At 45.6% G+C, this 57,671-nt stretch carries 50 protein-coding genes and 2 tRNA genes (2 of these 52 cut by a window edge); 27 read left to right on the top strand and 25 right to left on the bottom strand.

The features are described from left to right. The 4 genes from AC1DYT_RS13205 to AC1DYT_RS13190 all read left to right on the top strand — a co-directional run. Positions 1 to 523 carry the final stretch of a DUF3472 domain-containing protein gene (locus tag AC1DYT_RS13205; protein WP_477470067.1) on the top strand. 752 nt of this gene lie to the left of the window's left edge, so only the last 523 of its 1,275 coding nucleotides appear in the window; its start codon lies off the left edge, out of view; its stop codon occupies positions 521 to 523. Positions 524 to 741: 218 nt separating this feature from the next. Continuing rightward, on the top strand, positions 742 to 1,122 hold the full coding sequence (locus AC1DYT_RS13200; RefSeq protein WP_477457852.1) for a hypothetical protein: 381 nt from the start codon (positions 742 to 744) through the stop codon (positions 1,120 to 1,122). Positions 1,123 to 1,319: 197 nt separating this feature from the next. Then, positions 1,320 to 1,682, top strand: coding sequence for a BlaI/MecI/CopY family transcriptional regulator (locus AC1DYT_RS13195; protein WP_477470066.1), 363 nt, complete (start codon positions 1,320 to 1,322; stop codon positions 1,680 to 1,682). After that, positions 1,679 to 3,874: a M56 family metallopeptidase gene (locus AC1DYT_RS13190; RefSeq protein WP_477470065.1), complete on the top strand. Its 2,196-nt coding sequence runs from the start codon at positions 1,679 to 1,681 to the stop codon at positions 3,872 to 3,874. The genes AC1DYT_RS13195 and AC1DYT_RS13190 overlap by 4 nt, the downstream gene beginning before the upstream one ends. Positions 3,875 to 3,948: 74 nt before the next feature. Here AC1DYT_RS13190 and AC1DYT_RS13185 read toward each other — a convergent pair whose 3' ends face one another. The 5 genes from AC1DYT_RS13185 to mqnB form a co-directional block, all read right to left on the bottom strand. Continuing rightward, complete coding sequence (locus tag AC1DYT_RS13185; protein ID WP_477470064.1) at positions 3,949 to 4,314, bottom strand: response regulator; 366 nt, start codon at positions 4,312 to 4,314, stop codon at positions 3,949 to 3,951. Between the two features lie 152 nt (positions 4,315 to 4,466). Next, on the bottom strand, positions 4,467 to 5,408 hold the full coding sequence (locus AC1DYT_RS13180; protein ID WP_477470063.1) for a hypothetical protein: 942 nt from the start codon (positions 5,406 to 5,408) through the stop codon (positions 4,467 to 4,469). A gap of 78 nt (positions 5,409 to 5,486) precedes the next feature. Further along, positions 5,487 to 6,173, bottom strand: a complete 687-nt coding sequence (locus AC1DYT_RS13175; RefSeq protein ID WP_477470062.1) for a hypothetical protein — start codon at positions 6,171 to 6,173, stop codon at positions 5,487 to 5,489. Positions 6,174 to 6,611: 438 nt separating this feature from the next. Continuing rightward, entirely contained in the window at positions 6,612 to 7,493 is an 882-nt protein-coding gene (locus AC1DYT_RS13170; protein ID WP_477470061.1) for a menaquinone biosynthesis family protein, read from the bottom strand. 44 nt (positions 7,494 to 7,537) lie between these two features. After that, positions 7,538 to 8,236 (bottom strand): futalosine hydrolase, encoded by a 699-nt coding sequence (mqnB, locus tag AC1DYT_RS13165; protein WP_477470060.1) that lies wholly within the window; start codon positions 8,234 to 8,236, stop codon positions 7,538 to 7,540. A gap of 80 nt (positions 8,237 to 8,316) precedes the next feature. Between mqnB and AC1DYT_RS13160 the strand changes: the two genes are divergently transcribed. From AC1DYT_RS13160 to AC1DYT_RS13145, 4 genes are all read left to right on the top strand, one after another. Then, positions 8,317 to 8,733 carry a 6-pyruvoyl trahydropterin synthase family protein gene (locus AC1DYT_RS13160; RefSeq protein WP_477458014.1) on the top strand — a complete coding sequence of 139 codons (417 nt, stop codon included), beginning with the start codon at positions 8,317 to 8,319 and terminating at the stop codon, positions 8,731 to 8,733. A 9-nt stretch (positions 8,734 to 8,742) separates the two neighbouring features. Further along, on the top strand, positions 8,743 to 9,381 hold the full coding sequence (gene folE, locus AC1DYT_RS13155; RefSeq protein WP_477457842.1) for a GTP cyclohydrolase I FolE: 639 nt from the start codon (positions 8,743 to 8,745) through the stop codon (positions 9,379 to 9,381). A 92-nt stretch (positions 9,382 to 9,473) separates the two neighbouring features. Then, the gene (gene fabD / locus AC1DYT_RS13150) at positions 9,474 to 10,352 is read left to right on the top strand and encodes an ACP S-malonyltransferase (RefSeq protein ID WP_477470059.1); all 879 of its coding nucleotides are present in this window, start codon (positions 9,474 to 9,476) and stop codon (positions 10,350 to 10,352) included. A gap of 68 nt (positions 10,353 to 10,420) precedes the next feature. Further along, positions 10,421 to 14,167, top strand: coding sequence for a sensor histidine kinase (locus AC1DYT_RS13145; protein ID WP_477470058.1), 3,747 nt, complete (start codon positions 10,421 to 10,423; stop codon positions 14,165 to 14,167). 9 nt (positions 14,168 to 14,176) lie between these two features. Here the strand turns inward: AC1DYT_RS13145 and AC1DYT_RS13140 are convergent, their stop codons facing one another. Further along, entirely contained in the window at positions 14,177 to 16,411 is a 2,235-nt protein-coding gene (locus AC1DYT_RS13140) for a tetratricopeptide repeat-containing sensor histidine kinase (protein WP_477470057.1), read from the bottom strand. Positions 16,412 to 16,514: 103 nt separating this feature from the next. After that, complete coding sequence (locus tag AC1DYT_RS13135) at positions 16,515 to 18,008, bottom strand: M28 family metallopeptidase (protein WP_477470056.1); 1,494 nt, start codon at positions 18,006 to 18,008, stop codon at positions 16,515 to 16,517. 211 nt (positions 18,009 to 18,219) lie between these two features. On the opposite strand from AC1DYT_RS13135, the gene AC1DYT_RS13130 reads away from it, so the two are divergent. From AC1DYT_RS13130 to AC1DYT_RS13120, 3 genes are all read left to right on the top strand, one after another. Then, positions 18,220 to 19,080, top strand: a complete 861-nt coding sequence (locus tag AC1DYT_RS13130) for an OmpA/MotB family protein (protein ID WP_477470055.1) — start codon at positions 18,220 to 18,222, stop codon at positions 19,078 to 19,080. A gap of 137 nt (positions 19,081 to 19,217) precedes the next feature. Then, positions 19,218 to 20,327, top strand: coding sequence for an alpha/beta hydrolase (locus AC1DYT_RS13125; RefSeq protein ID WP_477470054.1), 1,110 nt, complete (start codon positions 19,218 to 19,220; stop codon positions 20,325 to 20,327). Between the two features lie 30 nt (positions 20,328 to 20,357). Then, positions 20,358 to 20,813, top strand: a complete 456-nt coding sequence (locus AC1DYT_RS13120; protein WP_477470053.1) for a hypothetical protein — start codon at positions 20,358 to 20,360, stop codon at positions 20,811 to 20,813. A 255-nt stretch (positions 20,814 to 21,068) separates the two neighbouring features. Here AC1DYT_RS13120 and AC1DYT_RS13115 read toward each other — a convergent pair whose 3' ends face one another. The 3 genes from AC1DYT_RS13115 to AC1DYT_RS13105 all read right to left on the bottom strand — a co-directional run bounded on the left by AC1DYT_RS13115 (position 21,069) and on the right by AC1DYT_RS13105 (position 26,827). Further along, on the bottom strand, positions 21,069 to 22,148 hold the full coding sequence (locus AC1DYT_RS13115; RefSeq protein ID WP_477470052.1) for a phosphatidylinositol-specific phospholipase C1-like protein: 1,080 nt from the start codon (positions 22,146 to 22,148) through the stop codon (positions 21,069 to 21,071). 66 nt (positions 22,149 to 22,214) lie between these two features. Beyond that, the gene (locus AC1DYT_RS13110) at positions 22,215 to 23,801 is read right to left on the bottom strand and encodes a RagB/SusD family nutrient uptake outer membrane protein (RefSeq protein ID WP_477470051.1); all 1,587 of its coding nucleotides are present in this window, start codon (positions 23,799 to 23,801) and stop codon (positions 22,215 to 22,217) included. A gap of 23 nt (positions 23,802 to 23,824) precedes the next feature. Beyond that, positions 23,825 to 26,827, bottom strand: a complete 3,003-nt coding sequence (locus tag AC1DYT_RS13105) for a SusC/RagA family TonB-linked outer membrane protein (protein WP_477470050.1) — start codon at positions 26,825 to 26,827, stop codon at positions 23,825 to 23,827. A gap of 293 nt (positions 26,828 to 27,120) precedes the next feature. Between AC1DYT_RS13105 and AC1DYT_RS13100 the strand changes: the two genes are divergently transcribed. Continuing rightward, complete coding sequence (locus AC1DYT_RS13100; RefSeq protein WP_477470049.1) at positions 27,121 to 28,350, top strand: CehA/McbA family metallohydrolase; 1,230 nt, start codon at positions 27,121 to 27,123, stop codon at positions 28,348 to 28,350. 174 nt (positions 28,351 to 28,524) lie between these two features. Here the strand turns inward: AC1DYT_RS13100 and AC1DYT_RS13095 are convergent. Continuing rightward, positions 28,525 to 28,598 (bottom strand) — tRNA-Pro (locus AC1DYT_RS13095). Between the two features lie 142 nt (positions 28,599 to 28,740). Between AC1DYT_RS13095 and AC1DYT_RS13090 the strand changes: the two genes are divergently transcribed. From AC1DYT_RS13090 to AC1DYT_RS13070, 5 genes are all read left to right on the top strand, one after another. Continuing rightward, entirely contained in the window at positions 28,741 to 29,151 is a 411-nt protein-coding gene (locus tag AC1DYT_RS13090) for a hypothetical protein (protein WP_477470048.1), read from the top strand. 90 nt (positions 29,152 to 29,241) lie between these two features. Next, positions 29,242 to 32,562, top strand: coding sequence for a DUF4175 family protein (locus AC1DYT_RS13085; RefSeq protein ID WP_477470047.1), 3,321 nt, complete (start codon positions 29,242 to 29,244; stop codon positions 32,560 to 32,562). Position 32,563: 1 nt separating this feature from the next. Beyond that, entirely contained in the window at positions 32,564 to 32,986 is a 423-nt protein-coding gene (locus tag AC1DYT_RS13080) for an ATP-binding protein (RefSeq protein WP_477470046.1), read from the top strand. Then, positions 32,986 to 33,411 (top strand): rRNA maturation RNase YbeY, encoded by a 426-nt coding sequence (gene ybeY / locus AC1DYT_RS13075; RefSeq protein ID WP_477470045.1) that lies wholly within the window; start codon positions 32,986 to 32,988, stop codon positions 33,409 to 33,411. The genes AC1DYT_RS13080 and ybeY overlap by 1 nt, the downstream gene beginning before the upstream one ends. 44 nt (positions 33,412 to 33,455) lie before the next feature. Further along, on the top strand, positions 33,456 to 33,971 hold the full coding sequence (locus tag AC1DYT_RS13070; RefSeq protein WP_477470044.1) for a glutathione peroxidase: 516 nt from the start codon (positions 33,456 to 33,458) through the stop codon (positions 33,969 to 33,971). Between the two features lie 77 nt (positions 33,972 to 34,048). Here AC1DYT_RS13070 and AC1DYT_RS13065 read toward each other — a convergent pair whose 3' ends face one another. From AC1DYT_RS13065 to AC1DYT_RS13055, 3 genes are read right to left on the bottom strand one after another with little or no spacing between them, the layout of a single operon-like run. Then, complete coding sequence (locus tag AC1DYT_RS13065) at positions 34,049 to 34,822, bottom strand: MlaD family protein (RefSeq protein WP_477470043.1); 774 nt, start codon at positions 34,820 to 34,822, stop codon at positions 34,049 to 34,051. Further along, positions 34,819 to 35,601 (bottom strand): ABC transporter ATP-binding protein, encoded by a 783-nt coding sequence (locus tag AC1DYT_RS13060; RefSeq protein ID WP_477470042.1) that lies wholly within the window; start codon positions 35,599 to 35,601, stop codon positions 34,819 to 34,821. The genes AC1DYT_RS13065 and AC1DYT_RS13060 overlap by 4 nt, the downstream gene beginning before the upstream one ends. Position 35,602: 1 nt before the next feature. Beyond that, positions 35,603 to 36,379, bottom strand: a complete 777-nt coding sequence (locus tag AC1DYT_RS13055; protein WP_477470041.1) for an MlaE family ABC transporter permease — start codon at positions 36,377 to 36,379, stop codon at positions 35,603 to 35,605. 464 nt (positions 36,380 to 36,843) lie between these two features. Here AC1DYT_RS13055 and AC1DYT_RS13050 point away from each other — a divergent pair, with 464 nt between their 5' ends. The 5 genes from AC1DYT_RS13050 to AC1DYT_RS13030 all read left to right on the top strand — a co-directional run bounded on the left by AC1DYT_RS13050 (position 36,844) and on the right by AC1DYT_RS13030 (position 43,330). Next, on the top strand, positions 36,844 to 37,497 hold the full coding sequence (locus tag AC1DYT_RS13050; RefSeq protein ID WP_477470040.1) for an NAD(P)H-binding protein: 654 nt from the start codon (positions 36,844 to 36,846) through the stop codon (positions 37,495 to 37,497). Then, complete coding sequence (locus AC1DYT_RS13045; RefSeq protein ID WP_477470039.1) at positions 37,497 to 39,362, top strand: ABC-F family ATP-binding cassette domain-containing protein; 1,866 nt, start codon at positions 37,497 to 37,499, stop codon at positions 39,360 to 39,362. The genes AC1DYT_RS13050 and AC1DYT_RS13045 overlap by 1 nt, the downstream gene beginning before the upstream one ends. Then, complete coding sequence (locus AC1DYT_RS13040) at positions 39,362 to 39,643, top strand: CBU_0592 family membrane protein (RefSeq protein WP_477470038.1); 282 nt, start codon at positions 39,362 to 39,364, stop codon at positions 39,641 to 39,643. Before AC1DYT_RS13045 ends, AC1DYT_RS13040 begins: the two co-directional genes overlap by 1 nt. 62 nt (positions 39,644 to 39,705) lie before the next feature. After that, complete coding sequence (gene mnmG / locus AC1DYT_RS13035; protein WP_477470037.1) at positions 39,706 to 41,568, top strand: tRNA uridine-5-carboxymethylaminomethyl(34) synthesis enzyme MnmG; 1,863 nt, start codon at positions 39,706 to 39,708, stop codon at positions 41,566 to 41,568. A 115-nt stretch (positions 41,569 to 41,683) separates the two neighbouring features. Beyond that, on the top strand, positions 41,684 to 43,330 hold the full coding sequence (locus AC1DYT_RS13030; RefSeq protein ID WP_477470036.1) for an Ig-like domain-containing domain: 1,647 nt from the start codon (positions 41,684 to 41,686) through the stop codon (positions 43,328 to 43,330). Here AC1DYT_RS13030 and AC1DYT_RS13025 read toward each other — a convergent pair. Beyond that, positions 43,320 to 43,832, bottom strand: coding sequence for a gamma carbonic anhydrase family protein (locus AC1DYT_RS13025; RefSeq protein WP_477470035.1), 513 nt, complete (start codon positions 43,830 to 43,832; stop codon positions 43,320 to 43,322). The two genes, AC1DYT_RS13030 and AC1DYT_RS13025, sit on opposite strands and share 11 nt — an antisense overlap. Before the next feature lie 71 nt (positions 43,833 to 43,903). Here AC1DYT_RS13025 and AC1DYT_RS13020 point away from each other — a divergent pair. Beyond that, positions 43,904 to 43,976: transfer RNA gene (locus tag AC1DYT_RS13020), tRNA-Gly, on the top strand. Position 43,977: 1 nt separating this feature from the next. On the opposite strand, the gene AC1DYT_RS13015 is transcribed toward AC1DYT_RS13020, so the two are convergent. Both AC1DYT_RS13015 and nadB read right to left on the bottom strand, forming a co-directional pair. Continuing rightward, positions 43,978 to 44,520 carry a hypothetical protein gene (locus AC1DYT_RS13015; protein ID WP_477470034.1) on the bottom strand — a complete coding sequence of 181 codons (543 nt, stop codon included), beginning with the start codon at positions 44,518 to 44,520 and terminating at the stop codon, positions 43,978 to 43,980. Between the two features lie 205 nt (positions 44,521 to 44,725). Next, a complete protein-coding gene (gene nadB, locus AC1DYT_RS13010; protein WP_477470033.1) occupies positions 44,726 to 46,318 on the bottom strand; it encodes an L-aspartate oxidase in 1,593 nt (530 codons plus the stop codon). A gap of 407 nt (positions 46,319 to 46,725) precedes the next feature. Here nadB and nadA point away from each other — a divergent pair, with 407 nt between their 5' ends. Further along, on the top strand, positions 46,726 to 47,718 hold the full coding sequence (gene nadA, locus AC1DYT_RS13005) for a quinolinate synthase NadA (protein WP_477470032.1): 993 nt from the start codon (positions 46,726 to 46,728) through the stop codon (positions 47,716 to 47,718). A 61-nt stretch (positions 47,719 to 47,779) separates the two neighbouring features. Here the strand turns inward: nadA and AC1DYT_RS13000 are convergent, their stop codons facing one another. Both AC1DYT_RS13000 and AC1DYT_RS12995 read right to left on the bottom strand, forming a co-directional pair. Beyond that, positions 47,780 to 48,313 (bottom strand): hypothetical protein, encoded by a 534-nt coding sequence (locus AC1DYT_RS13000; RefSeq protein WP_477470031.1) that lies wholly within the window; start codon positions 48,311 to 48,313, stop codon positions 47,780 to 47,782. Positions 48,314 to 48,373: 60 nt separating this feature from the next. Beyond that, positions 48,374 to 49,813 (bottom strand): DNA/RNA non-specific endonuclease, encoded by a 1,440-nt coding sequence (locus AC1DYT_RS12995; protein ID WP_477470030.1) that lies wholly within the window; start codon positions 49,811 to 49,813, stop codon positions 48,374 to 48,376. A gap of 237 nt (positions 49,814 to 50,050) precedes the next feature. On the opposite strand from AC1DYT_RS12995, the gene thiL reads away from it, so the two are divergent. After that, the gene (thiL, locus tag AC1DYT_RS12990; RefSeq protein ID WP_477470029.1) at positions 50,051 to 51,100 is read left to right on the top strand and encodes a thiamine-phosphate kinase; all 1,050 of its coding nucleotides are present in this window, start codon (positions 50,051 to 50,053) and stop codon (positions 51,098 to 51,100) included. Positions 51,101 to 51,128: 28 nt separating this feature from the next. Then, positions 51,129 to 51,416 (top strand): hypothetical protein, encoded by a 288-nt coding sequence (locus tag AC1DYT_RS12985; RefSeq protein ID WP_477470028.1) that lies wholly within the window; start codon positions 51,129 to 51,131, stop codon positions 51,414 to 51,416. Here the strand turns inward: AC1DYT_RS12985 and AC1DYT_RS12980 are convergent. The 3 genes from AC1DYT_RS12980 to AC1DYT_RS12970 all read right to left on the bottom strand — a co-directional run bounded on the left by AC1DYT_RS12980 (position 51,405) and on the right by AC1DYT_RS12970 (position 54,365). Then, the gene (locus AC1DYT_RS12980; protein ID WP_477470027.1) at positions 51,405 to 52,790 is read right to left on the bottom strand and encodes a DNA recombination protein RmuC; all 1,386 of its coding nucleotides are present in this window, start codon (positions 52,788 to 52,790) and stop codon (positions 51,405 to 51,407) included. The two genes, AC1DYT_RS12985 and AC1DYT_RS12980, sit on opposite strands and share 12 nt — an antisense overlap. A 72-nt stretch (positions 52,791 to 52,862) precedes the next feature. Next, on the bottom strand, positions 52,863 to 54,053 hold the full coding sequence (locus tag AC1DYT_RS12975; protein ID WP_477470026.1) for a tetratricopeptide repeat protein: 1,191 nt from the start codon (positions 54,051 to 54,053) through the stop codon (positions 52,863 to 52,865). Positions 54,054 to 54,113: 60 nt separating this feature from the next. Next, positions 54,114 to 54,365, bottom strand: coding sequence for a hypothetical protein (locus AC1DYT_RS12970; protein WP_477470025.1), 252 nt, complete (start codon positions 54,363 to 54,365; stop codon positions 54,114 to 54,116). 70 nt (positions 54,366 to 54,435) lie between these two features. Here AC1DYT_RS12970 and AC1DYT_RS12965 point away from each other — a divergent pair, with 70 nt between their 5' ends. Next, positions 54,436 to 54,816 (top strand): hypothetical protein, encoded by a 381-nt coding sequence (locus AC1DYT_RS12965; RefSeq protein ID WP_477470024.1) that lies wholly within the window; start codon positions 54,436 to 54,438, stop codon positions 54,814 to 54,816. 325 nt (positions 54,817 to 55,141) lie between these two features. On the opposite strand, the gene AC1DYT_RS12960 is transcribed toward AC1DYT_RS12965, so the two are convergent. The 3 genes from AC1DYT_RS12960 to ricT form a co-directional block, all read right to left on the bottom strand. Further along, positions 55,142 to 56,428 carry a tetratricopeptide repeat protein gene (locus AC1DYT_RS12960; protein WP_477470023.1) on the bottom strand — a complete coding sequence of 429 codons (1,287 nt, stop codon included), beginning with the start codon at positions 56,426 to 56,428 and terminating at the stop codon, positions 55,142 to 55,144. A gap of 73 nt (positions 56,429 to 56,501) precedes the next feature. Further along, a complete protein-coding gene (locus tag AC1DYT_RS12955; RefSeq protein WP_477470022.1) occupies positions 56,502 to 56,981 on the bottom strand; it encodes a gliding motility lipoprotein GldH in 480 nt (159 codons plus the stop codon). Next, positions 56,982 to 57,671 carry the 3' end of a regulatory iron-sulfur-containing complex subunit RicT gene (ricT, locus tag AC1DYT_RS12950; protein ID WP_477470021.1) on the bottom strand. Its footprint extends 759 nt past the window's final position, so the window shows 690 of its 1,449 coding nt (coding positions 760-1,449); the start codon falls outside the window, past its right edge — the gene reads right to left on this strand; its stop codon occupies positions 56,982 to 56,984.

The following is a 57,671-nucleotide window of genomic DNA, read 5'->3' as shown; positions in this document are numbered from 1 at the left end:
ACATGGCGGCGACTTTGGCGACGAAGGTTCGGGCGGGCAAAGCTATATGCTGTACCCATGGCAGGCCGGCAAAACGTATGCCTTCCTGCTGCGTGCCGAACCGGATAAGGCCACCAGGAGTACAACCTATACCGCCTGGTTTAAGGATGTTGCTTCGGGAAAATGGCTGTTGGTAGCCAGTTTCAGCAGGCCGCAAACCAAAACGTATTTAACCGGCCTATACTCCTTTGTAGAAAACTTTGAACCCGATAGCGGCGACCAGGTACGCCTGGCTAATTTCAAGAACCAATGGCTGGGCGATAGCAACAATCAATGGCACGAAGTGACCGGCGCCGTTTATACAGGCGATGCCACGGCAAACGCTAATTATCGTAAAGATTATGCAGGCGGCATCGACGGCAATATGTTCTTTCTGAAGAACGGCGGTTTTTTTGATGAACTGGTGCCTTTGAAGACGCCTTTTAAACGGGCCGCAAACGGTGTATCGCCGGTGATTGATTTGAGCGCGTTGCCTAAAGAATAAAAGGCAGAACAAGATTAACTTTGTGTATCGTCAATAAGCAAAATGTAACGTTCTTTTGTGGTAATGCCCAAACAATAAAATTATTATACGGCATAAGTTGCCTTTTCCAAAATTTAATTTTATATTGCATAACAAAACAAACAGCAATACGTTAAACTATTTGTAAACGGAATCGTCAAACAAGCGGTACGTATCTATTAACTTAAACAGCACACATTATGCAAAAAGCCTATCAATCCATTTATGTAGCGTTTTACAGGTGGAACTTCAAAAACTTCGGGCAGGGTACAAGCATCCCTCAATTCAAATCGATGTTCAACGTAAGCTTTTTGCTGGTGGTATTCCTTACCAATGCACTGCTGCTTACTAAGCTGATGATAAAAGGGCATCTGATCAACATTGGCCTGGGTGCCTGCGTTGCTATCGTAACCGGCGCGGTTTTCTTTTTGCTGGTTAATCACCTAATCCTTTTAAACAATCGCTGGTTCAAAAAAGTAAATGTGCAAATGGCGCATGTAAGCACCCGCCGCAACGTTAACATCTGCTCGGCGGCTTTATTATTAAACGTGTTCATCGCTTGCGGATTGAGCTTCATTTAAGCCTCCCCTAATTTTTCGATATACAAAGCCGCAATCTCTTGCGGCTTTTTTTGTGCCTTTATTTTTGTGATAAAATCAATCCTGAAATTTTATTTCTCTAGTTATCAGCCAATTAAAATAGATTTCATCAACAATCCTAATTGATTAGTTGCAATACTAATTGATTAGTATTAGCTTGCGTTATAATTATTAGAATAATGATAAAACTGGCTAAACGCGAAGAACAAATTATGCAGGCTTTCTGGAGCCTGGGCAAAGCTTATATCAAAGAAATCATCCCCGAACTGCCCGACCCTAAGCCACATTATAATTCGGTTGCTACCATGGTGAAGATACTGGAGGAGAAGGGCTTCCTGGACCATGAGACGGTGGGCAACATCTACAACTATTACCCAAAAATATCGCGCGAGGAGTATCAGAAGCATGCTATGAAAGATATCGTGAGCCAGTACTTCAACAACTCGTACCCCAGCATGCTGGCATTTTTTGCCAAAGAAGAAAAGATATCCGAAACCGAACTGGACGAAATTGTAAACCTCATTAAATCCAACAAGAAATGATACCTTATGTATTACATGTGGCCCTGCTGCTGGCCATTTGCCTGTTGTTTTACAAACTACTGCTGCAAAAGGAAACTTATTATAGCCTAAACCGCGCCGTACTTATCGGTTGCCTGGCTATGGCATTCCTGTTACCGCTGGTAAAAGTACCGCAGCAATGGGCCTTGCGCGATAGCCCGCAGCAGCCCGCCGCCAAACCCAGCACCCCGGTAGTAGCCTTGCACCTGCCGCAATTTGCGCCAACAACAAGCTATAAGTCGCAGCCACAAAACGCAGTCGTAAAGGCTGAGGCGGTTGCAGAACCGCAAGCGCCATTGATGCAGCGCATCATCAAATGGGCGGTTTACCTTTACTGGTTCGGCGTGGCGGCATTCGGCGCGAATTTGCTGTTACAGCTATGCGTGCTGGCTTACCAGGCTTACCGCAAGCCGGTGATACAAGATGGTGCCTTCCGCATCGTAGAGCTGGACGATGATAAAGCGCCCTGCAGCTTCGGCAACAGCATCTATATCAACCCGGCTAAATATGAACCCGAAACGTTTAATCAGATCCTGTTGCACGAGAAAGTGCACATTAAACAACGCCACAGCGTGGACCTGCTCTTAACCGAATTGGTGCTGGCCTTCCAGTGGTTCAACCCCTTTGCCTGGTTGTACCGCAAAGAAGTAGAAAGCAACCTGGAGTACCTGGCCGATAACGAAGTGCTGCACGATGCAACCGTAGAGCGCAGCGACTACCAGATGAACCTGCTGAAGGTTTCCGTGCCCAATTTATCCCTAAGAATTACAACCAACTATAATCAATCACTCTTAAAAAAACGAATTGTTATGATGAACGCAAAAAAATCTAACATACATACCGCCTGGAAATACCTGTTCCTGGTGCCCATGATGGCCTTTTTGGTATGTGCATTGAATGAGCCCGCCGCCTCCAGCGTAAAACTGGATGTAAACACCATGGCCGTTAAGGATACCAGGCCCAGCACCAGCGACGAAGGCAACTGGAAAGCAACCATCACCGGTAACAAGCTGGAACTTAAACTATACGAAGGCGACGACGACCACAACCACATGAGCAACTCCAACTTTTTGGTAAGCGAATTTACCGCCCTGCCAATAGGCCAGGAGGGTGCTTTTAAGCTGGTACGCGAGGCGGGTATAATGCAGTTTACCGGCCGTTTCGATGGCGGTAAAGGCTCGGGCAAATACAAGTTTACCCGCGATGCTGCATACTTCACGTTCCTCAAGGGCGAGGGAATCTCAGGCGTCGGTCACGATGATGAGATGGCATTCTTCTTCCTCAACATTAAAAAGACCTACGTTACCATGTTGAAGAACAATGGTTACAAAACCTCATCTAAAGATGATGTGATAGCCTGTTCGGCACTTGGGGTTGATGAGCCGTATATCCGTTCGATGAAACAAAACGGCTACCCCAACATTACCCTGCAACAGCTGATAACCGGCCGCGCCCTGGGCATCAATAGCGCATTTATTGCCGATATACACAAAGCCGGCTACCCAAAAGTAGATTGGGAGAAGCTGGTGAGCTTTAAAGCACAAGGCATCGATGGCAAATACATCAGCAAGTTTAAAGCCGCCAACAAAAAGCCTGGCGTGGTAAGGGCAGATGCATCATCTGATGATATGATTGCCTTTAAAGCATTGAATGTCGACGATGCCTACATCAACGCCCTTAAAAAAGAAGGTTACACCAACCTGCAGGCCAGCACCCTAACCAGCATGAAGGCCGTTGGCGTTGATGCTGCCTATATCCATGGCTTTAAGGCTGCTGGATATAACAATATATCGGCAGATAACCTGATATCACTAAAATCCCTTGGCATCACCCCTGAATTTATGGTCAGTTTTAAAGCTGCGGGTTATAAGCAACTATCAGTAGATCAAGCCTCCTCTTTGAAAGCACTCGGCATAACGCCCGAATATTTAAATGGCTTTAAAGATGCCGGCTACGGCAACATTAGCGTGGATAACGCCAGCGGCTTAAAAGCCCTGGGCATTACGCCGGAATATCTTAAGGGCTTCAAGGATATCGGCTTCAAAGTATCGCTTGATGATGCCACCGCCCTAAAGGCTATGGGCATTACGCCGGAGTACATTACCCAAATGAAAGAGAAGGGCTTCAAATCCGACGATATCAATAAATACATTACGCTGAAGGCTGCGTTCTAAGCAGATAAGCACAAAAAGAGCGCCCCGGGGATTTTGTCCTCGGGGCGTTTCGCTTTAATAGGGGTCGTTCGCTTTTAGGCTGCCAGCTGGTGCTCTACCTTATCAAGCAATACAGCCATATCAAAAGGCTTGCTCAGTATATCGTTTGGCGGGCCGTCTTGCTGCAGGGTTAGGGCTATATCGTCGTTGCTGGAGCATATGATTACCGGCAAATCCTTGGTATCTTTATTCAGCTTGATGGTTCGACATATATCGCGGCCATCGGCATCGGGCATGCTGATATCCATAATCACCAGATCGGGATGGGTGGCATTTATTTTCGTAACTGTCGCCGCGCCCTGATTCAGGGTAATTACATCATAGCCATTACTGGTCAGTATATAGCTCATTACTTCAGTAATCAGCACATTGTCGTCAACTATCAATATCTTCTTGTTCATGGCTATGTATTTCAGTTAGTTATACAAAGGCCATGCCGTTTATTAACCCTGGCTTAAATTACTTAGTCCCGGATGAAACTAGGTGGCAATTTTTCTGGGGTCAGCTACAAAAAAGGGGCTTATGCTAACTAACGACTGATAAAACCCGTGGTTTAAAACGTAACGCTAAGGCCTGTGGTAAATAGAAAGTAAACCCCGTTTTGTTGCGTATTGTTCACATAGTTAACCTGTTTTACCGGCTTTATAAAATAAGGGGTAAAATTCAGCTGCACCTTGCCAATAGTATAAGCAACCGGCAGCGAGCCAGATAACGCAAGCAGGTTGTACGATGCTACCTCGCGCTGATGCTCTTCCGTTACCGTTTCGTTTATTATAGTTTGCTTAGGCTGCTGCGGAAATAAAATGTTGATGGGCGTTGGCGATGTGGGGTTATCAACAGAACGCTGCACCACCGAGTTGGTGTAGTACGTTTCGCTAAAACGCTGCGTGCCCGCGTAAAGCGTAATGGTAGGCGTTACCTTCAGTCCACCGGTTTGGGCCTTGCCGGTTTTCAGTACGGTAATTTCCTTGGATAACTCGGCATTGTTCACGATATCGTTCTTGTCGTTCTTACCTAAACGATAGCTGGCGCCCAGGGTTAGCTTGGCTATATTGCCGGGATTGAAGTAAAGCTGGCCATCCAAGGTGGCGTTGAACGATGAAAGGATTATGGGGCTGGCATCGCTAATAAAATATTTGGTCGCCGAAACCGAGCCACCGTAGTACCGCGCTTTATCGAAAGCGAAAACATAGCCCGGGGTTACGCTCAGCCCGCCGTCGCCATTGCTTTGGCCGCCCACATCAAAGTAACCAATGGCGCTTATAAAAAAACCTTGTTTAGACACAATAGTGAACGTAGGTAGCAGCAGGGGTACGCTGGTTTCGTCGCGGCGGCCGGCGTAGGTAAGGTTAGAGATATATTGCAAGCCGGCGTTGAAAAAAAGCGGCTTTACGGTTGGCGTGGCGGCAAGGGTGTCTTTTTTTACCTGTTGCGCCATTGCGGCGATAGTGCTTGTTACGAGTAGGATGGTGCTGATAAGCCGACGGTTTTTCATGATAAGTAATGGCTGAAAAAATGCTTGTATAATCAAAAAGGCCTTAGCGGCCTTTTTGATTTGGATTTGCGTACGGTTTTATTGCTTAACGGCTTTCACGGTTGTTTTACCGGTACCGGCGGCAGAAACGCTTACCTTCTTTTTGCCAACTGTTGCGCTGGTAGTAGATGGGCTTGTGCTATTACCGGTAGCCTTTATGCTTTTTGCCGATACGTTTGTGCTGGCCGAACTATTAACCGTGCTTGAGCTGGTAGCGCCGACGTTTGCATTATCTACGCGGTTGCCGGCCGCAGTAAGCGCGTTGCTGGTTTTAACAAGGGCGGCATCTTTTTTAGCGTTGGCGCTTGCGGCAACAGCCGAGCCGGTGTTGGCTACGTTTGTGGTAGCATCGGCAGTTTGGGTGGTGATGCCCTGTGTGCCGGCAACCGTTGCACTGCCGTTCGCGGCAACATTGCTGGTATTTAAAGCGGCGTTGCTTGTAGCGTTTACGCTCGAATTTACGCCCGCGTTGACCGCGCTCGCCTTGGCGGCATTGGCAGCAGCCTGCGTAGCGGCATTCTGTGCTGTGGCCTGCACCTGCTGGGTAACGCCGGCGGTTGTGTTTACGGCTCTTTGCGCTATTGTGGCAGCGCTTACCGTAGGGGTGGTAGCCTGCGCAACGATTTTGGTTGCTGTAGTTGCGCCAATGTTGACTTGTGCTTTAGCGGCGGTGTTTGCAATAAACAGCGCTGCTGCAAATAAAACTGGTTTTACTAAATTTTTCATGTTGGTATATTTAAGTAACAGATAAATTTGATAGAGATGCCCTATCAGCAAAGATTTGGCAAATGCTGTACCAATCGGTAAAATGGCTTTAGGAGGAGCATCTTCCCCGTGCAAAAAAAACGCACTGTGTTCAGAAAAGCATACAGTTTCTGTTTGGAGACGCATACTGCATTTGCGGCAAGGTAGGCCGAAAGAAGAAGCGGGTACGCTGGAAAGTTTGAGGGCTTTGTTGCCGGGCAAGGGGCGATCTTTTACCGTGAATATGCCAGCATAATGTTCCCCGGGGAACATTCTCACACCGCCAATTGTGCAAAAAAGGGGTTTACAGAAGGTTTACAGAAATTGGAAAATAAACGTGTTAATCATTTGACAATCATGCGTTTAAAAAAATATTCGGGTTTACACTTTTTGCGGCTAATATTACCCTTTCTAAGAAGTTTACGGGTTCAAAAATAAATTCTTGCTGATAGAAGGGATAATGCCTTTCTCCAACGCAGTATCAAACAACAGCTTAACGGCCTTTTTACCTTCCTCACCCAAATCAACCGAGAACTTATTAACGTATAGGTCGATGTGTTTGTACATTACCTCTTCGCTCATTTCCTGCGCGTGCGAGCGGATGTATTCCAGCCCCGATTTGGGGTTGGCAAAGGCAAACTCTACTGAGCGTTTCAGCACCCTGTTTATCTTATGCTGCACATCCAGGGGCAAACTGCGATTGGCTACGATGCCGCCTAGCGGGATGGCGCAGCCTGTACGTTTTTCCCAATAGTCGCCCAGGTCAACAACCTTATGCAGGCCCTTATCCTGGTAAGTAAAACGGTTCTCGTGGATGATGAGGCCAACATCCACTCTGCCATCTAAAACTGCGTTTTCTATATCGGAGAAAACCAACTCCTGTTTATTAATCGCCTGTGGAAAAGCCAGTCCAAGTAAAAAATTAGCGGTGGTGTATTTGCCTGGAATGCCGATTTTAAGCAATGGGTTTTGCTCTAAATCAGCAACTGAAAATTCCGATTTTGAAATCAACATCGGCCCCACGCCGAAACCCAGCGCACTCCCCGCATTCAGCAAAATATACTTATCTGCCGCGTAGGCAAAGGCGTGGTAGCTCAGCTTGGTAATATCCAGCTCGCCGCGGAAGGCTTTCTGATTAAGGGTTTCCACATCATCATAAAACGCCTCAAATTCCAGCCCTTCGGTATCAATCTTATGATGGATAAGCGCATCGAAAATAAAAGTATCGTTTGGGCACGGCGAAAAGCCAAGTGTAAGTTTGCCCCCTAACCCCCTGAAGGGGGAATCTTTTAAAGTGGTCATTTATTTACTATAATTATTTACTCCCCCTTCAGGGGGCTGGGGGGCTATGCTTTTAGTGTATTCAGCAAATCGATGGCAAAGGTATCCAGATTTTTAACGGCGAGCCCTATGCGCCAGTTGTCGCGGTTGCGCTTTTCCACGTAATTTGACACTGCCCTGATTTGTACGCACGGCACCCCGGCCTGCCTGCAGGCATAAAAAAAGGCCGCACCTTCCATGCTTTCCAATTGCGGGTTTAGGCGCTGCACAACTTTCGCTATCGATTCGTCCTCGCCATGCACAGTATTCACCGTAATAGAGCGTACCTGTTTAAGATTTTTGTACTTGCCGGCCGCTTTGGTGCCTTTAAAGATATTAGCAATAGTTTCCGATGCCTTAAAGCTGCTTTCTCCCAACCCCATCAGGCTGATGGGCAAAAAGGCGTCGGCATCCTCGGCGCCCAATTCGGCCAGGCTATCGTCTATCACTTCCACCACTTCGCCCAATTCTATGCGGCGGTCGAAACTTCCGGCCACGCCAAGGTTAATGGCCAGGTCGTATTGATTGGTCGCCAGTTCTTTACCCAGGGCAAAGGCGGTAGCAACCATCCCTACGCCCGTGATTAGCAACGAATTGGTTATGCCTTCGGGGGCGTTGGCCGTCTTGAAAATATTCTTCTTTTCCGAATCGGATATACGGAAACCAAAGTCCAGGATAAACCCGCCAACTTCCATCCCCGTTGCCGCTACAAACAATATCCGCATAAATCCAATTATATTTATGGGCACTAAGATAAACAACTCGGCTATTTTTGTTTTGTATATTTGCACCATTAATTGCTATGATGATACATATTACGCGCAAAGAACACTTTAACGCAGCACACCGCATGTACCGCGAGGAGTGGAGCGCAGAAAAAAACGCTGAAGTGTTTGGCAAATGCGCCAACCCCAACTGGCACGGCCATAATTACAACCTGTTTGTAACCGTTAAAGGCGAAATTACCCATGCAACCGGATACCTGATAGACCTTAAGGAGCTTAAGGAAATCATTAACGAGCATGTGATAGAAAAGTTGGACCATAAAAACCTCAACCTGGATGTGGATTTTATGAAAGGCAAAATGGCATCAACCGAGTTGCTTACTATCGAGATATTCAACCAGCTTAAAGGCCCTATCGAGGCTTATCCGGGTGTGTTCCTGCATTCGGTACGATTATTTGAAACCGACAACAACTCTGCCGAGTATTTTGGCGGCTAAGCCCGAACTATGAATAACGATACCCATATCCCCGATAGGGAAGACGATATCAGCGGCTACCAAAAGATAGACCGCTACAACCCCGGGCTAATTGAAAGCTTATCGGCCAATTACCTGCAAGTTTTGAAGCATGTTGGCGAGAACCCCGCACGCGAAGGGCTTTTGAAAACACCCGAACGCATGGCAAAAGCTATGCTGTACCTTACCCATGGCTACGACCTTAACGCAACAGAGATTTTGAACTCAGCCATGTTCAAGGAAGATTACAGCCAGATGGTTATCGTGAAAGACATTGAGGTGTACTCCATGTGCGAGCATCACATGCTGCCCTTCTTCGGCAAGGCGCATATTGCCTATATACCCAATGGCTACGTGGTTGGCTTAAGTAAAATACCCCGCGTGGTTGATGCCTTTGCCCGCCGCCTGCAGGTGCAGGAACGTTTGACCAACGAAATACGCGATTGCATACAGCAAACCCTTAACCCAATTGGCGTGGGCGTGGTGATAGAGTGCCGCCACCTGTGCATGAGCATGCGCGGCGTACAAAAGCAAAACTCGGTAACCACCACATCGGCGTTTACCGGCGAGTTTTTAAAAGAAAAAACCAGGACAGAGTTCCTGAATTTGATTAGTTCGAAACTGAGTTAGTTCATTTGTTCAAGGTCATTAGTCATTGGTGCAGAGTCGCCACTTATTCTACTAATGAACCAATGAACGACTGAACCAATAAACCAAACCAAATGAAAGCATACATTTTCCCTGGGCAGGGTGCCCAGTTCCCAGGCATGGGTAAAGACCTTTACGAGCAAAGCGAACAGGCAAAAGCGCTTTTCGAACAAGCCAACGAAATTTTGGGTTTCCGCATTACCGATGTAATGTTCGATGGTGCCGAGGAGGACCTGAAGCAAACCAACGTAACCCAGCCTGCTATATTCCTGCACTCGGTTATCCTGGCAAAAGTAATGGCCGGTTTTGAGCCGGAGATGGTTGCCGGGCATTCGCTCGGCGAATTCTCCAGCCTGGTGGCATCAGGGGCTTTATCTTTTGAGGATGGGCTTCGCCTGGTTGCAGCACGCGCCAACGCCATGCAAAAAGCCTGCGAAATACAGCCGGGCACCATGGCCGCTGTTTTGGCGCTGGATGATTTTACCGTTGAGGATATATGCCACCAGGTAAGCGATGTGGTGGTACCGGCTAACTACAACTGCCCGGGGCAGCTGGTGATATCGGGCAGCATTGCTGGTATTGATGCCGCTTGCGAAAAAATGTTGGCCGCCGGTGCCAAACGCGCCCTGAAACTAAACGTAGGCGGCGCTTTCCACTCCCCGTTGATGGAAGCTGCGAGGGTTGAGCTGCAGGATGCCATACTGCAAACCCAATTCAACGCACCGGTTTGCCCGGTGTACCAAAATATTGATGCCAAGCCACATACCGATGTGGAAGAGATAAAGAAAAACCTGATAGCGCAGCTAACAGGCCCTGTACGCTGGACGCAGACCGTGGAACAGATGCTACGCGATGGCGCCACCTCCTTTACCGAAGTTGGCCCGGGGAAAGTGCTGCAAGGCCTGGTAAAAAAGGTGAACAAGGAAGTACCTACTGCCGCAGCTGTATTATAAAAGTTAAAGCAAAACTTATTGCGCTGTAATTAGTTTTGCTTATAACGATTAAATAGCTTTAACAACAATTGACTACCGCCGGAAAAATACGTGCTTTGCTGGCGCTTTTGTTCGCCAGCTTATTAATTACAGCAATAATTGTTGAGAACGCCTATTCGCCTGAAAAAAATCTGGAGCAATCGGCGCAGGTGCTGGAGGGCAACCTGCACCGGCAGGAACGGTACGTTTACGATCTGCTGGATGATAAGGAGGGTTTTAAGCAAATCAAAAGCTTCGCTATAAACCATTCGGCCGGGCTTAGCTTCATAAACAACTATACCAATAATAAAAATGTTTTGCTGGTTACCGCACGTAACGGCAATATCGATTTTTGGAGCGGGGTTACAGTAATTCCTCAAAACCCCGCCCGCTTTAAAGATGGCACCTCCTTTATACGCACCGATAACGGATATTATGAGGTAATCAAAAAATCCGACGGGCTGTTCTCGGCCCTCTTTTTCATCCCCGTGAAAAATGCCTACCGGTTTCAGAATAAATACCTGCAAAATATCTTTTCCAAAGAACTCACTACCGATACCAATATCGACATTGCCGACTTTGCCGATAAAGGCATCTACGCCATCCATGATGCAAAGGGGGCTTATCTTTTTTCGGTAAAACTTATCGGTGGGCAGCAAAACAGCCGCTTCCTTTACTCCGAGCTAACGATGTGGATACTTGCCATGCTTAGCCTCTTTGTGCTTATCCATGTATTGGTAACCTACCTGGCCAACCGGGGGCTGGTTTACCTCTCGCTGCTTGCGCTGGCTATTTTTATCGTGGCTTTCCGCTTTGCCAACCTACATTACGACTGGCCAGGCTTTACGCAGCCGCTAATGCTTTTTAACCCGCAGCTTTACGCCGCTAACTATCTATACCCCTCCCTTGGCGATTTTTGCCTCAACATACTCGCCATTTGCTGGTTTGTGGCCTATCTGTACACGCTGCGCCATAAGCTGCTCAAAAAAACGCCCGGCAAAGCTTTCGGCTACCTGGTGTTCTTCTTAAGCTTTGGTGTATTGATGGGCGTGGCTGCCTACCTCCTGAATTTATTTTATGGCCTGGTGCTTTATTCAAAAATCAGTTTCGATGTAAACAACGTGCTCAACCTATCGGTGTATAGCCTGCTGGGCGTTTTGATGCTATGCTTTAGCTTTTTGATATTTGTGCTGCTTGCCGAGGTTTTGCTCACCATCTGTTTTAAACTGCAAATACCGGCTATGCATCAGGGCGTGGTCTTTTTGCTGGGCATAATTGCCATTACCTTAGCGATAAGTTGGCATGGGGGGGTTACGATATTTTACCTGCTTGGCGGCCTGATGGTAATTATACGGGGGTACCGCTACTTTTATGTGGATCAAAGATTCACCTCCGCATCGTTCATCGTAATCGTGCTGGTATGCGCCATCATATCGGCGGTAAAGCTCAACCGGTTCGAGGAAGAGAAAGAAGCAGCAACCCGCCGTGTATTGATACAGCGCCTGGAAGTACCCGGCGACCCTATTGCCGATGCGCTTTTTAAACAGGTAGAAAAACAAATCATCAAAGACACGGCTGTTATCCGATATTTCAAAAGCCACGATTACTCTAATGATTATCTTGCTGCACGCCTACAGAAATTATACTTCGACAGGTACCTTTCCAAATACGAATTCACTATGCACGAGTTCGATATGCAGGAAAGACCCATATCGGCCGATAAAAACTACACGCTCGATGTTTTTAAAGACCTGGTACTGTACAGCTCCTTAAAAGTATCCGCACATTTCTATCGCGAAAACGAGTCGTTTGGTTTCCAAAGCTACTTTGCTATACTGCCTATTACCGATGCCGGCACCGGCCTGGGCACCATCGTAATCGAGTTGAAAGCAAAGCCGCAACTGGTATTAGGTACCTTTCCGGGGCTGCTTGTCGATAAAACCGACAAGCCCGAGGAAGAGTTCAAAGATTACTCTTACGCTTTTTACACCGATAGTATGTTGGTGGGGCAAAGCGGCAGCTATGTGTACAGCGTTGTAAACAAAGAGTTTAACGGCACGCTGAAGAAATACACTATGCAAGAGAGCAATAGCCACGTGGCCAGCTGGCTGGATGGGCTCACGCGCTATAGCCACCTGCTTTACAAACCAAGCAACCGTAACCTCATCGTAGTAAGCAAAGCGGTAAACCCTGTAGCATCTATTATTACGGCCCTTACCTTCTTTTTTGTGATGATACTGGCCTTCGCCAGCCTTGTGCTGTTCGTAAGGTTTTTGTGGATAAAAGTGAAGATACTGAATATCAACAACAACCGCATCAACTGGAGTTTTAAGATAAACCCCGATAGGATACTGTATAAAACCCGGATACAATTCTCCATGATTTTTGCGGTAGTGATTACGCTGGTGCTGGTGGGCATAATTACCTTCGTATCCATAAGCACGCAATACCAATCGCAGCAGGATAAAACCATCCGCGATAAAATTATGCGGATATCGGCCGTGCTGGAAAAAGGGCCGATAACCGGCTATATTGCCGATGTTACCGAAGCAAACAAGGCAGAATTTGATAAACTTGCCGATAGCTACGCTACCGATTTAACCCTTTACGATCTTAACGGCAATCAGATTATTTCAACCCAGCCTAAGATATACGATTATGATCTTATTGCGCCGAGGATGAACGGCCAGGCGTACATTGCCCTTAAGGACCAGCAAAAATCCGAATTCGTGAACGAGGAACGTATATCCGGGCTTACTTATAAAGCGGCCTACGCTCCCCTGCGTAATTCGCAGCATCAAACCATTGCCTATTTGCAGCTGCCGTTTTTTGCCAACGCCGCCGATTATACCGAACGCATAGGCACATTGCTTAATGTAATGATAAATGTTTATGCATTGGTTTTCATAGCCATTGGCCTTTTTGCCGTAATTATTGCCCGGCAGATAACCGCTCCACTCAATTTCATACAATACAACCTCAGCAAAACCATCTACGGCAAAAAGAACGAACCCATAAAATGGGCCCGTAACGACGAGATTGGCGCCCTGGTGCAGGAGTACAACAACATGATAGCCGCCCTGGAAACCAGTGCCAAAAAACTTGCACAATCTGAAAGGGAAAACGCCTGGCGCGAAATGGCCAAGCAGGTAGCGCACGAAATCAAAAACCCGCTTACGCCGCTTAAGCTGGGCTTGCAACTGCTTGATAAATCGTGGCGGGATAAAGACCCGAAGTTCGACCAGAAATTCGAGCGTTTCAGCAACTCTTTCGTAGAGCAGATAGAGAGCCTTTCTAATATCGCATCGGAGTTTTCGGCTTTTGCCAAAATGCCCGATACACGGATTGAACGGATCAACATATTCGATATGCTTGGGCAGGCGGTTATTATTTTTAAGCAGATGGATAACGTAAGCATCAAGATGATGACGCAGGAAACCCCGTTCCACATCAGTGCCGACCGCGACCAGCTGCTGCGCTGCTTTAACAACCTGCTTAAAAACGCCATAGAAGCCACCCCTACAGGCAGAGCTTGCCTTATCGAAATAAACTTTTTGGTTACCAGCAAAAACGTGCTGCTCACTATAAAAGACAACGGTAACGGCATCCCCGAGAATATGCGCGATAAGATATTCGAACCCAACTTTACCACCAAAAGCTCGGGCACCGGGCTTGGGCTTGCCTTCGTAAAAAACTCTATCGAAAATGCCAACGGCAAGGTTTGGTTCGAAACCAACATGGGCGTAGGCACCACCTTCTACTTAAATTTTCCAGCGTATAGTGCGGATGAGTTGTAAAAGCGCCCTTTAAGCCACCGGCTGGCTCTCTGCCGGCAAAGCATGCACAGGTATGGTGAACAAAAACTCAGTGCCTATTCCCGGTTGGCTGCTTACCCGTATGGTGCCGTTGCATTTTTCAACCAAATCTTTACAAAACAATAACCCCATACCTGTACCCAACTCGTTATTGGTGCCGCTTTTGCTGTCTACCTTGCTTTTGAATAGTCGGTCGGCCTGCTCGGGCAACATACCCACCCCCGTATCTTTTACGCTTACGGTAACCATGCCGTCTTTACCTGTTGCCGCGCGTACTTCTATGGTATCGCCCTTGCCCGTAAATTTAATGGCGTTGGTTATAAGGTTGCGTATAACGATGCGGATAGAGTTAGGGTCGGCCGAGGCGATGAGGCCCGGCGGCACATGGTTGGTAAGGGCAACGCCTTTCTGTATAGCGGAATCGTTGTGGCTGTCTACCTCGTAACGCACCACATCCGTTACCGAAAACGTGGTTACCGAAGTTACGAAACTCTCCATCTGGCTATTTATCCAAAAAAGTAGCGTATCCAAAAAATCGGAGGTGTACTCCAGTTTTTTTAGCACGCTGGGTATCATATCCAGCATTTCCTGGTGGGTGATGGTATTATCCTGCAACAAATCGAACATCCCCCTCAGCGTGCTCAGCGGCGCGCGCAGGTCATGCGCCAGTATGGATATCAGCCGGTCTTTCAGCTTATTCAGGTCGTTCAGCTTATAGGTTTGCTCATCAAGGCTCACCTTTTGCTGCAGAACCTCGGTATTCTTCTCTGCTAGTTTGGCATTGATTTTTTGCTGCGCCCGCTTTTGGCGATAATAATTCAGCAGGATGATTACCATTGCCAAAATAATTACCCCAAAGATGATATTGAGCGAGCGCTGGCCGGATATTTTTTGTTGGTACAACAAAGTCTGCTCGCGCTGCTGTTCCTGCAACTGATGCTCTTTGGTGGCAAACTCCAGTTCATAGTTAAAAGAGGTAAGCTTCTGTATGCTTTCGTTTGCCTTAAGCGTAGCTTTTAAATCGTTGTACTGGTTAAGATAGGCGTAGGCCTCGTTAAACTTGCCAAGGCCTGCCAGGGTTTTGCTCAATTGCAGCGCGGCATTTGCCCTTACCTGCAGGTTGCCCAGTTTTATGGCCAAAGCCTGCCCCGCCATAGCGTGCTGATAAGCATCGGCATACTTTTTTTGCAGGTTATACGCGGTAGACAAGCCTATTAGGGCATAAGCCTGGTTAAAAACGTATTTATACTTGCTGGATATCTGTAGTGCGGTATCCAGGTACCTAATGGCTTTGGCATCCTGGTTTTGGTTGGCATAGCACAGGCCCAGGTCGGTATAAAGCGAGCATAGGCCGTCAATATCCTCCTGGCTTTTGGCCACGGCCAATGATTTGGTGAGGTAGCCTATGGCTTTTGCATACTCGTGCTGGGCAAGCAGCACTTCGCCTATGTTTTCGTTAACGGTGGCAATAGCCTGATAGTTTTTTGTGCCGTTGAAAAGGCTAAGCGCTTTTTGGTAATAATCAAGCGCCCTGGGGTACACCTCCATGTTTTGAAGTACCAGCCCAATATCGTTGTACAACTCGGCGGATAGGCCGTTGTAATGGTTCTTTACGGCTATAAAAAGGCCTTTGTAATAAAAATCAAGCGCTTTTGAAAGGTCGCCCTGGCTGTAGTACACTACGCCTATGTTCTTTAAATTATCGGCAAGCGCTTTTTCGTCTTTTATGCTGGTGTTTATCTTAAGCGCCTGGTTAAGGTAAACCAGGGCCTGTTTATAATCGGCAAGCAGGGTGTACATGCGGGCCAATGATACATAGCTGGCACTTAGCCCCTTATAATTTTTTAACCGTTTAAATATGGCTATGGCTTCGTCAAAATCCTGCTGCGCCATTTCAGACCGCCCTTTGAAATAGTTTACGTGGCCGGTTTGCAGCAGCCCGTTTGCAATACCCTGTTCGTACTTTATTTTTCGGGATAGTTCTACGCCTTTTTTTCCGTAATAGAAAGCGCTATCGGGGTTCGATTGGAAATAATCGGCGGCGAGTTTGTTAATCCGGTTTATCGTAACGGTATCTGCAGGCTGCTGTGCTGTAAGCTGTTTGCTGATAAGGTTCTTGATGCTATCTACCCGGCGGCTGGCCACACCGGCAAGCAGGGAGGCATGTGCAAGGCAAAACAAAAGGGTTGCGCCAAGCTTAGCCGGGCGAATAAGTTTTAGGGGCATGCGTTATGTTGACCAGTTATACTTGCTTATACGAAAACCGCAGTTAAAAAAGTTTCCGATAAGATAAGCATAAAAATACAAATATCTGCACCGGCAAAAATTACTATTTATTGGCCATGTTCCAAAGCGTCATAAAAGCAAGCTGGGTTTGCTTGGTAAGCAGGGAATAGTTTATTTTATCGGGCGTATCGGTGGGCCTATGATAATCTGAGCTGAAGCCGCAGTCGATGCGTACAAACGGTACGCCTTTTAAATAAAAGGGGTACTGGTCTGATCCGGTAAGGCGCCTCATCATATATTTGGGGCTTTCGTAATAGGTATCAAGCGTTACATTTACCGATGAATCGTTGGCGGCGTACAGGGCCTGGCGAAGGCCGCGGTTTAGGGTATCTTTTACCAATATATAGGCGTAGTTGGCAGTATCTGCGCTATTTTTTCGCTGATGCAGGGTGTCTACCCGGCCAAACATATCTATATTAAGCATGCCATACGTTTTCTCCATAGCATACAGCGGATGGCCCACATACCAGGCCGAACCCAGCAAGCCGCGCTCCTCGCCGGTGAATGATGCGAAAATAATAGTACGCTTTGGCCTCAAGCCTGCCTTTACGGCGCGGTTCATCATGGCAGCAACCTCCATTACAGCTACCGTGCCGCTGGCGTTATCTACCGACCCGTAATAAATGTCCTTTCCATTTACCCCATCGTGGTCATGGTGGGCGCCAATAATAACCGCAGGCAGCGATTTGTCGGTACCGGCAATAGTGCCTATAACGTTTGGCGCGTGGGTTTCTTTGAAGGCAACGTCGGCACGTACCGTCAGCTTGCATTTAATGTCGAAATATTGCTTCTCGCCGGCACCCAGCACTATGGCATCGTCATTAACGGTCAAATTATCTGCGGCTAGCATCTCGCGTAGCCGGCCGGTGGTTACGTTTATTTCGGGCAGTGGTAACGGCGGCGTGGCCGGGCCAACCTGTGGCTGTACATATTGCGGCAAAAACCTGCGGCCCTTTTGCCTGTCAATTATCTGATAAAAAAACGGGCCGCTCCAGGCTACCATCAGCGCGCCCCTTTTCTTTAATACATTCTCCATGCTATCCATCCCGTTGGCAATAAATGCCCTGATCAGTTTGGTGTTAAAGAATACCGCCTTTTCCCTCACGTCCATTACAGATAAATCGCTGTAGAAATCTTCCACGCTGTTTTGGCCGGCGTATATAACGGGGACGTCCTTCAAGTCGGTGGGTTCGTCGCCCGCGTACATCAGCCAACCGTCCAGGTAATCGTACCGGGCGTTGTTTATGCCTAAGGTTGCCCTTTGCGTTCTAAGCACAGCTGTAATCGATTGATAATACGATTTGCCTTTATTGTAAGGTGCTGCCACCCCGTTTGCTTTGAAAGATGCTGCCACATAACGTGCCGCCAGCGTATCGCCGTGGCTACCCATCAACCGGCCTTGCAACGGAGCGCTGGCCAGGTAATATAGATTGCTTTTTAAGCTTTGGGTTGAGCAAGAGTTTACGATACCCTGCAGGTTTTTTTGCTGCGCCAGGCTGGCGGTGCTACAAAAGCATAAGAAAAGTAGTAGGCGCATTTAAGGAGGCGTAGGTACGGTGTTTGATAATCAGTAAGATGCGCGCAAATGTATAAAAACATTTTTGGTTTTTGATGCGCATAAGCACCAGCAATTATAATGTTCGTCATGTTTTTTAATGGCCGGGTGGGCTTATTTAGCGTCGTTAAAACCTTTATGAATAAAAGGTGTTATTATAGCCATTCAACTATTTATTATTAAATGATACATTATGAAAATCAGACTATTAATACCGGCGCTGCTTGTACTGGCAGCACTGGCACAAAGTTGCGTTAGCTCAAAACAATATAAACAACTGCAAAGCAATTACAACCAGCTCGATAGCAGCAACCGCGATCTTAAGAACCAGTTCTTAACCAGCCAGCAAAATCTGGCCGTACGCACGGGCCGCGTGGTAAGCCTGGAAGACCAATTGGCCAACGAAAGGGCAAATGCCAAACAATTGCAGGCTGCATTGGATAAATGCTTAACATCGGGCAGCCAGGGCAACGTAAATATCTCTAAACTGGTTGATGAGATAAACTCCTCTAACCGTTACATACAGCAACTGGTGAACGCTAAGAACAAAAGCGACTCGCTTAACCTGGTGCTTACAAACAACCTCACCCGTTCACTCAGCCAAGCCGAAGCGCAAGGTGTAGACGTGCAGGTGCTGAAAGGGGTGGTTTACATATCCCTGTCTGATAATATGCTCTACAAATCGGGCAGTTACGAAATTTCTGATCAGGCCGGCGCTACTTTAAGCAAAATTGCCAAAATCATTAAAGACTACAGTACGTATGATGTGTTGATAGAGGGCAATACCGATAACGTGCCAATCTCGCAGAAGAATATCCGCAACAACTGGGATCTGAGCGCCTTGCGTGCATCATCGGTTGTGCAGGCCCTGCAAAACACTTACCAGGTAGATCCCAAACGCTTAACAGCCGGCGGCCGTGGCGAATACAACCCGGTGGCCGATAACACAACCGACTCGGGTAAACTTAAGAACAGGCGCACCCAAATCATCATTACCCCTAAGCTGGATCAGTTTATGGAACTGATAAACAAGGCCCCTGACAAACAGCAATAACCGATAGAATCGTGTTAAATAAAAAAGGCGAGCCTCCATTGGGTTCGCCTTTTTTTATGCCGAAAGGTTAATTCAAGATATTGATGCACAAACCTTAACTTTAAGCCACCAACGTAAAATCCGTTAAATCAACCTAAATGAAACCAGCTAAAACTATTGATCGCATCATCCTGATGGGCATGTTGCTTTGCACCATTGGGGCTATAACGCCCGTGATGGCCCAGGTACCCATCCGCGACCCGCATACACCTGGTTATGTATCGGCTACAGAACTACCGGATGGCACCATCCCTTCGCCCGGCGCAAACGGAAATTTCATTATCGGCCCCACGCATAATCCGGCACCGCAATCGATAGTTCAAACAAATGTGCCGCAAGGCACCGTATACCGCTTTACCATTGATTCGAAGGATAGCAAAATTTATCCCGGAATTGCCCGGGAACCAAACACGTTCGGCGTTCCCGATCCAGCAAACCCGGCCAGGCTAATTGTTACTACAAGCCATCCGGCTCCTTATACCCGCAAGGTGGCCGTGTATGTTCCAAAACAATATGTTACGGGTACTGCAGCGCCGTTTATTATTGGTGCCGATGGGCCCGACGATTTGCTTTTTACCGTATTAGACAACCTGATCGCCGAAGGAAAAGTGCCGCCGATGATTGCCATTTCTATCGGCAACGGCAGCGGCGACGCCCAGGGCAGCCAAAGGGGCCTGGAGTATGATACAATGAATGGCCTTTATGCGGAGTTTGTTGAAAATGAAATTCTCCCTTTGGTGGAAAGCAAGTACCAGGTAAAACTAAGCAAAGACCCCGACGCGCGTGCTACCATGGGCGGCAGTTCCGGGGCGTCGTGCGCGTTGATTATGGCCTGGTACCATCCGGAATTATATCACCGCGTGCTCAGCTATTCGGGTACGTTTATAAATCAGCAGTGGCCCTACAACCCAAAAACGCCGCAAGGCGCCTGGGGATTCCATACAACGCTGATCCCAAAGAGCCGCCCCAAACCCTTACGGATATGGATGGAAGTAGGCGACCGGGATTTGTATAACCCCAACATCATGCGCGACGATATGCACGATTGGGTGCTCGCCAACGAAAAGATGGCAATAGCTCTCGCCGCCAAGGGTTATCAATACCAATTTGTTTTTGCCCGCAACGCCGGGCACGTTGACCATAAAGTGAAAATGCAAACGCTTCCTGAGGCGCTTGAGTGGCTTTGGAAGGATTATGTGAAGAAATAAATTGCAGCGCTTATACACGAATAATTTCCGATGGATGAAAGATTGAAAAAACTTAATATCAAGCTTCCTATTTACTGGGTAGATATTTCGCCAGATAACCCTGATGGCCCTCCAACTTTTATTGATAATACCCTTGACGATCCCGGCGTATTGCAAATTTCGACAGTAGAGTATGTATCCGGCGAGATCCCCAATCCAAGCTTAACAGACCTGGTCTATTTCTCTAAGAATATGGGGTTAAAAAATAATTTTGGTGCTTTACAACATGAGGTGTCCGGCAATTGCTCATACGGCATTTTTGGATGTGCTCAGTTTTCAAGTTCAGAGTTTCCCCACATCTCTGTTTGGCATATATCCGACGGGAAGAATTTTATCATTGCTACGTTTATATGTTCCACCGATCCTGCTCAAAAGCAAGTAAATGATGTAAAGGCTATTTTAACGTCGATTAAAAGAAAATCATTTTGGGCATCATTGTTTGGTTAAATAAACGATTATTAACCAACATATTTGCATCGAAAGTTCTCTCAATTAAAAAGCGCTCAGACTTACACCTAAAGGTTTTTAACTTAATCGTCGGGATGAGAAGATTCGAACTTCCGAACTCCAGCACCCAATGCCTTTAAGTCGGCTATTTTCATTGACTAAAAACCGCTATCTTCTGTTTTTTTGATTACGTGTTTTTAGGTTGTTTTTGACTAAAATGTTAGACCTAAAAGTTTCTTGACTATTGTTAACGGCTTATTTACCCGATTTGAATAACGGATTTAATCTAAAATACTCACCGCCGGCAAAAGCAACGGTATAATCGGATTTAAAATGTCCGCTTTTTTTATAATAATCTGTAGAGATGATTTGCGCACCAGATTGCATGGCCGCGTTAAAGCTGCTTTTATCATTAGCACGCGCTTCTTGGGTATCACTATCTGCACGTGTGCGGATAATGTAGCCTTTTTTAACCAGCGCGGTAATTTGCAGCATTTGTTTTTTAGAGTCGTTCATCACATGGATGGCCGCTTCAGGCGTTCCGGGTTCGGAGTTGGTAAAAAGAATCCTGCCCTTAAGTGAAGGATGGCCGCTGATATACTCGCTAAGCTTTGGCTCTGTTTCATCCAGCAAGAAAATGAATTTCCCTTTGGCTTGCTTCAGCGTAGGCCAGTTTTGATGTAATACAGCCTCTTCGAGGGTTTTATATTGGCCTCTAACATTGTCTGGTGTTAATACGTGACTTAAGCCCAGGTTGTCGGCAATTTCTTTATCCAGTTTATCGTAAATGGCCGATGTGAATCTATCGGGGACGGTAAATCCGGGGCGTTTCATTACCTCATCTTTTGCGTTCATAGTAATGAAGATGGGGTGATGATTTGGATGCGCTTCCGACCATTTTTTTAACTCTTGCAGGCACCCTTTAAACGTAGGGCAATTGCTCCGGTAATCGATATCCTGTATGTGGAAAACCTTAAAACCGGGCTGTTTCATCTGCCCTTCTGTATCGTAAGCGGGTTGGCCAGGTGCCCAGTCCAGCCCTTTGGGGTGGGCGTATTTTCCACCTAGGGTATCCGCGTAAACATCTATCTCTAAATCTAAAAGGCCTAAATTCAGTTGTTCGGTAAGGCTTATATGGCTGTAATCTATTTTACTCATAGATACAGAATCTGCCCGTTGTAGTATCTTAAACAGTTTTGGGTCGATAGCTCTTTTATAACTATTGTGCGAGCCGATAACCTGTATGTGGTTGATGGGTACATTATCGCCGGGATCTGTATTTACACCAGGCAAGGCCAAAAGCGAAATAAGTAATAAACCGAATGTGAGTTTCATGAAGGGTAGCATTAAAAACAGCCCCGGCTCAATAGCCGGGGCTGCACTATTTTATTTGTTTAATTATTAATAGCCTGGGTTTTGAACCAGCTTAGGGTTAAGTTTAATTTCCTGCGCAGGTATAGGGTAAAGCCTGCGGTTAACATCCTTGTTCATGGTAAGCACATCGTTTGGCAATGGATACTCCGTTTCAAACAGACCAAAACGGATCAGGTCGTTACGGCGCCATCCCTCCCAGGAAAACTCGCGTGCGCGCTCATCCAGTAAACCAGGCAGATCGATACCAGCAACGGCCGGCGCGCCGGCGCGGGCACGGATCTTGTTTACCAATACATCCGGCGTTTGCAATTCGCCGTTAACAGTAGTGGCTGCAGCTCCGCGTAAAATGGCTTCGGCTTTCATCATCATTACATCGGCCAAACGGAAAACAGGCACGTCGTTTCCGTTTAAACGAGTCGCTTGTATAATGCTTGGGTCGGGATAATATTTTAAAGAACGAACGCCTTCCGACTGGCTGGCAATGGTGTTGCCCAAATCCATCGGCTTGCCGGGGACCAAAGTTAACTTGGGCTCAATGTAAATTTGAGTAGTTGTACCTGGGTAATATACCGGTTGTGTTGTAAAACCACCGCTACCGTCAGGTGCAAACTGCGGGCCGGCCAGCCATGTTTTTGTACGTACATCACCGGGTAAGTTAAAGCGGTTGTAAAACTCGGGCGTGGTGCTCATGGCTATACTCAGGCCTACATTGAAGCCGTAAGCATTCACCAGGTAATAAAAGAAACCAAAACGGGTGAACTGGTTACCCGGTATTTGCTGATCATAAGGGATGGCGAATATCGTCTCTTTTATCTGCGGACCATTGTTTGGCAAAAATACGTCGCGAAATTTGGCATCAAGGCTGTAGTTGCTGTTCTTTAAAACACTATCGGCCATGGCAACAGCCTGGGTATATTTTGCGGTGCCTGTATATACCTGTGCATTTAGATACATTTTCTCCAATAGGGCAAACACCATGGCTTTAGTTGGGCGGCCATAATAAAGTGTTGCGTTTGCATCTGTTTTTGCAGGCAATTGCTGTAAAACGCCTTGCAGTTCGCTTTCAATATATTCAAAAGCTTTTGCACGGGTTTGCGTGGCTGGTTGTGTAGCCACCGGAAACTCGGTTATCAGCGGTATGTTACCATAAAGGTCCATCATAAAGTAGTTGTAAAGGGCACGCATTGCTCTTACTTCGGCAATGGTGGCTGCCTTTTTTGCTTCAGACGATGGCGAAGCATTTACCAGGCTGATGATACGGTTACAAGTATTTACACCACCAAAGCCCCACTGCCAAATTGTAATAACATTGGGGTGATCGAACGTCCAGCTGTGGTAGTGTAGCTGGCGGTATTGGCCACCATCGTCAAAGTTACCATCGCGGGCCGGTAAAATAGCTTCATCGGTAGAAAGCTCCTGCATGCGCCAATAGGGTACCGCATAGTTGGAGGATAGGTTGGAGTAAATAGTACCCAGCAAGGCGTTATAATCCGCATCGGTAACCGGAAAGTTTGATTTAACGTACTGCGACTCTACCGGCACATCTAATTTTGTGCAGGAGTAGGTGCCGGCAAGTACTGCAATACCGGCAAATAATATAAATATCTTTTTCATCTGTATTTATGGGATATGGATGTTTAAAATGAAGCGGTTACACCAACACTAAACGTGCGGGTTTTAGGGTAAAAATCTTTATTATCGATACCCGGGGTTAAGCCGCCGATATTGATCTCCGGATCAACGCCGCGGTATTTGGTTATCACAAAAATGTTATTGCCGGATAGGTACAGGCGTACATTTTTAATTGTTTTGCTGTTCGGCCTGATGGTATAGCCTAACGTAGCGTTATCTAAACGCAGATAAGAGCCACTTTCCAGGAAACGATCCGAAATGAGGTAACCATTAATATCTTTAAACGATTCGCCCAGTGTAAACCGCGGGATATTCTGGAATTTAGAATCGGCAGGGTTGTTTAATGATGCAAGCGTAGCATTTAATATTTGGTTGCCGTAAACACCCCGTACCAGGAAGTTGAAATCGAAATTTTTATAGTTGAAACTGTTGCTCCAGCCATATATCAATTTTGGTTGCGCATTGCCGGTGATACGCTGATCTGTTGTTAGCGGCTGTGCAGCAGTGGTACTGCCATCGGCTTTTTGATACGTGCTTACGCCATTTTCGTTTTTGCCTAAATAATGCCATAAGTAATAAGTACCAATGGCATAACCCGGCTGAATAACCTGGCTATAGTTACCAGATTGGCCTTTACCGCCTAATTGAGCAGAGTATATGTTATTTACAGCAAACTGGGTGTTTGACAAACTCTCTACTACGTTTTTATTATGCGATACGTTGAACGATGTGCGCCAGGTAAAGCTTTGCGATTTTACAGGTATAGCGTTTAAAACTACCTCGATACCACTGTTTTTTATTTTGCCAACGTTAGCCGTTAGCAAAGGGTAGAAATATTGGGTAGTAGATACCTGATAGGTATAGATCAAGTCGGAGGTTTTTTTGATATAATAATCTACCGAACCGGTGATGCGGTTGTTTAATAAACCAAAATCTAAACCGATGTTGGTAGTGGCGGTGCTTTCCCATTTCAAGTCGGGATTGTCGTTACGTACCGGACCGATAGGGTTGGTGATAACGCCATTATTCAGGAATTTACCACCGCCCGGAGGGATACCATATATCAGTTGTGCTGTAAATGCATCAAAACCTAAGCTGTTACCCGATACACCATAACCCGCACGTAGCTTCAGATCGCTGATAACTGGTGCTTTCTCCATGAACTTTTCGCTGATGATCCTCCAGCCTACAGAAACTGCAGGGAAGTACCCATGGCGCTGGTTGATACCGAATGCCGATGAACCATCTTCCCTTAGGGATGCCTGTAACAAGTATTTATTATCATACTGGTATTGGGCACGGCCGTAGTAGGATATCAACCGTAACGTAGAGATGTAGTTGGGATCGAACTTGATTTGAGACAGGTTGCTTGGGTTGGAAAGGAACAGGTTATTAAAAGTTAAATTATCGTTAGAGAAACCTTGCGTTTGTACGCCAAAGCCATCATTGGTGCGGTCTTGCTGGTAAGAGTAGCCACCCAATAATTTAACCGAATGCAAGCCGAATTCCCTATCGTAGTTTAAGTAAGCTTCTACTACATCACTGGTGTTTTTGTAAGCGGTACGGTTAGCAACACCACCCAAACCTACTGCCAGGCCTGATTTGCTGTTGAAGTAGGTATTTACGTTGTTTTGGTCTTTCTGGGTAGAACCATTTAAGGTAAACTTCAAGCCTTTTAATATATCCACCGATGCAAAACCATTTACAAGGGTTTTATTATTGTCGGTTTTGATGAAGTTGTTATCAATTAACGATAGCGGGTTTAAGGTACCGCTGCCTGTACGGGCAAAGTTTTCCTTATAACTGCCGTCGGGGTTAAAAGGACTTACTGTTGGTAGGTAAAACAATATGCCCGATAGTACCTGGCTCTGAATAATATCATCGCTTTTGGTTGCACTATTTGTAAGTGTTATGCCCAGTTTAAGCCTGTCATTAAAAAAACGCTGGTTAATGTAGCCTTTAAAAATGGTTCGCTGTAAGTTGGTGTTCTTTAAAACGCCGTCGTTTTTAAAATAGTTAACACTTGCGCCATATTCGGCATTGTTGCCAGCACCGCTGTAAGAAAGGTTGTGGTTTTGCGAGTAACTTGTTCTCTCTGCCAGTTTTTGCCAATTGGTGTTAGAGCCATCATCATCTAATGGTTTGGCTAAAGGGGCCACACCATTATCGGCTAAATATTTGCGCAATTCGTCGGCAGTTAAAACATCAATGTTTTTTGATATTTTCTCTACGGCACCGTAGGCACTGTACGTTAGCCTTGTTTGACCAGCCCTTGCTTTGCGCGTAGTAACAATAATTACCCCGTTTGCAGCACGCGATCCGTAAATAGCGGTTGATGATGCATCTTTTAATACATCTATGCTTTCAATATCAGCAGGTGCCAGCAGGTCTATAGAAGCACCCGGTACGCCGTCAATCACATAAAATGGCTGCTGTGCCGCACCCTCGCGTAAGGTAGATGGGCCACGTAAAATTGTGGCGGGTTGTTTGTTCGGGTCGCCGCTTTTGGTAATGTTTAAACCGGCAACTTTCCCCTGTAACAACTCTGCGGGCGTAGTTAAAACGCCGGCGTTAAAGTCTTCGGCTTTTACCGAGGTAATAGCACCCGTAACATCTTTTTTGCTCGAAGTACCGTAACCAATTACAATAACATCTTTCAGTTGTTTTGCATCGGGCAGTAAACTTACGTTAATGGTGTTATCCGCACCAACTTTTACCTCTTTTGGCAGGTAGCCAATGTAACTGAATTTTAAAGAAACGATATTGCCCGAAACCGTCAAGGCATAGCTGCCGTTTACATCAGTCATTACGCCGGTATTAGTGCCTGCTATAACTACCGAAACGCCGGGGAGCGGCTGGTTTTTTTCGTCGGTAACGTTACCTTTTACGGTACGCGCTGTTTGTGATAATGCCGGCGATACGCTGAATATAATAGCGCAAAGCAGCAGTACCCATTGCCTCGAATGATAGCTTGTACCATTAAAAAAGCGCTGGTAAATTTGTTTCATAAATAAATGATAATGGGGATGTAGGACTTCTATTAAATTAAATGCAAAGTAAAGGATGCTTTATTATCAAAATATCAACCACTCGTTAGTATATTGATATCATTTGCAATTCACTGCTTGTTAAATTCCAAAAAAGCCACACGCACTTAACACTCCGTTAATAAAAAATTAAAGGGGAAGGCAGAATCTACCTCCGTATTTATTATAACACTTTGATAAAAATTACTTTACATCATTTTTGTAGTATTGCCAGCTAATGTCACACAAACGTTTATAAGCTTATTGGCTATATCATGTTTAAAAACAACTTTACAAAAACCGCTGTTCGGCGTACGCTCTTTTATATAATACTGTTTGTTGCCGGTATTTTTATTTGCAACCCTGTATCGGCACAGTCACCCGGCAAAAATCCCTGGGCTATTAAAGACGTTGGTACCCTGCCACCTATCAGCAGCCTTACGAAAGGTATTTGGCTAAAAGGCGAACTTCATATACACTCCAGCCACAGTAAAGAATCTTCCAATAATTCAGTTGGAAAGATCTTAGCGTTCGCACAATCTGTTGGAATGGGCTTTATTTGTATTACCGATCATGATAACCATGTGGATGGCGATGTTGCGCATAACACATGGACCGATCCGGAATTTAAATCAGATTCTGTGCTGTTATTATATGGTGCAGAATTGACAACCACCCGCGGACATGCCAATGTGTTTTCGGCAAAACCCTATAATCATCAGTTGCTTTACAACGTGCGCGACCAACGGGACACCGTAATAGGCAGGATAAAAAGACAACTTGACATTCACCTATCCGCTAATCATCCAAGCGGGAAAGATAATTTTGGATACTCGTACGATTTGGTTAACTCCATAGAGGTGTGGAACTCGGTAGTTTGGAGCAAAAACGCCAACGCCATCATGATTTGGGACGATATGCTATCCTCGGGCCGTAAGCTTACCGGTCGGGGCGGAAGCGACGCGCATCACGGGACCCCGGATTCGCCCGACAAAACAACAGCCAATAGCGGCCAGAGAAACGCCAATTATGTAGGCACCCCAACAACATGGGTTTTTGCTAAAGAGCGCAGCTCGCAGGCGGTGATAGATGCGCTTACAAACGGCCGTGTTTCTATCAGTTCAAACCCGTATGCCCCCCGCGTTGAATTTTACGCTGATATTAACGATGACGGAAAAATGGATATGATGATGGGCGATAATGCTAAAGCAACGGGCAAGCCGGTTACGTTTCGTGTTCAGCTTACCGGGGAGCACATTCCAGAAGGTACGTTTACCATCACCGTAATTAAGGATGGCGGCAAATTCGGCACTTTTGAAACCGGCGGAAAAATGCCGATGATACAGTTTACAGATACCCCAAAAAAACTTGGGCGCACTTATTACCGCGTAACGGTGGAAGGCCCGGGTACGCCTTATCCCCAGGTTCCGGGAGCGATGGCCGTAAATGGCAATATGGTAGGATTATCAAACCCAATATACTTCAATTTCGATCCGAATTTTTAAAGATTAAATGTAAAAATCTATGCCTGAAGCCGAATCTGCCTCGAACTTCAGGACGATTATGTAATTTTCTTTAGCAATAAAAGTCGTACTAAAACACAAGGAAGCTGTTAGACCTAGGATAGACCAAATAAAAAAGGACTCAGATTTTTCAATCATAAGTCCTTAACTTTCAAGTCGGGATGAGAAGATTCGAACTTCCGACCTCCAGCACCCCATGCTGGCGCGATACCGGGCTACGCTACATCCCGAACTTTTTAAAACATTTGCTGTGTTGCCGATGGCTTATCAGCTTCCCGAACAAATGGATTGCAAATATAAGAATGTGTTTAAATTTGCCAATACATTCTGTACATCATAATTCGTTATCTTTAAATAATCGTTACCTGTTCCATGGCATCAACTAAATTTATCCGCTTTGCTTTCGCGGGCTTAATGGCCTTACCGCTGTTCATCTTTTCCTGCAATGATACGCCCAACATCCACAAATTGTGGAAATACAAAAAGACCGAAGCGCTGAAACCCGCCGCAAAAGACACCTCCGTGAATCGCGATAGCATAGACCCCGGCTCTTTCGACCTGCGTAACAGCACCGTCCTGGTAAATACAATAACTCGCCCCGAGCCGAAGAGTTTTACCGTGCCCTATCAGATAGAAGACAGCCTGATCGTAGTAAACCCGGATACCCGCATGCGGCATACGTTCAAGATAGCGAGCCTATCGGAAACCGAGCTTACGCTGATCCCGCAAAACGAGCGTGGTGGTGTTGTTGCCCTTATGTTTGAGGCGGCCGAAGAGGAATAAAATGCCTGATTGTAATAAAAACGGTGCAGTGTATTAAAATAAGCCTTATTTTCGTTTATCCTGCATAAGTGTAGCTTAGCCACATTGTATATGACCCCCAACGAGAATTACGGTGTGCTGATTGATAAGATCGACACATTTATACGTAAATACCATTATAACAACCTGCTGCGCGGGCTGATATTTTTGGGCGCGGGTTTATTTTCGGCTTATGTTGTTATTGCCCTGGGCGAATATTTCGGCAACTTCAGCAGTACGCTACGCACCATCCTTTTCTACTTTTTTATCGTACTCAACTTGTCACTGGCCTGCTGGCTCGTGTTGCCGCCCTTACTGGCCCGCCTGCAATTGGGCAAAACGCTTACGCACCAGCAAGCTGCGGAAATTATAGGCAAGCATTTCAACGATGTAAACGATAAGCTGCTGAACACTCTGCAGCTAAAGAAACAAGCCCTGGAAAACGCCGAACACCGCGACCTGATTGAAGCCAGCATCAACCAAAAGATAGAAACGCTGAAGCCGGTGAGCTTTCCGTCTGCCGTAAACATCCGCGAGAATAATAAATACCTCAAATACGTTATCCCGCCGGCGGCCATTATCTGCATCATCGGTTTCGCGGCACCATCTATACTTACGGAGAGTACCAAAAGGCTCATCCGCCATAACGAATATTTTGCGCCGGTGGCCCCCTTCCAATTCGAGGTAATAAATAAAAGCCTCTCGGCTATACAGGGGGAAGATTTTAAGCTGGAACTAAAGCTATCCGGCGATAAACTCCCTGCCGATGTTTATATAGAAACGGCCAGCAACACTTTTAAGCTGGATAAAGAGAACATCAGCCGTTTCCATTACCTGTTCAGTAATTTGCAGCAAAGCACTTCTTTCCGCTTATCCGGCAACGGCTTTAAATCGGCCCCTTATAACATAACGGTAAGCCTTAAACCGGTTCTGCTCCACTTCGATGCAGAGCTGAGCTACCCGGCATACCTGCACAAAAAGAACGAAACTATCCCCAACGCCGGCGACCTTACCCTGCCCGCAGGCACGGTGGTAAACTGGGCTTTCCATACGCAAAACGCCACGCAGTTGCTGTTCAAACTCAATAACACAGCCGTCAATATCCCGCAATCGGCACCCGGGCTTTTCCAGCATCGCGAACGCATACTCAAAAACACCACGTATGCTGTAAGTCCGCTTAACCAAACGGTTACGCACAGCGATTCGGCCGGGTATCGAATCAGCGTAGTTGCCGATGAAGCCCCCGCGATAGAAGTACAGGAAAAACCCGACAGCGTCAGCCTGAAAGCCATCTACTTCAACGGGAAGATACAGGATGACCACGGATTTTCTTCGCTTACGTTCCATTATAAAATCGGCGAAAAGGGCGCAGAAAAATCGTTCACGAAAACGGTTAAAGCAGATTTATCTGCAACACAAAGCGGCTTTTTCCATTTCTGGGATTTGAAAAGCACCGGCATAAAACCCGGCGATCAGGTTACCTATTATTTCGAAGTGGCAGATAACGACGGCGTTAATGGCCCAAAAACAACCCGCTCGCCCGAGCGCGTTTTATCCGTGCCCGATGCAGCCGCGCTGGCAGAGCAATTGGATGCCGGCTCGCAGGCCCTGAAAGACAAAATGGCATCGGCAGCCAAATTGGCCATGCAGATAGAGAAAGACGCACAGAAACTGAACCAGGCTCTACTGGATAAAAACACCCTCAGCTTCGACGATAAAAAGCAGGTGGAGCAATTACTGCAAAAACGCAAGGATCTGGAAGAGTTGCTGAAAGATATACAAGCCGACAACAAAAAGAACCTGTATAACCGCAAAGAGGGCCTCAAGCAAACTAACGAGCTGCTGGAAAAACAAAAGCAAATCGAAGACTTGTTCAACAACGTGCTCGACGATAAAACCCGTGATATGCTGGAGAAGCTGCAGCAACTGCTTAACGAGGACCAAAAAGACTCTACCCGCGACGAGCTTGGCAAAATGCAGCAGGACAATAAATCGCTGAAGAAAGAGCTTGACCGCATGTTGGATCTTTATAAAAAGCTCGATTTTGAACAGAAACTCAACACGGTGATAAACCAATTGGAAGATTTATCGAAAGAGCAGCAGGGCCTGGCCGATAAAGGACAGGATGAGAGCCTGATACAAACCAACCTGCAAAAGCAGGAAAAACTTAACCAGCAGTTCCAGCAGATAAAAAAGGCCCTGGACGATTTGCAGAAAACCAACGATGCCAACGGTAAAAAGGAAAACTTCGATAACCCGGAGGAAGAGAAAAAATCAATAGACGAGCAAATGGGCCAGGGCAGCGAAAACCTTAAAAAGAATAACCGCAAGCAAGCCGCCAAAGCACAGCAATCTGCAGCGCAGCAGATGAAAGATTTAGCCAAAAAAATGCAGCAGGAAGAGGAGGAAGGCGAGGACAGCCAAAACGCTGTAGATGCCCGGCAACTGCGCGAGTTGCTTAAATCGTTGGTGAACAGCTCATTCGGGCAAGAAAAACTAATGCAGCAATTCCGCGGCATGAACCCGACCGACCCAAACTACACCAAGCTGGCGCAAAGCCAAAAAGACATCAGAGATAACCTGAAAACGGCCGAGGATAGCCTGTATGCCATAAGCCGCCGGGTACCGCAGATACAATCGACGGTGAATAAGGAGGTTACAGCCATCAACTCCATGATAGACCAGGCACTGGAAAAACTGGGCGACCGCCGAACCGCCGAAGCCATACGCAGCCAGCAATTCGCCATGACATCTATGAACAACCTGGCACTGTTGCTAAGCGAGGCATTAGATCAACTACAAAAGCAGATGAACAAGGGCGGCAAGGGCAAAAGCGGGCAACCATCGTTATCGCAGCTAAGCAAAATGCAGCAGCAGCTAAACCAAAACATGCAAAAAGCCCGCGACCAGATGCAGCAACAGGGCCAGCAACAAGGCAAAAAAGGGCAGGGACAGGGCCAGGGAATGAGCGAGCAATTGGCCCGCATGGCCCGCGAACAGCAGTTCATAAGGCAAAGCCTGCAGCAGCTAAACCAGCAAAATAATAAAGATGGTAGCGGTAAACCGGGCAATTTGGATAAAATTGCAAAACAAATGGAACAAACTGAGAACGATCTCGTAAACAGGAGAATTACCGATGAAGCACTAAAGAGGCAGCAACAGATACAAACACGCCTGCTGGAGGCCGACAAAGCCGAACAGCAACGCGATCAGGATCCAAAAAGGGAGGCCCGTACCGCTACCGACATGCCCCCCGGATACATAAAAGCTTTGCAGGATTACGAGCGGATAAAAACAAAGCAAACAGAGCAGCTGAAAACCGTTCCATCGGCACTAAATTTGTATTACAGGCAAAAAATAAAACTATACTTTGATCAACTTAATGCTAAATGACATGGAGCAGCCAAACGTTCAGGCGGGGCAATTATATACATTGCAGCTTCCATCTAGGTACGAAAGCATAACACAGCTGGAGGCTTTGATAGAGGAAATTGCTGATAAATACCGCGTTAGCGACGATACCTTTGCCAACATGATGACCTGTTTGAACGAGGCCGTGGTGAACGCTATTGTACACGGCAACAAACTCGACGAAAGCAAGACCGTTATAGTAAATGCCGATGTAGAACCCAAACGCGTAATATGGACTGTTACCGACCGGGGAAACGGGTTTGATTATAACAACCTGGCCGACCCAACAGCGCCTGACAGGCTTGAAGAGCTTACCGGCCGAGGCGTATTCATCCTGAAACATCTTGCCGATCAATGCATATTCAACGCCAAAGGCAACGAGGTGGAACTACACTTTAAAATATAATGCCTGCCATAAATTTCTTTGAAGAGGGCATCAGCTATAAACTAAAAAACAAAACTGCTGTACGCAAATGGATTATCGAAACCATTGTGGCAGAGGGCTATAAGCTTGATGAACTTACCTATATTTTCTGCACAGACGAGTACCTGCTACAAATAAATCAGCAATATCTTGATCATGATACCTACACCGATATCATTACCTTCGATAACTCCGAAGAGGAGGGTATTATCGTGGGGGATATCTTTATTTCGGTAGAACGGATAAAGGAGAATGCCACCAAATTTTCCGTAACCGAAGCGCAGGAGTTGCACCGCGTAATGATACACGGCGCGTTGCATTTATTGGGCTACAAGGATAAATCTGCCGCCGACAAGAAAAAAATGACATTAAAAGAAGACCAATATTTGGGTACACGTACCTTTTAATGCTACTTTTACCTGTAAATTAGTCATATCCAATTTTTTAACCAATGAAAACACTTGCATTAATACTTACGCTGATGTTCGTAACATCGGCTCCCTCATCTGTTTATGATTTCAAACTAAAAACCATCGACGGGAAAAATTTCTCGCTGGCTAAGTACAAAGGCAAAAAAGTGCTTATCGTAAACACCGCTTCAAAATGCGGTTATACTAAACAATACACTGATTTACAGAAACTTGCTGATCAGTACAAAGACAAACTGGTAGTAGTAGGCTTCCCTGCGAACAACTTTGGCGGGCAGGAACCAGGTACCAACCAGGATATCAAAGCGTTTTGCCACGATAACTTCGCGGTTACTTTCCCTATGAGCGGCAAGGTGAGCGTTTTAGGTTTGGATATCGACCCATTGTTCCAATACCTTACCACTGCCGATAACCCCGATTTTAAAGGCGATATCAAGTGGAACTTCGAGAAATTTTTAATTGACGAGAACGGCAAGCTGATACACCGCTACCGCTCTGCTGTAACTCCGTTAGATCCACAGATTACCAGCGCGTTGTAATCATAACATTGATATAATAAAAAAGGAGGCGAAATCGCCTCCTTTTTTTTGCCTGTATTTGCCATAATGCATCAATTTTAGGGCTGTTTTTTCGCTTTTTCCTTGTCTTTTTTGAGCTGTTCCTGAGCTTTTTTGATTGAGTCTTGTTTTGCCTTGGCGGCCTTCTCTTTTTTCTTGAAGAAACCCCTCAGCAGGAAATTATGCTGCGCCGCCTTAAGGTCTTCGTTGAGGGTGGCGGTGGTGGCGTGAACACCTTTCATGGTGGTTTGGGCCTGGCGCACGGTGCCTTCCAGGTCGCGGGCTATTTTATCGTTGTTCAGCAGGCGGCCGATGCTGCCCTTGCCGTTGTTTACTTTAGCTACGATATCTGCCAGGTTGCTGGTGAGTACTTCGGCGTTATCGGCTACCCGGACCAGTTTGTTGAAAATCCTGTCAACATCCATCGGGTTTACCGAGTTCAGCTCATTTCCTTCGCCAACTTCTTCGGTACTGTTTACGCCGCCGGGGGCTATCACCACCAGCTTATCGCCCATCAACCCGTCGCTGCCGATACTCATCCTGGAATCTTTTTTGATGAATTTCTTTACCGATTTATTCAGGCTAAGGTCAACCCTTACCGAGCTATCCGTAACGATGTTGATGCCCTCTACCACGCCCACGTTGATGCCGGCAAAACGCACGTTGTTGCCTACGGTAAGGCCGTTTACGTTTTTAAACGTGCCATATACCCTGAACGTAGAGTTGAACAGGCTTTTTTGATTGCCGATGAAGAATACTGCCAACAGCAGTATCACGAAGCCTATTATGGTGAATACGCCTATCTTTATTTTTTGTGATGATGTGGTTCTCATGTTGTTTCGTTAAAAAATGACCTTACCAGTTCGTCGTCCGAGTTATGCAGCTCGTCGAACGTGCCCTCGGCTATATATTCGCCATCGTTCATGATCACCAAGCGGTCGCCGGTTATTTTGGCGCATTCCATATCGTGGGTAATGATGATAGATGTCGTTTTGTATTTCTGTTGCATGTTGAGTATCAGCTCGCTTATCTCGCGCGAGGTGATGGGGTCTAAGCCGGTGGTAGGCTCGTCATAAAGCATTATTTCGGGCTTTACAATCATGGTACGCGCCAGGCCTACCCGCTTGCGCATGCCACCCGATAGGTCCGATGGCATTTTATCAATCGCATCGAGCAATCCTACGCCTTCCAGCACTTCTTCTACGCGTTGGTCTATCTCTGCCTTGTCCTTCATTTTTAAGACCCTTGTAAGCGGAAATTCGAGGTTTTCGCGCACGGTCATAGAATCGTACAAAGCCCCGCTTTGGAACAGGAAACCCACCCGGGTACGCAGCTTTTTTAACTGTCGCTCGCTCATTTTGGCAACTTCATCACCAAATACCTTTACTGTGCCTTCATCAGGATTTAAAAGCCCCACGAGGCACTGTATGGTTACCGATTTTCCCTGCCCCGATTTGCCAAGCACTACCACGTTCTCGCCCCGTTTTACCCGCAGGCTTAAATCGCTCAGTACCACATTATCGCCGAATGATTTGGAAATGTGCGCGATATCTACCACCACCTCATCGGGCTTGTGCTTTGGCGCGTTGTTGCTTTGTATGTGCTCTGCCATGTTACCTGTAGAATAAAATACTGGTGATCTGTACAGCAATGGCATCTATCACGAATATCCATAGCGACGCCGTCACCACGGCCGAATTGGCGGCCAAGCCTACGCTTTCTGTGCCTTTATCGGAATGAAAACCTTTATAGCAGCCTACAAAACCTATCGCGAAGCCAAAAAACACGGTTTTTACCAGGGCGGGTAAAAAGTCGACAAATTCCAGGGAGGAGATACATTTATGGAAATAAAGCGAAAAGCTGATATCGTCTGTAAAGTTTAAGGCGAGAAACCCGCCAAATAAGCCAATTACATCGCCCATCAGGGCCAGTATCGGCACCATAATACTAGTGGCCAATATGCGGGTAACCACCAGGTATTGCATGGGGTTGGCACCCGATACCTCCATGGCATCAATCTGCTCGGTAACTTTCATGCTGCCCAGTTCGGCACCAATGCTGGAAGCGATTTTACCGGCGCAGATAATGGCCGTAATTACCGGCCCCATCTCGCGGATAAAGGATACGGCAAGCGTTTTCGGCAACATGCTTTCGGCACCCATATCAACCATAGAGGGGCGCAGCTGCAGGATGAGCACCAGGCCCATGATAAAAGAAGTAAGGCCCACCAGCATGAACGACTTGTAGCCAATTTCGTAGCATTGGCGCACAAATTCCTCCCACTCAAAGCCCCCCGTGAAAATATTGCGGACGAAACGGCTGAAGAAAACGCCCTGTTCGCCAACGCTTTCCATCCATTTTTTGTACCCTGTTAATGCCTGTCCTTCCATAAAATCCTAACTACTTGCCAGTTATAAACAATCTGTTTGGTAAAAGTTTGCATAGCCGGTTGATTTAATTAGAAGTTAAAAGAACGCGCAGTCTGGTGCAAATTGAGTGAACACGAATTGAGTGAACACGAATTTTATCTAATTAAGACGAATTTCACGAATTATAAAAACATTATAAGTAATTTAAAATCAATTATTTAAGTAATATTGGTCGTCGTAAATTATGTTCGATTCGTTTTCAATTTTCTTTAATTCGTGAAATTAGTGTTCACTCAAACTCTCACGATGCATTCGTTTTTAATCCTCTTTAATTGTGTTCACTCAAACTCCCGCGACGCATTCGTTTTTAATCCTCTTTAATTGTGTGAACGCAATCACAACCCCGTCATTTGTGCTACTGATAATCATCCCTTTATATCCACTATTTTATTTATGCTTATTTTTGCGGTTTAAACTGGCCATCAATGGGATATAAGGCAATTTTAGTGGGCGCAAGCGGGCTTATAGGCAGTAAACTGCTTACCGAGCTGCTTAACCATGCCGAATACGACGAAGTATTGGTACTGGTGCGCAAAGAGTTACCTGTTCAACATAAAAAACTGGTGCAATTGGTGATTGATTTCAACGATTTGCCTAAGTATGCCGCTTCCATTACGGGGCGCGCTGTGTTTAGCTGCCTGGGTACCACTAAAGCCAATACGCCTGATGTAGCCCAGTACCGTAAAATAGACCACGATTATCCGCTGGAGATTGCCCGCATGGCAAAAGCAAACGGGATAAAACAGTTCCATGTGGTTTCGGCTATTGGTGCCAACGCCCAATCGTCAACCTTTTACTTAAAACTAAAAGGCGAGCTGGAAGAGAGCCTTAAAACCATCGGCATAGAAAGCCTGCATATCTACCAGCCATCCATGCTATATGGCGGCAGGGAAGAGAAACGCGCCTTCGAGAAAGTGCTCATCGGGGTCTTTAAGGTGGTCGACTATCTGCTCATCGGCAGCCTTAGGAAATACCGCAGCATTGATGGTGCCACCGTTGCGCATGCCATGTACAAAAAATCGCTGGCAGGCAAGCCGGGCACACATACCTACACATTCGATAACATAATAAACGCTTAGTGAGTACATACATTTCGGCCGAGAATTTGGGCCACTCTTTTCATGATAACTGGTTGTTCAAAAACCTTACCATCGGCATCAACCGTGGGCGCAGAGTTGCGCTTGTGGGTGTAAACGGTGCGGGTAAAACTACCTTATTAAAAATACTATCCGGTTCGCTCAAACCTACTGAAGGTAAAGTGGCCCAGGCCCGCGACTTAAACGTAGGCTACCTGGAGCAAGACCCTTTCTTCAAGAACGCCGTTACCATCAGCGATTACATCTTCCATTCAGATAATATTCAGCAGCAGCTCATCCGCCGTTACGAGGAGTTGTTAGAAAACGACCCGGATAATATGAAGGAGATGGACAAGATAATGGAGGAGATGAGCGAGATAGACGCCTGGGATTACGAGTACAAAATAAAAACCATTTTGGGCCGGCTGGATATCCATCACCTCAACCAGCATATCAGCACGTTATCGGGCGGGCAAAAAAAACGCCTTGCACTGGCCAGGCTACTCATAGAAGACCCGGAGATATACATTTTAGATGAGCCTACCAACCACCTGGATATTGATACGATAGAATGGCTGGAGAAACTGCTTACCGAGGGCAGCAAAACCATACTGATGGTTACGCACGACAGGTACTTTTTGGATAACGTTTGCAACGAGATATTAGAGATAGACAAAGGCAAAATCATCCCTTATTTGGGTAACTATGGTTACTATTTGGAGAAGAAAGCCGAACGCGAAGCATCCGACGAGGCTTCGTTCCAAAAGAACTCTAACCTATTAAGGAAGGAATTGGAGTGGATGCGCCGCCAACCGAAGGCCCGTGGCACTAAATCAAAATCGCGCATCGACGCGTTTTATGACCTGGAAGATAAAACCAAGAATAACGGACCGAAGCAAAACGTTGAATTGACCGTAAAGATTGCACGCCAGGGCAACAAGATAATGGAGATGCACCATGTTACCAAAGGTTTCAATGGCAACACATACGTGCAGGATTTTAGTTACGTATTTAAAAAAGGCGATCGCATTGGTTTAGCAGGAAAGAACGGCAGCGGAAAATCAACTCTGTTGAACATGATCACCGGCGGCCTGCAACCCGATAGCGGCGAAATAATAAAAGGCGAAACAACGGTATTAGGCTACTTTAACCAAGCTGGTCTATCCTTTAAGGAAGACGAACGGGTAATAGATATCGTAAAGAATGTTGCGGAGTTTATCACGATGGCCGATGGTAAGATGATATCTGCCTCGGCATTGCTCACACTGTTCCTCTTCCCTCCTGCTAAACAATACGGCATGGTAGCCAAGCTAAGCGGTGGTGAAAAGAAAAGGCTGCACCTGATGAGCATCCTGATAAGGAACCCCAACTTCCTGATACTGGATGAGCCAACCAACGATTTAGATATAGATACGCTGAACGTACTGGAAGAGTTTTTGACCACCTACCCTGGCATCCTCATGATCGTATCGCACGATAGGTACCTATTGGATAAGATGGCCGAGCAGCTCTTTATTATGGAAGGTAACGGGCAGGTAAGGATATATAATGGCAATTATTCTTCGTTCCGTATAGAGCAGGAAGAGGCTAAACAAAGCAATAAAAAGCCTGCCGTTATTGCACCTGTACAAGTAGAAGCACCAAAGAAAGCCAAGCTTAGTTTTAAGGAAGAAAAGGAATACGAGGGTTTAGAAAAAGAGATAAGCGATATTGAAAACAAGCTAAAGGAAACTACCGAAGAGTTAAATACTATCAATATCGACGCTAAGAAATTACAGCAATTAACAGATAAGATTGCTTATTTGAACAAGCAATTGGATGCCAAAAGCATGCGTTGGATTGAGCTATCAGAACTAAAAGAAGCATAATGGATTTATCCAACTTTATGATTCAAGTTAAGCTGTCCGATGTCATCGCATCTACAGGTGTAATTATACTATTAGCAGCATTCCTGCTGAATTTATATAAGAAACTACCATCGCATAGTCGTTGGTATAGTGGGATGAACTTCATTGGAGCTGGCTTATGCGGGCTATCCTCGTACATGATCAGCTTCTACCCTTTTGTGGTTTTAGAGAGCATTTGGGCGCTTTTTGCCCTTTATTCGTTCATTGTTCCACGTGGAACATCGATTAACGAAGTAAAATAACGTTCCACGTGGAACGTTTTGATTAATGATAAACATTGTTCCACGTGGAACATGGAGGTTATATGTTTAAGAAATATAATGTAATTGTAGTTGGTGCCGGGCATGCAGGCTGTGAAGCTGCTGCTGCTGCTGCCAACCTTGGTTCGTCGGTTTTGCTGATCACCATGAACATGGGAACCATTGCACAAATGAGTTGCAACCCCGCTATGGGCGGTGTTGCAAAGGGCCAAATAGTGCGGGAGATTGACGCCTTAGGCGGATATTCGGGTATCATCACCGATAAAACTTCCCTGCAATTTAGGATGCTTAACCTAAGTAAAGGCCCTGCTATGTGGAGCCCAAGGGCCCAAAGCGACCGCGCACGCTTCGCTGAAGAATGGCGAATTGCATTGGAAAAAACACCAAACGTTGACTTTTGGCAGGATACCGTTACCTCGCTTTTAGTGAAAGGAAATACCATCGCCGGGGTTAAAACATCTATAGGTGTAGAGATAGAAGCCGATGCAGTAGTGCTCACCAACGGTACTTTTTTGAATGGCGTTATCCATATTGGCGAGAAGAAATTCGGAGGTGGCCGCTCCGGAGAAAAAGCCGCAACGGGTTTAACCGAGCAATTGATTACCCTGGGCTTTGACTCCGGCAGGATGAAAACCGGCACCCCTCCCCGCGTGGATGGACGCAGTTTAAATTACACGTTAATGGAAGAACAATGGGGCGACGAAGAACGTGGCCGCTTTTCTTACACCGACGTAAAGCTGGCAACCGACCAACGCTGCTGCTGGATAACCTATACCAACCCCGAGGTGCACGAAACTTTGAAAGAAGGCTTTGAGCGGTCGCCCATGTTTACCGGGCGCATTAAAGGTTTAGGTCCGCGTTATTGCCCTTCTATAGAAGATAAGATTAACCGCTTTGCGGAGCGCGACCGTCACCAAATTTTTGTAGAACCCGAAGGTTGGAACACCTGCGAGATATATGTAAACGGTTTCTCTACCTCCCTCCCCGAGGATGTACAATACAAAGCATTGACTAAAATACCCGGCTTCGAGACGGCTAAAATGTTCCGTCCGGGTTATGCCATCGAGTACGATTACTTCCCGCCTACCCAGTTGGGCCTGACTTTGGAGACGAAACTTATCAGCAACTTGTACTTCGCAGGCCAGATAAACGGTACTACCGGTTACGAAGAAGCGGCATCTCAAGGCTTCATAGCAGGCATCAATGCGCATCAAAAAATAAACGACAAGCACGAACTGATACTGAAAAGGTCGGAATCGTACATCGGCGTTTTGATAGATGACCTGGTAACTAAAGGTACCGAAGAGCCTTACCGCATGTTTACCTCCCGGGCAGAGCACCGCTTGCTGCTGCGCCAGGATAATGCCGATATACGCCTTAGCCCAATGGGCCACGACCTGGGCCTGATAAGCGATGAGCGCTTGGATAAGGTAAACGCCAAAATTAAAAACTCGGATGAGTTGGTTGCTTTTACCCGCAGCAAGAGCATCGACCCTACTGCTGTAAATAACCTGCTGGAGCAAGTGGGTACCAGCCCGATAAATCAAAGTGTTAAATTATTCACGCTGCTTACCCGACCGCAAATCGGTTTTAAGGAACTCAATAACATCGACCCTACCCTGCAGGATAAACTCTCGGCCCTCGATAAAGAAACTATCGAGCAGGCTGAAATAAAAATCAAATACGAGAGTTACTTTATCAAGGAAATGGAAATCGTAGAAAAGATGAAGAAAATGGAAGACCGGGAAATCAATCCGGAATTCGATTACAGCCAACTGGTTTCCCTTTCTAAAGAAGCGCGCGAAAAATTGAAACGCATAAAACCGCGCACTTTGGGCCAGGCATCGCGCATTTCGGGTGTTTCACCGTCGGATGTGTCGGTTTTGATGGTTCATGTGTCGAGATAGATTATAATTATCTGTAAATCAATTAATTATAAAATATCGTTTATATCGAATTATTTTAAATTTTTAATATCAGGGTTCATCAAAATATAAAAGTGGCTTATAGGGCAAAAAAAGTATGTTAAATCAAAAACCGATTTTTTCAAACCGATTTTTCTTCATTTTATTATCGATTTTGGCGCTTTGGGGCTGCGCGGCGCAGCAAAAACCGCAAGGAGGTCCGCGCGACCTTACCCCGCCAAAAATATTGCTGGCAACACCCGAAAATCAAACCAGAAATTTTAAGGCCAAACAAATCCAAATAGATTTTGACGAGTACTTCCGTCTGACCAACCAATACCAGGAAATCAGTATTACGCCTTTCATGGAAAAGCAGCCGGAGTACAAAATCAGTAAGAAAAGTTTGGTGATAGATTTTAAAGATTCGCTTTTAAAAAACACTACTTACGTCATTAACTTTGGTAAAGCCGTTGCCGATGTAAACGAGGGTAACGTGCTTAAGAATTTCACCTATGTTTTTTCTACCGGCAGCCATATCGATTCGCTGAGTCTTTCGGGCAACGTCATCAACTCTACTACGGGCCTTAAAGAAAAAGACGCCTTGGTTTTCCTTTTTCCGGTTAGCCAGGACTCCCTCCTCTTTGGTAAAAAGAAACCGACGATATTTACCACCACGGATACCGCGGGTAATTTCTCGCTCAACAACCTCCGCGAAGACACCTATCGCCTCTACGCTATGAAGCAACCCAGCCCGGATAAGGTTTTTAAACCCGAGGCCGACCTGATCGGTTTTTCCACAAAATCGATAGTTGTAGATAAAGACAGTTCCAACATCGTCCTCAAATTATTCAAACAGGTACCCGACAATTTCCGGGTGGCCGAAAAGCATTTTATGCCGGATGGCAAGTACTCGATGGTATTCAATAAGCCTTTAGAAAAGCCATCCTTAAAAATATTATACCCTCCTGCGTTGGATAAAGAAAAAATAGCAGAGTTTTCTAAAACCAAGGATACCGCCATAGTGTACATGCGCAACATGTCTTTCGACTCGGTGAGCATTGCCATACTGGATAATAACAAACCTGTAGATACCGTTTACCAGCTTAAAAGCAAAAACGAGAAGTTCGAGCGCAACCTGTTATTTTCATTCGGCACCAACCGCGATAATAAATTGAAGCCGGGCACTGATCTATTACTCACCGCCAACTTCCCGCTGGAGAGTTATGACTTAGCCAATATTGCTTTGCTGGAAGATTCTGTAGCAGTAAGCAACTTCACCCTGCAGAAAGATACCACCAACCTGAGGCGATACACCATGAAATACCGTTGGCGCGCAAATTCAAAATATCAGCTCAACCTTATGGAGGGCGCTTTCACCGATATCTATGGCGACAAGAGCAAACGCAGCGGAAAACCATTTACCATAGACAAGCCGGAAAACTACAGCCAGCTGACCTTAAAAGTAAGCGTACCTGCAGATACCGGTAAAATGTATATCGTAGAATTATTGGACGATATAAAAACGGTAGTGCGAAGGGATATCGTCACCAAAAACACATCGCTCTTATATAAGAATTTCTTTACCTCAAAATACACGGTACGAGTTGTATATGACGCGAACAAAAATGGCCGCTGGGACAGCGGTAACGTGAAACGCCGGGAGCAGCCGGAGGTAATATGGGTAAGCCCTAAGGAAATAGTGCTGCGCGCAAACTGGGAGGCAGAAGAGCCATTAGATATCCCAAAGGAGCAAACTAATCCATAAACCAGCCGGAATACATGATATAATTTTGCGGCAGTTTATCTAACAAAGCCCTTTGCCCATCGGTAAGGGGCTTTATTTTTTTAGCGGGCACGCCGGCATATAAATAACCCGATTCGCAAATGGTGTTCTCCAACACAACGGAACCTGCCGCTATAATCACATATTCTTCCACCAGGGCATCATCCATTACAATTGCGCCCATACCTATCAAAACATTATTGCGTAGCGTACAGCCGTGTACAATGGCGTGATGGCCGATAGAAACACTATCGCCGATATTTGTAGGCGCCTTTAAATAAGTAGCATGTATGCAGGCACCATCCTGTATGTTGGTGTTATTACCTATCTTGATATAATGCACATCGCCACGGATAACCGCATTGAACCAAACAGAACAATTATCGCCCATTACCACATCGCCAACAATGGTAGCATTTTCAGCAATGAAGCAATCGCTTCCCCACATGGGGCTTTTATCTTTTACGGATAGTATTACCGGCATATTGTTTAATGAGTGAATTTTGAATGAGTGAATGAGTGAATGAAAAAATTGTTATGTTTGCCAATAATTAAGCGGGAATAGCTCAGTCGGTAGAGCGTCAGTTTCCCAAACTGAAGGCCGCGGGTTCGAATCCCGTTTTCCGCTCTTACAATTTCTTCTCATCAGCAATCTTCAAAAGCGCCGCTTGCGCATCAACCGGATACTTATTTATATTGCTAAAAATCTCATTAAATTCTTCGTCACCCAAATCTTTAAATTTATTGTAATAAAAAGAGGTTTTAACTTCAGACTGTGAACTCACTTCTTCTTCCGACCTTTTAAAAATCGCTTTTAACAATTTTCTGTTTATAAAACAGTAAGCAACCAACACAATAAATACTATCGGATTAAATCCTAAGGTATTATATGCTAATTCGTTATCTGTATATAATATAGTACCATTTACTACTTCAGGCGTAAAGTTTATTAAGCTGAAAGTAGCCAAAAAAAAAATCGTAAGTACGAAGTAATCCTCAACCGGCTTTACGGATAACTTGTAAATACCAGCACCAATCACCATTAAAACGCCAAGATAAAAATTAATGGTCAGTACAAAGTCGTCAGCAAAGTGCCTGAAAACACCGTACGATGTTAGCAAAAATAGAGCACCAAGAATGGCATAATCAACGTACTTAACTTTATTTGACATGATAATTCTTCTATGGGAAAACCACCGTCCCAAACTGAAGGCCGCGGGTTCGAATCCCGTTTTCCGCTCAACCCAATACTTTCTCCACCCCGTCATTGCGAGGTACGAAGCAATCTCTAAGCTTTGCGTGCCGATTTGCAAGGCGGCGTGTCCTACGTAGAGATTGCTTCGTACCTCGCAATGACGCTGCTTTATAAATCCGAAATCAAAACACAGTATCCTCCAACATATCCGCATGCTGTGGATAATCCGTTGTATAATGCAAGCCCCTACTCTCATGCCTTGCCGTGGCAGATTTTACTACTAAGTAGCTAACCTGGATCAAATTACGCAATTCGCAAAGCTTTACCGATACCTTAGTTTGTTTGTAAAAATCCTCTGTTTCTTCATAAAGCAAACGCAATCTGCGCATTGCACGCTCCAACCTAAAGTCCGACCTTACGATACCTACATAATCATTCATCAACTTCTGCATCTCGCGGATGTTGTGCGTAACCAGGATATCCTCGTTAGATAGTTTTACACCATGCTCATTCCAATCCGGGATACCTTCCGGAATCGCAAATTCGGTAAAAGCAACTACTGCGTCGGTATAAATACGATGCGCAAAAACTAATGCTTCTAATAAGGAATTAGAAGCTAACCGGTTAGCGCCATGTAAGCCGGTTGAAGAGCATTCGCCGCAAGCGTACAACTGGCGGATTGAAGACCGCCCGCTATGATCTACCAATACACCACCGCACATGTAATGGCATGCAGGCGCAACGGGTATCATATCGCGTGTCATGTCTATACCCATTTCCAAACATTTCGCGTAGATATTTGGGAAGTGTTCTAAAATATCCTTTTTCTTTTTGTGAGTGATATCTAAATAAACAAAGTCTTCGCCCGATTTTTTTATCTCGGCATCAATGGCACGGGCCACAATATCACGCGGAGCTAATGATTTACGCTCATCATACTCCTGCATAAACTCCTCGCCATTGGTACGTCTTAACACGCCCCCCATACCGCGTACCGCCTCAGAAATAAGGAAGGATGGATACTCGCCCGGGTTATATAAAGCCGTGGGATGGAACTGGATAAACTCCATATTCCTAACCTTTCCTTTAGCACGGTAAACCATGGCAACACCATCACCGGTAGCGATAGTTGGATTAGTGGTTACCGAGTATATATGCCCTGCACCTCCGGAAGCCATTACCGTTACCTTAGAGAGTATCTTCTCAACATTATTAGTCTCTGTGTTGAAGGCATAAATTCCGTAACACTCTATATTATCAGACGATTTCTTCACCAGCTCGCCTAAATGGTGCTGGGTTATTAAATCTACCGCAAAGTAATGTGTCAATATCTCGATGTTGGGCTCGCGGTGTATTTCTTCTAATAAGGACCGTTCTATCTCGAAACCCGTAATATCCTTATAATGTAATACCCTAAATTCGGAGTGGCCACCTTCCTTTGCCAGGTCATAATTCCCTTCATTCGTCCGGTCGAAATTGGTGCCGTAGGCAATAATCTCGTTTATCCGTTCGGGCCCTTCTTTCACTACGGCCTCTACAACTTCCTTATCGCATAGGCCATCGCCGGCTATAAGGGTATCGTTTATATGCTTTTCGAAAGAATCTTCCTTTTTATCCACAACCACCGCTACGCCACCCTGGGCATACTTAGTGTTACTTTCATCTTCATTGGCTTTTGTAACTATCAGTACCTTACCATGCTTTGCAGCCTTTAGTGCAAAACTTAATCCGGCAATGCCCGAACCTACTACCAGGAAATCCACAGTTCTGGTCATGCTATATCTATATATTGTGTAAAATTAGTACTAATGTTAATAAGCGGTATAAAACGTGTTAAATTTGTGTAAGTAAAAAATTAGAAATAACCCGGATAGTTGATAACCCTGTTTTTTTTGAAATTTTACGATACTTTTGAGCGATTTGTGAGCAGCTTTCACAATGATACTAACATTTTATACAGCAAGTAAATATTAACATTTAAGTTTTTAGATTAATATTTGATTGTCACAGAAAGCTAAAAATCAGTAAAATAAAAAATAAAAACACGTTGATAAATGTTAGTAAAAGTTTAGAAATAACTTTTTTACTAAATCGTATCACAATTTCTTAACAATACTAACACCTTAATAACAATAGGTTTTTCTTATATATAAAAAGAACTTATTATTAATTGATTTGTGGAATGGATACCTTCGAAGAAATAAAAATGAATGGTTTTGCCGACGAATACATCGACCCGTCGCTTGACCTGTTTGCCGAAATAGAGAAACTAAAAAAGGAAAAGAATGCTGTTGTGCTGGCCCATTATTACCAGGAAGGAGATATACAGGATATTGCCGATTATATTGGCGATAGCCTTGGCCTTTCGCAACAGGCTGCTAAAACCGATGCCGATATCATCGTTTTTGCCGGCGTACATTTCATGGCCGAAACAGCAAAGATTCTTTCTCCAAACAAAAAGGTTCTGTTACCGGATCTGAAGGCAGGCTGCTCACTGGCCGACAGCTGCCCACCGCACTTGTTTAAAAAGTTCAAGGAAAATTACCCCGATCACCTGGTAATTACCTACGTGAATTGCACTGCGGAACTGAAGGCGATGAGCGATATAGTTTGTACTAGTAGCAACGCGGTGCAGATTGTAGAAAGCTTGCCAAAGGACCAGAAGATAATCTTCGGCCCGGATAAAAACCTTGGGGCATGGGTAGCTAAAAAAACAGGCCGCGATCTGGTTTTATGGAATGGTGCCTGTATGGTGCACGAGATTTTCAGCAGGGAAAAAATAACCAAACTGAAAGAGCGCCACCCAAATGCAAAGATACTGGCCCATCCCGAATGCGAGGAAGTGATTCTGCAAATGGCGGATTATATAGGATCTACCACGGGCATACTAAAATACGCCACAAACAGCCCCGAAACGGAGTTTATTGTGGCAACAGAGGCAGGGATTATACACCAGATGGAAAAAGAGAACCCATCTAAAAAATTTTTTCCGGCTCCGCCGAATAATACTTGCGCCTGCAACGATTGCCCGCATATGAAACGCAATACACTGGAAAAATTATATCTGTGTATGAAAAACGGCACGCCTGAAATAGACGTGCCGCAGCATATCATAGAAAAAGCTGTTGTGCCGATAGAGCGGATGCTGGAGATATCGGCGAGGCTGGGATTGTAATATCAACTATGCCCGAATAAAAAAGGTACTGCTGAATTAATAAAAGCAATACCTTTCTGTTTTAAGACTCGTTCGAAAATAATTTTAATCCGGTTATTCGGTTGCCCGAGTAAGTAAATATGATGCTCGAATCTGTTACTACACCCTTATTCGTTTTGATGGGAATGAATATGCCATCCTTGGAATTTTTAAAAGAAACAGGAAATAGTTTTTTTAACTCTGTTATATCATCACCAACTGCAAAGGGCTTCGTAAACGATTTACCTATTTTAAATGCGAAGGCCAAACCTTTTTTCTTTATATTGATAAAAGCAAGATAATCATCTTCTAATACAAGTTCACCGCTCGCATAAATATATGTTTTGTTGTTCTTTGCATTATTGGTCTCCCACTTTTCGTTTTTAATTTTTAGAGGGGAACCAAGTAGCTTACCGATGCTTGCGTTTTTTAGATCGCCAAATTTAATGTAATGTTGATTTGACAAGATATAAAGCTGATCATTTCTTATATAATCAGTAGTTGGACTTTTTTGAGAATAACTATTGAAAAAAAACAGGCACAATAGCAGGCTGATTGAAAGAATTTTAGTTTTCATAAGGCCAATATAAATAACTTCTCCAGTTAATTAAAAACTGCCGGAGAAGTTACTTATTAATTACAAATTATCTTTCTTCGCCTCCACAACATCCTGTATGGCTTGTGGCAAAGTACTTAACAAATTATAGCCCGTAGCTTTTTCAATATCGCGGACGGTAACCCGGTATTGTTTCCAATCGCTGTTGATGGTATTGATGTTGGGCGTATTTACCGCAATAACACGTGTTGCTGCAGAAACCCTGCTCACGTCACCATCGCCGATGGGCACTATAACCGCAATTTTCCACACGTTGGCCGGCACAGTAATATGACCATTATTGATGGTAGTGGCGCTGCCGCTTTTGCCTACACCGCCGGTACCGTAAGCACCCATAATAATGTACACCTCGTTGCCTGCAACCACCTGAGCGCGCAGGTAATTTTCCAGGTTGGCCCAGGTTTGTTGATTATTGTTGGGTGCCTGGGGTATCATGTTAGTCATTAAAAAAGTAGCCGAGTTGGCGTTAGCCGAACTGGTCCTGTCGGCCGATGGGCAATTATGACCCCGATCGAAACCCGAGTTTTGATAACTGTTGCTTTCTACATGATAAAAACTAGCGTCGAGCCCGCTAAATCCTGCAAAATTATCCAGCCTTGGCGACGCATTGGTAATGTTGCTGGCATCCAGGTGCCAGCTTACCCAGTTTGGCGTACCCCGTGTGCTGCTGTACGATTCTACGTAGTACTTCTGGTCTATCAAATAATCGTTAAGCATCACCACGGTAGGCTGCGCCCCTGATGGGTTGCCGAAGAGCAGGTTACTGTTGTCGCCGCTTTCAGCTTGTGCATCGGTACCGGCCGTTACGCCGCGTTCGGTTGCCGGCGGGCTGGTTGTAGTGGTGGTATCTGCACCGCCGGTATCAGTACTGCCGCCAACGATGATGCCCGCATCGCCAATGCCCCTGAACGTAATATTATCGATATTGGTGCGTGTAGTGGCCGTACCCACTTTCTTGATCTGGAAACGCACCTTTTTGGTAGTTTCTACCTTGAACGAATCGGTAACCAGGGTAGTGTGGTTTTCAACGATATCGGCACCCAACTGGGTAAAGGTTTTGCCGCTATCTACCGACATAAGCAATTGCCAGGTTTGGTCGGCATCGGTGCCATATTTGCCGTGGGTTATGTTGATTTGTTGTATGCCGCTTATATCAAATTTCATGGTGATATCGCCGGCCCGTAGGCGAACAGATTTTGTGCCGTCCTTAAGGTCGGCTGCTAAGCTGCCAACAAGGGCATCGTTAAAACTCCATATGCCGGTGCTCAATTGTACATCGGCAATGGCGTAAGCGGTTTTGGTACCGGTTTCGAAACCTTCGGTAATTACGTAAGGCTTAGGCACTACTACTTCTATGGGTGGTGCGGGGTCAACGTTAATACCGCCCCTATAATCCTTGGCGCAACCGGCTATCAGCAATAGCCCAAAACTTAAATAGACAAGTAACTTTCTGTTTTTCATGTATATATTATTAGATAAGCAAAACTATGTCTTGTAAATTAACTTGACGTTAAATTGTTTTATGTATGATAAATATTACAATGACAGAAGGAGGGTTAACGGAATGATTTTTTATTGGTAATTTTGTAGTTTGGGATTGCACCGATTTAAATGATTGCACCGATTTTTAATTAGTGTAAAAGCAGGCATCGGTGAAATCATTTAAATCAATCTTAAAATCGGTGAAATCATTTAAATATGTTTGAGAACCAGGAAAGAACCCATTTAGAGGAATTGGGCGAGTTTGGCTTGATAAGCCACCTCACACAAAATATAAAGCTTACCCAAAAAAGCACCATCAAAGGCGTTGGCGACGATGCCGCCGTGCTGGATTATCCTGGCAAAAAAGTGCTGGTATCTACCGATATGCTTTTAGAGGGCATCCATTTCGATTTGGCTTACACCCCGTTGAAGCATTTGGGCTATAAAGCCATACAGGTAAATCTGAGCGATATTTACGCCATGAATGGTACCGCCAGCCAGGTTACGGTTTCTATAGGCATGAGTAGTAAATTTCCTTTGGAAGCCATTGAAGAATTATACGAAGGCATTTACCTGGCCTGCGATAACTATAACGTGGATTTGATTGGCGGCGATACCACCGCATCAAAACAAGGCCTGGTAATCAGCGTAACCGTTTTGGGTTATGCGGATGAAAAGGATATCGTGTATCGAAACACCGCCGAAGAGGGTGACCTGATATGCGTGTCGGGCGATTTGGGTGGTGCTTATACCGGCCTGCAGCTATTAGAGCGCGAGAAACTGGTTTATATCGAAAACCCCAACATACAGCCCGATTTGGAAGGTAAGGATTACATCGTAGAACGGCAGCTGAAACCGGAAGCACGTAAGGATATCATAGATTTGCTGAAAGAACTCGAAGTAAAGCCAACGGCGATGATAGATGTATCCGACGGTTTGGCATCAGAGATATTACACATTTGCAAGCAGAGTAACAAAGGCTGCAACCTATACGAGGAAAAAATCCCAATCGACCCGATGACATACGAAACCGCCCGCGAATTCGGCCTCGATCCCACCGTGTGTGCCTTAAGCGGCGGCGAAGATTACGAACTATTGTTTACTGTAAAACAAGCCGATTACGATAAGATAAAGCATAAAATGGATTTCAGCATCATCGGCTATATTACCGAGCCGAATGCCGGCTGCAACTTGATTACTAAAAGCGGCAATGTACTCCCGCTGAAAGCGCAGGGATGGAATGCGTTTAGCCCCCCAGCCCCCTGAAGGGGGGAGCTTTTGTTTTGTTAAATATATGGAAACACTTTGGGTCGACTTTCAGAATAGCAGCGTTGAAGGTGTGCGATTAATATGTAATGGTACTTTAGCAGAGATTCAAAAGAAGAACATTAAGCTTTTTCCAGGCCTTAAATTAGTAATCTTGACAGAGGATTATGATGACGACGGCAATCAGGATAACCTTCTTGTAGAAGCTACCGTCGGCTACAGTGATTCAGAGAAATGTTGGTTCGCTCACTTCGACGGTGCACAATTACTACATGGATCGGAAAGAAAAAATATTATTCCCCCTTCAGGGGGTTAGGGGGCTCTCCTCCTCCCCAATATACCTCCCATCTATCTGCTTATTAGCCTTCGCTCCCAACTTTTTAATCTTTTCCGCCGTAACCGTTAAATTGCCCCGGCCATCAACCAATTTGTTGAGGGCCTTATCGTAGCTATCCTGGCTTTGTTTAATGTTTTTGCCGATGCCTTCCATATCGCCAACAAAGCCCACGAATTTATCATACATCTCGCCGCTGAGGCGGGCAATCTCCAGCACGTTGCGGTTTTGGCGTTCCTGTTTCCAGATGCTGGCGATGGTGCGGAGGGTGGCTAGTAAAGTGCTCGGGCTTACGATTACTACCCGCTTATCCCAGGCATCAGCAAACAAATCAGCATCCAGTTGCACGGCAAAACTGAACGAGGATTCTATCGGCACAAAAAGCAAAACGAAATCTGGCGAGTTTACCTGATACAGGTCGTGATAGTTTTTGGAGGATAAGCCCTGCACATGCCCGCGAATAGATTCTACGTGGGCTTTAGAGAATAAACGGCGCTCTTCTTCGGTTTCGCAATTAACCAAACGCTCGTAAGCGATGAGCGACACCTTAGAATCGATTATTAAATGTTTTTCATCCGGGAGGTCTATTATCACGTCCGGCTGCAGCCTGTTGCCATCTGCGTGGTTCAGGCTGGCTTGTATGCGGTATTCGCGGTCGCGCACCAGGCCGCTACGCTCTAAAACCTTTTCCAGGATTACTTCGCCCCAGTTGCCCTGCTTTTTATTATCACCTTTTAGGGCTTTGGTAAGGTTGGCTGCTTCGGTACTGATGAGTTTGTTCAGGTCCATCAGTTTAGATATTTCGCCGCGTAAAACGTGCCGCTCCGCGGCTTCGGTGCTGTAAACCTTATCCACTTTCGCTTCGAAAGCTTTTATGTTTTCTTTCAGCGGGTTGAGGATGGTATCGATGCTCAGTCGGTTCACGTCCGTAAACTCCCTGCTTTTTTCTTTTAAAAGCTTTTCGGCGATGTTCTCGAACTCCTTTTGGAAATGGCTGCGGGTTTGCTCAATGTCGGCTTTTTGCTCGGCCAGTTTTTCTTGCTGCGCTTTATAGTACGAGCGTGCAGATTCCAGCGACTGATTGGCCTGGGCCAATTGGCCGCGTACATCGAACAACTCGTCTAGCAGCCGGGTTTGTTCATCTTTAAGGTGTTTGGTAATGTTTTCTTTTTCGGCAATTGTGCCGGCAACACGCTGTTCTGCAACGGCCAATGAAATTTTCAATGATTCGTTCTCCGTTTTTAGCCTGGCCAATTCATCGGCAGATATGAGCGACCCTGGCCGTTTCCTGACGAAGAAAAACACCAGTGATACAATAAACAACACCCCGGTAATGCCTAAAACTATTATATCCATTTTGATAAAAAAATTAGCAAAACGAATGTAGTAAATTATAGATTACTAAAGAAAGATAAAAGCAAGGGACTGCTATCTGCAAAAATGCAGGGCGTTTTCGGTAGCTGCTTTATTACCCAGCATCATGGCTTTTTTAAAGTCGGGGCAGGCGGCAGCATCGTTTTTAAGCAGGTGATTGATGAAGCCACGGTTATTATAGGCATCGCCGTTTTTCGGGTTGAGGCTAATTACGCGGCTATAATCATTAATGGCACCCGGGTAATCTTTTAAGTTACGTTTGCAGAATGCGCGGAAAAAGTACGCTTCTGCATTATTAGGATTAAGCTCCAGGCTTTTATTATAATCGGCCAGCGCCTTGTTAAAAATGGAGGTTTTCAGATAATCGTTGGCGCGGTTAAGGTAAGCCTTGCCGTCGGTTTCATTATACTTTATGAAGACCGTGTAATCTGTAATGGCGTTGGCGTATTTGCCCAAATTATCAAAAGCAATTGCCCGGTTATAGTAAGCGAGTACATTTTTCGAGTTTAAAAGGATGGCCTGGTTATAATCGGCTACTGCGCCGGCATTATCTTTACTGTTTAGTTTTGCATTGCCGCTGCTGAAATAAAGGTCGCCATCGGCAGGGCCGAGCTTGATAGCCATGGCATAATCGGCAACGGCTCCTTTTAAATCGCCGATATCCGCTTTTGCCTGTGCCCTGTTTACGTAAGCATCAAAATTTTTAGGGTCGATGGCAATGGCAGCACTATAATCTGCTATGGCTCCTTTATTATCGCCGGCTTGCTGTTTTATTTGTCCAAGCTCAATATGTGCATTTTTATAATTGCCATCCAAAGCCAGTGCTTTATCGAAATCGGTCGACGCTGGGTTGTTTAAACTTAAGTTGGCCAACCCGCGGTTATAGTAAGCAACGGCAGTGGGTTTTATGGATATGGCCTGGTCGTAATCGGCTATGGCACCCTCGTAATTTCCTACTACATCTTTTAGGCGGCCCCTGTCTACATAGGCCCTGTCGAAATTAATTTTAAGGCTTACAGCTTTGTTAAGGTCCAATAATGCGCCGTTAAAATCCTTAAGCGTTATTTTGGCATGGCCGCGTTCATAGTAATAATCGGCTTCGTTAGGGTAATCGGCAATCTCTTTGGTGTAAAAATCAAGGGCTTTTACGGCTTCTACGCTATCTGTGGGAGTTGTTTTAAGCGTTGCTTTTTGGGCCGAGGCTAGTAATGGTGCGATAAACAGTAAGGCGAATAGTTTTTTCATGCGATATGGTAACAGGAGCGCCTAAAATACCATTTTTATCGGTGGGCTAAGTGTGAAACTTTAAGGTTTCGTTTTCAGTGTATCTTTGGGTGCATTAGCGGTACCGCTACCATTGCCGCTGGTATCTTTACCGCCCGCTTCTGTTGGGCTAACAGCATAGCCTGAGCTATCTGCCGGGCCCGAATTACCTATATGCTTTTGTCCCGAATCTGCCTGAGCACCCCCTGTTTGCCCGGTGTTGCCTTTGCAGGCGGTAAAGAACAGTAGCGCGGCGGCCAGCATAATTACCAAATAAGAAATGACTTGCTTCATGGCGATAGTTTGTGTTCTTAAACAACAATTGGCATATTTACATGTTTTATAAAACCAAAATATACCTACCATGAAATACGCAATCATCCTGCTGGCCCTTTTGGGCTGCATTTCTATATGCTCTTGCTCCAAAAAAGGAGCTGCCGGGCCTGTGCCGCACAATATAAAGGTGACAGTTACTGCAACAGCAGCCTTCACCGTTACTTTATCTGCAATAAAAGCCGACGAGACGGTAAATTCAGCCATCGATACTAAATCTGTAACTACAGGTAGTTATGAATTCACTACCGGCCTGGTGGCTGGCGGCGTGTTGCATATGGAGATACAGAACGCGGGCGGTGAAAACACAGTATCGTATATTGTTACCGATAACAGCACAATTGTAGCGCAAGAATCGGCTAAGGAATTGGGTTCTTTCAGCAAAATCAGCACCGATTACACGGTAAACTAAGGGCTGTAAGGCTTTTAAGGGAAGCCCGGATATTTCCCTGCTGTGATGTTTTCCGTAAACATCGGCTTCATTAAAGAAGATAAGTGGAAATCAGATTTAAGCAGCAAAACACAATTTGGTGGCTATTTAAACACAGAGTCCGCAAAGGTTTGCACGGAGGTCACAGAGCCTTTTTTTCGCTAAATAGAATAAAATCTCAGTGGTCTCTGTGTTTTTATCTTTGTTACCTCTGTGTTTAAATCGCCGCCATAGCCTATGCTATAAAAAGCCAATTTTATTTCGAGTGTTTTTATAAAATAGTTTTATGATACAGCCCTTATCAAACTTACTTACAATATTTAGTGAGGTATTCTTCGGCGTCTTTATCGCCAAGTTCCAGGCCTTTCTTCCAATCTACGCAGGCTGAGGCATCGTCTTTCAGCATGTGCTCGGCGTAAGCCCGGTTGGTGAAATAGGTGCCATCTTTAGGCTCCAGTTCGATGGCTTTGGAATAATCTAATATCGCGCCTTTGTAATCCTGCAACGAACGTTTGGCAACCCCACGATTGTTGTAGGCATTGGTGTATTTAGAATCTAGTTTTATGGCCTGGTTGTAATCGATGATGGAATTGGCAAAATCATCGAGGTTCAACTTATTGTTGCCGCGTTTAAAGAAACCATCAGGGTCGGTAGGTTCCAGTGCGATGTATTTATCGAAATCCTCCACCGCATCTGCATAGTTGCTTTGCGATTCGTGCGCAAGGCCCCTGTTATAAAACGAATTGGCGTATTTAGGATCGATGGCAAGGGCTTTGTTGGCATCGTCAATGGCCCCGTCGAAATCCTCGCTTTTGTATTTGGCTATACCACGGTTATTGTAGGCATCTACAAATGTTGGGTCTAATTGTATAGCCCTGGTATAATCTTCTATAGCGGCGGCATAATCCTGCATGTACCGTTTGGCATCGCCACGGCTGTAGTAGATATCGCCATTCTTTGGATCGAGTTGGGCCGCTTTGTCGAATGATTCGATAGCGCCTTTGTAATCTTCCATCAGGTTTTTGGTGAGGCCGGTGTTGTAGTGCGGGCGATAATCTTTAGGATCCAGCTCTACCACTTTATTGAAAAGTTCTATAGCACCCTTATAATCTTCGAGCCGTTTTTTGCAGATACCCATCTCGTTGTAGAAATCGGGGTCGGTTGGGTCTATGGCTGATCCTTTGCTAAAGTAATCCAGCGCGGTTTTATAATCCTTCTGAATGCGCTTTACCATACCGATGTTGTACAAAGCAGCAGAGCTGTTTGGCTTCAGCAAGAGATAGGCGTTATAATCTTTAAGCGCGCCGGCATAATCCTCAAGCGATTGCTTGGTTCGGCCCCTATCCAGCAAGGCTTCTTTATATTTGGGGTTTATCAACAGCGCCTTGTTAAGGTCGGCCAGGGCAAGTTTGTACTTATCCAGGTTAAGGTAGGCGCTGCCGCGTTTGTAGTACGCAACCGAATCGTTTGGTTTTTGGGCGATGATTTTGGTATAATATTTTACCGTGCCTGCATTTTTGATGCTATCGGCATTGGGTGCTTGCGCCTTTGCGAAGATAGGCAGCAGCAGGATGATGAACAGAAGCTTTTTCATGGCTTAATTAATAAGGTTTAAGCCCCTAAGATAATTTTTTGCTTTGATTGGTAGATTAAAAACCAATAAAAAATTATTTCGTTTTTTCCACCTTCAGGCCCACGTCGCTTACCTCGTGCAGGGGGTTATCGCGCATGTTTTGCTCTAATTCGAAATGGTACACCCCGGGTGCAGGGAATTTATACGCCGTGCGCAATGGCATTTGATAGCTGTACAAATTGCCACTGCCGCTACCTAGCCACTCGCCATCGGGGTTGGCCAGTGTAAACTCGTAGCGCAGTTTGCTGAGTTTTTTATCGGGAGATGTTTGGTAAAACAAGGCGTAGATATTAGAATAACGATAGCCGCCCCCAACCCTTAAATTGAGATAAAGGTTATAAGGCACACTGGTATCATCAATCTTTACATCGAATTTGACCCGGTTGCCGTACGACCAGTTATGGTTATCAATCTCGGTGCTGGTATCCATAACTGTTGCCGCATCTTTACAGCCCAGGGCTGCTAAAATTAGGGCAAAACAACCTGCCAGCAACAAATTATGTTTCAGTTTCATTTATTCCGGCCTTGCTGGTGGTGGGTTATTGGGGTTGCGGTTTGGGCCACGGCGGTTGTTATTGCGCCTGTTTGCGTTATTTCCTTGCGGGCGGTTCCCGTCTGGCCGGTTTTCACCATCGGGCCTTGGGCCAGCCTGCGCGCCGCCTTCTCGTTTAGGGCCATTTTGCTGGCGATTACCTTCGGGCCGCCTGCCGCCATCGGGCCTTGGGCCGGCTTGCGCGCCGCCTTCCCGTTGAGGTGCATTAGGCTGTCGGTTTCCGCCATCGGGCCTTGCGCCGCCTTGCTGGGCCTGTCCTTCCGGACGGGGGCCTTTGCCACGGCTTTTATTTTTGTTCTTGTTTTTATTGGCGTTGCGGCGCTCATCCAGGCGGGTAAGGCTATCCTGGCCAACCACATTTTCGTAATCGAGCACTTTTACCGGTATCAATTCTACTTGTACGGCCTCGGTAAGGTCGGCAGGCAAAACGCCATCGCGGTTCATTTGTTGTATTTCTTTTACGCGGGCAATCGGCAACGGCACCCACGATTCTTCGCGTGGGAAAGCAAACCACATTATTTTTTTAAAGATATCGGTTTTCTGCAGGCGCGCGTCGCCTTTTTCGGTTCTAAGCGTGTTTACGTTATCGGGGATGTGCTTAAGCGCATCCATATAAGTATCCAGCTCGTAGTTTAAACAACATTTTAATTT

Source organism: Mucilaginibacter sp. P1_D10, assembly GCF_056406215.1.
This window is presented reverse-complemented; position numbering and strand designations above follow the sequence as displayed.

What these genes read in the sequence shown, in the direction of transcription:
- AC1DYT_RS13200 (WP_477457852.1), top strand. Translation starts at nt 742, where the DNA reads ATGCAAAAAGCCTATCAATCCATTTATGTAGCGTTTTACAGGTGGAAC.
- AC1DYT_RS13195 (WP_477470066.1), top strand. Translation starts at nt 1,320, where the DNA reads ATGATAAAACTGGCTAAACGCGAAGAACAAATTATGCAGGCTTTCTGG.
- AC1DYT_RS13190 (WP_477470065.1), top strand. Translation starts at nt 1,679, where the DNA reads ATGATACCTTATGTATTACATGTGGCCCTGCTGCTGGCCATTTGCCTG.
- AC1DYT_RS13185 (WP_477470064.1), bottom strand. Translation starts at nt 4,314, where the DNA reads ATGAACAAGAAGATATTGATAGTTGACGACAATGTGCTGATTACTGAA.
- AC1DYT_RS13180 (WP_477470063.1), bottom strand. Translation starts at nt 5,408, where the DNA reads ATGAAAAACCGTCGGCTTATCAGCACCATCCTACTCGTAACAAGCACT.
- AC1DYT_RS13175 (WP_477470062.1), bottom strand. Translation starts at nt 6,173, where the DNA reads ATGAAAAATTTAGTAAAACCAGTTTTATTTGCAGCAGCGCTGTTTATT.
- AC1DYT_RS13170 (WP_477470061.1), bottom strand. Translation starts at nt 7,493, where the DNA reads ATGACCACTTTAAAAGATTCCCCCTTCAGGGGGTTAGGGGGCAAACTT.
- mqnB (WP_477470060.1), bottom strand. Translation starts at nt 8,236, where the DNA reads ATGCGGATATTGTTTGTAGCGGCAACGGGGATGGAAGTTGGCGGGTTT.
- AC1DYT_RS13160 (WP_477458014.1), top strand. Translation starts at nt 8,317, where the DNA reads ATGATACATATTACGCGCAAAGAACACTTTAACGCAGCACACCGCATG.
- folE (WP_477457842.1), top strand. Translation starts at nt 8,743, where the DNA reads ATGAATAACGATACCCATATCCCCGATAGGGAAGACGATATCAGCGGC.
- fabD (WP_477470059.1), top strand. Translation starts at nt 9,474, where the DNA reads ATGAAAGCATACATTTTCCCTGGGCAGGGTGCCCAGTTCCCAGGCATG.
- AC1DYT_RS13140 (WP_477470057.1), bottom strand. Translation starts at nt 16,411, where the DNA reads ATGCCCCTAAAACTTATTCGCCCGGCTAAGCTTGGCGCAACCCTTTTG.
- AC1DYT_RS13135 (WP_477470056.1), bottom strand. Translation starts at nt 18,008, where the DNA reads ATGCGCCTACTACTTTTCTTATGCTTTTGTAGCACCGCCAGCCTGGCG.
- AC1DYT_RS13130 (WP_477470055.1), top strand. Translation starts at nt 18,220, where the DNA reads ATGAAAATCAGACTATTAATACCGGCGCTGCTTGTACTGGCAGCACTG.
- AC1DYT_RS13125 (WP_477470054.1), top strand. Translation starts at nt 19,218, where the DNA reads ATGAAACCAGCTAAAACTATTGATCGCATCATCCTGATGGGCATGTTG.
- AC1DYT_RS13120 (WP_477470053.1), top strand. Translation starts at nt 20,358, where the DNA reads ATGGATGAAAGATTGAAAAAACTTAATATCAAGCTTCCTATTTACTGG.
- AC1DYT_RS13115 (WP_477470052.1), bottom strand. Translation starts at nt 22,148, where the DNA reads ATGAAACTCACATTCGGTTTATTACTTATTTCGCTTTTGGCCTTGCCT.
- AC1DYT_RS13110 (WP_477470051.1), bottom strand. Translation starts at nt 23,801, where the DNA reads ATGAAAAAGATATTTATATTATTTGCCGGTATTGCAGTACTTGCCGGC.
- AC1DYT_RS13105 (WP_477470050.1), bottom strand. Translation starts at nt 26,827, where the DNA reads ATGAAACAAATTTACCAGCGCTTTTTTAATGGTACAAGCTATCATTCG.
- AC1DYT_RS13100 (WP_477470049.1), top strand. Translation starts at nt 27,121, where the DNA reads ATGTTTAAAAACAACTTTACAAAAACCGCTGTTCGGCGTACGCTCTTT.
- AC1DYT_RS13090 (WP_477470048.1), top strand. Translation starts at nt 28,741, where the DNA reads ATGGCATCAACTAAATTTATCCGCTTTGCTTTCGCGGGCTTAATGGCC.
- AC1DYT_RS13085 (WP_477470047.1), top strand. Translation starts at nt 29,242, where the DNA reads ATGACCCCCAACGAGAATTACGGTGTGCTGATTGATAAGATCGACACA.
- AC1DYT_RS13080 (WP_477470046.1), top strand. Translation starts at nt 32,564, where the DNA reads ATGGAGCAGCCAAACGTTCAGGCGGGGCAATTATATACATTGCAGCTT.
- ybeY (WP_477470045.1), top strand. Translation starts at nt 32,986, where the DNA reads ATGCCTGCCATAAATTTCTTTGAAGAGGGCATCAGCTATAAACTAAAA.
- AC1DYT_RS13070 (WP_477470044.1), top strand. Translation starts at nt 33,456, where the DNA reads ATGAAAACACTTGCATTAATACTTACGCTGATGTTCGTAACATCGGCT.
- AC1DYT_RS13065 (WP_477470043.1), bottom strand. Translation starts at nt 34,822, where the DNA reads ATGAGAACCACATCATCACAAAAAATAAAGATAGGCGTATTCACCATA.
- AC1DYT_RS13060 (WP_477470042.1), bottom strand. Translation starts at nt 35,601, where the DNA reads ATGGCAGAGCACATACAAAGCAACAACGCGCCAAAGCACAAGCCCGAT.
- AC1DYT_RS13055 (WP_477470041.1), bottom strand. Translation starts at nt 36,379, where the DNA reads ATGGAAGGACAGGCATTAACAGGGTACAAAAAATGGATGGAAAGCGTT.
- AC1DYT_RS13050 (WP_477470040.1), top strand. Translation starts at nt 36,844, where the DNA reads ATGGGATATAAGGCAATTTTAGTGGGCGCAAGCGGGCTTATAGGCAGT.
- AC1DYT_RS13040 (WP_477470038.1), top strand. Translation starts at nt 39,362, where the DNA reads ATGGATTTATCCAACTTTATGATTCAAGTTAAGCTGTCCGATGTCATC.
- mnmG (WP_477470037.1), top strand. Translation starts at nt 39,706, where the DNA reads ATGTTTAAGAAATATAATGTAATTGTAGTTGGTGCCGGGCATGCAGGC.
- AC1DYT_RS13030 (WP_477470036.1), top strand. Translation starts at nt 41,684, where the DNA reads ATGTTAAATCAAAAACCGATTTTTTCAAACCGATTTTTCTTCATTTTA.
- AC1DYT_RS13025 (WP_477470035.1), bottom strand. Translation starts at nt 43,832, where the DNA reads ATGCCGGTAATACTATCCGTAAAAGATAAAAGCCCCATGTGGGGAAGC.
- AC1DYT_RS13015 (WP_477470034.1), bottom strand. Translation starts at nt 44,520, where the DNA reads ATGTCAAATAAAGTTAAGTACGTTGATTATGCCATTCTTGGTGCTCTA.
- nadB (WP_477470033.1), bottom strand. Translation starts at nt 46,318, where the DNA reads ATGACCAGAACTGTGGATTTCCTGGTAGTAGGTTCGGGCATTGCCGGA.
- nadA (WP_477470032.1), top strand. Translation starts at nt 46,726, where the DNA reads ATGGATACCTTCGAAGAAATAAAAATGAATGGTTTTGCCGACGAATAC.
- AC1DYT_RS13000 (WP_477470031.1), bottom strand. Translation starts at nt 48,313, where the DNA reads ATGAAAACTAAAATTCTTTCAATCAGCCTGCTATTGTGCCTGTTTTTT.
- AC1DYT_RS12995 (WP_477470030.1), bottom strand. Translation starts at nt 49,813, where the DNA reads ATGAAAAACAGAAAGTTACTTGTCTATTTAAGTTTTGGGCTATTGCTG.
- thiL (WP_477470029.1), top strand. Translation starts at nt 50,051, where the DNA reads ATGTTTGAGAACCAGGAAAGAACCCATTTAGAGGAATTGGGCGAGTTT.
- AC1DYT_RS12985 (WP_477470028.1), top strand. Translation starts at nt 51,129, where the DNA reads ATGGAAACACTTTGGGTCGACTTTCAGAATAGCAGCGTTGAAGGTGTG.
- AC1DYT_RS12980 (WP_477470027.1), bottom strand. Translation starts at nt 52,790, where the DNA reads ATGGATATAATAGTTTTAGGCATTACCGGGGTGTTGTTTATTGTATCA.
- AC1DYT_RS12975 (WP_477470026.1), bottom strand. Translation starts at nt 54,053, where the DNA reads ATGAAAAAACTATTCGCCTTACTGTTTATCGCACCATTACTAGCCTCG.
- AC1DYT_RS12970 (WP_477470025.1), bottom strand. Translation starts at nt 54,365, where the DNA reads ATGAAGCAAGTCATTTCTTATTTGGTAATTATGCTGGCCGCCGCGCTA.
- AC1DYT_RS12965 (WP_477470024.1), top strand. Translation starts at nt 54,436, where the DNA reads ATGAAATACGCAATCATCCTGCTGGCCCTTTTGGGCTGCATTTCTATA.
- AC1DYT_RS12960 (WP_477470023.1), bottom strand. Translation starts at nt 56,428, where the DNA reads ATGAAAAAGCTTCTGTTCATCATCCTGCTGCTGCCTATCTTCGCAAAG.
- AC1DYT_RS12955 (WP_477470022.1), bottom strand. Translation starts at nt 56,981, where the DNA reads ATGAAACTGAAACATAATTTGTTGCTGGCAGGTTGTTTTGCCCTAATT.